The sequence below is a fragment of the Nitrospirillum bahiense genome, from assembly GCF_007828025.1.
Classification (GTDB): domain Bacteria; phylum Pseudomonadota; class Alphaproteobacteria; order Azospirillales; family Azospirillaceae; genus Nitrospirillum; species Nitrospirillum amazonense.
Genome location: NZ_VITO01000018.1, coordinates 1 through 57,671 on the forward strand (window position 1 = coordinate 1; position 57,671 = coordinate 57,671).

A 57,671-nucleotide genomic window follows, 5' to 3' on the forward strand; every position below is an offset into this window, starting at 1 on the left:
GCCGTTCGTTGTCGCCCGCCGCGTCGGTGAACGGGGTTATAGTGACCTCACCGGGGGGCTGTCTACAGGAATTTTGCAGTCACATGACGATTTTTGCCGAACCATGACCACCCCACCGGAGGCACCGCCGTTACGCGCGCACATCCCCTATATATGCTCGTGCGCGCGCGTAGACAGGATGTCCGGTCAGGCGCTTTAACCACCCCAGGCCTGCAACGGGGACGGGGCGCCGCCACCTTGCCCCAATTTCGCCACCACCGCCGGGTAGGAGGCGGCCCGTCGGCGGTACCCAGCCTGCCCCTGCGGGGACGGACTCAAACGCCATCGTCTTTCAAGTCCTATTAACGTGTCGTACGTAGGATGTTCCCGTTGACAGTGGCAATCGCGTCACGCGAGGATTGGCCTAACCGGTGGCCAGGCTTTCCGCGCCTTTTGGCAGGTGAACCTAGGCCCATCGGACGAGAAGAAGCTGGGGCGTTACGACCTGCCGGATCCCCGGACGATGAACCGGATTTCGGCGTTTCCAGTCGTCAGTTCCTCTCCCTCGACATCGGCCCCGTCACGCAAGGGCGGGACCGGTTGATGAGGATTTTCGTGGTGCGTCGGCACCACGGCCAAGGCCGTTCAACCGGGCGGCCCGTCGACACCGTGCCCGTGCCCTGGAAGCAGGTGCCCGGGAAACAGCGCCCGATGGGGCCCATGTAGCCTTTGAGGTTGAGGGTTTTGACGATGCGGTTTGATTTGGGGGAGTGGGGGCCTTGCTGAAGCGCATCGCCGTGACATCGGCCGTCGCCCTGACCCTGGGCGGCGTCGTCTCCCTGGCGTCCCTGGACGACACGGGCAGCGTGGCCGTCGCCCCCCAGGCGCTGCCCCCTGCCCCGCCATCGGACGTGGATCCCGACCTGGCCGCCGCCGCCGCCGCGGCGCCCAAGGACCAGCAGGTGCCGCAGCAGACCGCCGTTGCCGCGGCCGATCCGGCACCGCAGGCCGGCAAGCCCCTGTCGGTCGATCCGGTGGAGCGTCGCCACGTCAATGTCGGCCGGGGCGACACCCTGATGCAGGTGCTGATGGATGGCGGCGTGCCCGCCGACAGCGCCCAGAACGCCGTCAGCGCCCTAAGCGGTGTCTATGACGTGCGCCGCATGAAGGCTGGCCAGGGCATCACCGTGCTGTTCGACCACAGCGAGGGTGACAAGTTCATCGGCCTGGAATTCCAGCCGGCCGCCGAGCGCGCCGTGTCGGTCGCCTTCAACGGCGGCCGCTATCAGGCCCGCCAGGTGGACAAGCCGCTGGAGAAGAAACTGATGGCCGCCCGCGGCCGCATCACCAGCAGCCTGTCGGAGGCGGCCAGTGCCGCCGGCGTGCCCTACCCCGTGCTGGACGCCTTCATCAAGCGCTACGCCTACGATGTCGACTTCCAGCGCGACCTGCAGCCGGGCGACACCTTTGAAATCCTGTTCGAGCGCTATTACACCGAGGACGGCCAGCCCGCCCGCGACGGCGACATCCAGTTCGCCTCGCTGACCCTGTCGGGCAAGGAGAAGGCCATCTACCGCTACCAGGCGTCCGGCAGCACCGCCGATTATTATAACGCCTTGGGCGAGAGCATCCGCCGCGCCATCCTGCGCACCCCCATCGACGGCGCCCGCGTCACCTCCGGCTATGGGATGCGCATGCACCCGGTGCTGGGCTACAGCAAGATGCACAAGGGCAAGGACTTCGGCGCCCCCGTGGGCACCCCCATCTATGCCGCCGGCGACGGCGTGGTGGAGCAGGCGGGGCCCTTCAGCAGCTATGGCAACTACGTCAAGCTGCGCCACGGCAACCAGATGGAAACCGCCTATGGCCACATGAGCCGCATCGCCAAGAACTTGCGCGCCGGCATGCGCGTGGCCCAGGGCGACGTGATCGGCTATGTCGGCGCCACCGGCCGCGCCACCGGCCCGCACCTACACTTCGAAGTGCTGCGCGGCAACCAGCAGATCAATCCCGACAGCAAGGAGGCCAAGATCGAAGCCGGCCGCAAGCTGGACGGGAAGGACCTCAAGCAGTTCCAGGCCATCGTCGCCGAGGACCAAGAGGCCTTCCGCGATCTGCAGGGCGGCAACGGCAGCACCCTGGTCGCCGTCAAGCCCGGCACGGGTCACGTGGTCCAGGCCGCCGTGAAGCGGCACTGAGCATAAACGCCCCGATCCATAAAATTCAGGGCCGGTCCTTCCTGGGGACCGGCCCTTCACCTGTCAGCGTTCATACGTGCGGCATTTGATCGTGACCGCTCAAATCCCCCCTCCGGCGCCGGGCGCGGCCATCTGGCCGCTTGGCTTATCCTCGATTTCCAGTCCGCCTTCGGCTCCCCAGAAATCTCCGGCGCCCGCAGTCGCGGGCTACAGCGGCACAAGCCCCCGTCTCGTGCCGCTGGTATCAGAACAGTACCGTTCAATGCACGGTGGGCGGCTGGCCCCAGAGGCTTTCGCCGGCCGGCGGCACCTTGATGGCCTCACCGTTCAGGACCAGGCCCTCCGGCCCGGCGGAGACGGTGATGGTCTCCCCATCGTTGATGCGGCCTTCCAGGATGCGAGTGGCCAAGGGATTCTGCAGTTCCCGCTGAATCACCCGCTTCAGGGGCCGGGCGCCATAGGCCGGGTCGTAGCCGGCGTCGGCCAGCCAGCGCAGGGCCGCGTCGTCCAGCTCCAGCGTCATATTCCGCTCCGCCAGCATGCGCCGCAGGCGGCCCAGCTGGATGTTGACGATGCCGGCCATGTGCGGCCGCGACAGGCGGTTGAAGATCAGGATCTCATCCAGCCGGTTCAGGAACTCCGGCCGGAAGGAGCCGCGCACCACCTCCAGCACATGGGCGTGCGCCGTGGCCACCGCCGCCGCGTCCGCCCCGTCGGCCAGCGCGGCCAAGGCCTCGGACCCCAGGTTGGACGTCATGATGATCAGCGTGTTGCGGAAGTCCACCGTACGGCCCTGGCCGTCGGTCAGGCGGCCGTCGTCCAGCACCTGCAGCAGCACGTTGAACACGTCGGGGTGGGCCTTTTCCACCTCGTCGAACAGCACGACCTGGTAGGGCCGGCGGCGCACCGCCTCGGTCAGGGCCCCGCCCTCCTCATAACCGACATAGCCCGGCGGGGCGCCGATCATGCGGGCGACGGAGTGCTTCTCCATGTATTCCGACATGTCGAGGCGGACCATGGCCGTCTCGTCATCGAACAGGAATTCGGCCAGGGCCTTGGTCAGCTCCGTCTTGCCCACGCCGGTGGGGCCCAGGAACAGGAAGCTGCCGATGGGGCGGTTGGGGTCCTGCAGGCCGGCGCGGGCGCGGCGCACCGCGTTGGACACGGCCACCACCGCCTCGTCTTGGCCCACCACGCGGCTGTGCAGCTTCTCCTCCATGCGCAGCAGCTTTTCCCGCTCGCCCGTCAGCATCTTGTCCACGGGAATGCCGGTCCAGCGGCTGACCACGGCGGCGATGTCGCCATCGCGCACTTCCTCGTTCAGCATGCGGTTGCCGCCGGCCTCCTCCGCCTCGCGCAGACGGCGCTCCGTCTCCGGGATGACGCCGTAAGTCAGCTCGCCCGCCCGCGCCCAATTGCCGGTGCGCTGGGCGTTTTCCAGCTCCGCCCGGGCCTGTTCCAGCTGTTCCTTCAGCTTCTGGGCGCTGGACAGGGTGTCCTTCTCCGCCTGCCACTGGGCGGTGAGGTTGCCCGACTGCTCCTCCAGCTCGGCCAGTTCGGTCTCCAGCTTGACCAGCCGGTCCTTGGAGCCCTGGTCGGTCTCGCGCTTCAGCGCCTCGCGCTCGATCTTCAGGCGGATGATCTGGCGGTCCAGCTCGTCGATCTGCTCGGGCTTGCTGTCCACCACCATGCGCAGCCGGCTGGCGGCCTCGTCCACCAGGTCGATGGCCTTGTCGGGCAGGAAGCGGTCGGTGATGTAGCGGTTGGACAGGGTGGCGGCGGCCACGATGGCGCCGTCGGTGATGCGCACGCCATGGTGCAGCTCGTACTTCTCCTTCAGGCCGCGCAGGATGGAGATGGTATCCTCCACCGTCGGCTCGGCCACGAAGACGGGCTGGAAACGCCGGGCCAGGGCCGCGTCCTTCTCGATGTACTTGCGGTATTCGTCCAGCGTCGTGGCACCCACACAGTGCAGTTCACCGCGCGCCAGCGCCGGCTTCAGCATGTTGGAGGCGTCCATGGCGCCGTCGGCCTTGCCGGCCCCCACCAGGGTGTGCAGCTCATCGACGAAGACGATGACCTCGCCCGCCGCGGACTGGATCTCCTGCAGCACGGCCTTCAGCCGTTCCTCGAACTCACCCCGGAACTTGGCGCCCGCCACCAGGCCAGCCAGATCCAGCGCCATCAGGCGCTTGTTCTTCAGGCCTTCCGGCACGTCGCCGTTGACGATGCGCAGGGCCAGGCCTTCCACGATGGCGGTCTTGCCCACGCCGGGCTCGCCGATCAGGACGGGGTTATTTTTGGTGCGGCGGGCCAGCACCTGGATGGTGCGGCGGATTTCCTCATCGCGCCCGATGACGGGGTCGAGCTTGCCGTCACGCGCCGCCTGGGTCAGATCGCGGGCGTATTTCTTGAGGGCATCATAGCTCTGTTCCGCCGACGCGCTGTCGGCGGTGCGGCCCTTGCGCAAGGCGTTGATCGCCTGGTTCAGGGTCTGCGGCTTGGCGCCGGCCTCGGCCAGCACCTTGGCAGCCGTCGTGCCCTCGGCCATGGTCAGGGCCAGCAGCAGCCGTTCCGCCGTCACGAAGCTGTCGCCCGCCTTCTGGGCCAGCTGCAGGGCGCTGTCGAACACCTTGGCCAGCTCACGGCTGAGGCTGATCTGCCCGGCGCCGGGGCCGGATACCACCGGCACCTTGGCCAGCGCCGCCTCGACGCCCGAAAGGGCGCGGGCCGGATCGGCGCCGGAGGAACGCAACAGGTTGGCCGCCAGGCCTTCGCTGTCGTCCAGCAGCACCTTCAGCAGGTGTTCAGGGTTGAGGGTCTGGTGTCCGCCGCGTAGCGCCAGCGTCTGCGCCGCCTGCACGAAGCCACGGCTGCGCTCTGTGAACTTCTCGAAGTCCATCGCAAAAAGCTCCTAGTGTCAGCCGGAGCGTCCGCCAGGCAGCCCGTTCCAGCCATGATCCACGACAATTGTGCGATCCGAAGGATGCACCAGCGATATGGGGCCTGAGCCCGCCAGCCGCAAGCCCGGTCACACGCCCGTTCCTACATCTACCCCGCCCTACATCTAATTGTCGTCGACCTGTCCCCGACCGTTCGTTGACAAGCGGCGGGGGCGATCCCTTAGACTGGCCCCATGATGACGACCGTTTCCATCCTGCACTATTTCCCCGTCAAGGGGTTGTCCGCCCAGACCCTGGAGGCGGTCACGCTGACCCCTGGCCAAGGCATGCCGCAGGACCGGCGCTTCGCCATCACCCACGGCGCCACCACCTTCGACGTGGTCAGTCCCGCCTGGCGGCCCAAGAGCAACTTCCTGGCCCTGATGCGGGACGAACGGCTGGCCACGCTGGACGCGCGCTACGACGCCGCCAGCTGCACGCTGGTGCTGCTGCGCAACGGCAGGCAGGTGGCCAAGGGGCGCATCGACACCCCCACCGGCCGCCTGCTGATTGAGCAATTCCTGGCCGCCTATATGAAGGACGCGGCCGTGCCACCACCCTACAAGGTGATCGAGGCACCAGGCCACATGTTCAGCGACATCGAGGAAAAGGCGGTGTCGCTGATCAACTTGGCCAGTTGCAAGGACCTGGAGCGGGTGACCCAGACGCCGGTGGATCCGCGCCGCTTCCGCGGCAACCTGCTGCTCTCGGACCTCGCCCCCTGGGCGGAGGCGCAGTGGGTGGGCAAGCGCCTGCGCGTGGGCGAAACCCTGTTGGAGGTGTTCAAGAACATCCGCCGCTGCGCCGCCACCGAGGTCAACCCGGTGACCGGCGAGCGCGACATGCCCGTTCTGAAATCCCTGATGAACGGCTACGGCCACGTCAATTGCGGCGTCTACGCCCGCGTCATCGAGGGTGGAACGGTGCGGCCGGGCGACACCGTCACGGTGGTCGAGGCTTAGCGCGGCGCCCCGGGCTGGCGCAGCGGCGCCGCCGCAGCGAAGGCATCTATCTCCATGCAGGCGTTGAAAATGCGGTCGATGGTCGGATAGTCGGCCGGGGAGATCTGGAACCCCTGGGCACCGGTCACGTGGCTCATGAGGCACAGGTCCGCGATCGTGGGGCTGTCGCCGTGGCAGAAGCGGCCGACGGCGGGATCGCCGGCCAGGCGGGCCTCCCCTTGCGCCAACCCCTCGCGAAACCAGTGCCGCACCCAATCGGTGTGATCCACACCGAAGGCGGCGGCCAGATGGCGCCGCACCCGCGGCACGATCAAGGGGTGATGGTCGGCCGCGAAGCCGAGCGCCAGCGCCCGGACCCGGGCCCTGGCGCGCACGCCGGTGGGCAGCAGCGGCGGGTCGGGGTACATCTCCTCCAGATATTCCAGGATGGCCAGCGATTGGGTCAGCGGCGGCCCGCCATCCACGAACAGCGCGGGCACGGCCGCCGCCGGATTGACGGCCAGGAAGGCCGGCGCGTTCTGCTCCCCGGCGTCGAGATCGATCATCGTCTCCTCGACCGCCAGGCCCTTGAGGTTCAGCGCCGCACGCACACGGAAAGCGGCGGCCGAGCGCCAGAAACCGTACATCTTGAACATGAGGCAAGGGTCCTTTCAGGTCAGCGGCTCAGGTCAACGGCGGGCACCATAGGCTTTCGCCGGCGCCAAGCCGGCTTGGCCTTTGGCAAGGCGCGCTTGCGCCGGTGCAAATCCAGCGGCGTTGCTGGGCCGCCAAATGCGCCTTACTTTGCAATGGCGCAAAGACAGGGTGCATTCGGGCAGCCGACCTTGCACAGGAACAAGCGACATGGACTGGAACAGCTTCCGGCTGATCCTGGCGATCAGCCGGACGGGATCGCTGAAGGGTGCCGCCAAGACACTAGGACACGATCATTCAACCATCTTTCGCTGGCTGAACGCCCTTGAGGCGACGTTCCAGGTCCAGCTGTTCGAGCGCAGTGCCGGCACCTACCGCCCGACGGACGCGGGGGAGCGTATGCTGCTGGCAGCCGAACGCATGGAAGAGGAAGCCCTGGCGCTGGACCGGGACATCACCGGGCGGGACACCCGCCTGTCCGGAAACCTCAGGATCACCTGCTCGGAAAGCCTGGCCTACCGGCTGCTGAACGACCTGCTGGTGGAGTTCCGCGCCCGGCACGACGGGATCTCGATCGAACTGCTGGTCGACAACCGGCAGCTGGACCTGCTGCGCCGGGAAGCGGACATCGCCATCCGCGCCACGCGGCCGGCCGAGGGCGACCTGTTCGGCCGGCGCCTCGCGGATACCGCCTGGGCCCTGTACGCCAGTCCGGCCTATCTGGCCGGCAAGCCCGCCCCCGTGGCGCCGGGGTTCGCGGGACACAGCTTCATCGGCTGGGACACGGCCGCCACCGCCGCCGCCGCGACCTGGCTCACCGACATGGTGCCGGGGGCCACCATCGTCTATCGCTCCAGCAGCCTCATCAACCAGATGATGGCGGTGAAGGCCGGGATCGGGCTGGCCCTACTGCCCTGCTACCTGGGTGACCCGGAAGCGGACTTGGTACGCGTTACCGGTCCCGAGGGCGGGTTGACGCGCGAGCTGTGGCTGATCACGCATCGGGATCTGCGCAACACCGCGCGCGTCCGCGCCTTCTTCGACGTCGTCGGCCAGGGTCTGGTCGCCCGCCGCGACCTGCTGGAGGGCAAGGGTTAAGGGGTGGATTCGACGCCGGTCGCGGCCTGGGCATCAAGCCGTGCCCCCAGCTTCTTGGGCGCCACGGCCTGGTAGCTTTCCCTGATCCAGGCCCGCAGCAGGTCCAGCGGCACGTCCTCGCCCGCGCCGAATGTGGCGGTGATCCAACCCGCGCGCCCCAGGCCATACCCCGTGGGCGCACAGTTGGCCATATCCAGCGCGAAGGGGCCGGAGCGAGGCAGCTTCACCGTCACGTGGCAGCCGGCCGCCCCGTCCCGGCCCAGGAAGACGAAGATCTTCTGCCGCACCTTCACCACCGTCTCCCCCCAGGGATGATCCTCCCACGCCTCGGGATACGTCAGGGCATGGGCCAGCAGATCGGCCAAGGGGGAGTCCGGAAGCGAAGAGGCGCCGGTCACGGCTTGGGCTCCGCCGGGGCCGGGCCGGGCGCGGGTTCGGCGGGCGCGGCCGCCACCGCTGGCAGGTTCTCCGCCTTCCAGCGCATGGCGCGCAGGATGCGGTTGTAGCCCGAGGGATGGTCGTAGAACACGATCTCCTCCCACCTTCCCGGCTGCAGCTTGCGATATTCGGCCAGCTTCAGCGCCACGGTGGCGAAGCCGTCCGGCTCGCGCGACAGGTTCAGGCCGAAGGCGTCGGCCTCCGCCTCCTGCGTGCGGATGATGGTGTTGAGCACGGGCGTCAGCACGAAGAAGTATGCGGTGAACAGGATGACGACCAAGGGCAGGCCCGCCACGTCGCCCAGGCCGGTGATGCCCCAGCGCCCGCCGCGCGTCAGCCGGCCGAAGACCCGATCCACGAACAGATAGCCCAAGCAGACCAGGAGGGAGAGGTAGAGCAGGAGGACAAAGACGTGATTCAGGACGTAATGCCCCATCTCATGCCCCATCACCGCCTTGATCTCCGCCAGGGTGCAGCGCTGCAGCAGCGTGTCGGTCAGGGAGATGCGGGTGGTGCCGAACAGGCCGCTGACATTGGCGCTGATCTTGTTGGACTGGCGAGAGGCGTTGAACTCATAGACGTCGGTGGCGGGCACTTCATTGGACCGCGCCATGGATAGCAGGGCCTCGCGCACCGGGCCCTGTTTCATCGGCTCATATTTATTGAACAGCGGCGCCACGAAGACCGGGGTCACCACGATCATGAGAACCAGCACCACCACGCCGAAGGCGCTGGCCCATATCCACCAGCTTCGGCCCAGGCGGCGGACGATAGCGTAGAGCACCCAGACGACCAGGGCGCCGATCAGGCTGGAAATGGCCAGCTGGATCATCTGGTCGCCGAACCAGTCGCCGAAGGTCTGGTTCATCAGGCCGTATTGCCGCTCACGGTACCAGTCGGCATACGCGACGTAGGGCAGGCTGAGAACATAGTCGATGACGGTGTAGGCGATGAAGAACACCGGCGTGGCGAAGCGGCCCAGGCCGGCCAGCCGATCCCGCAGGCGCCGCGCCAAGCCGCCGGCCAGGAATACGGCCGCCACGGCCAGCGACACCAGGAAGCGCCACAGCTGCAGCCAATAGCCGCCCTCGAAATAGGCGTTCGACTTGGCCCGTGCGTCGGCGGGCACCGTGTCCAGATAAGCCTGCGTTGCCGCCACCGGGTCGAACGCCGCGGCGTTCGCCGCCACCGGGACCAGGCAGGCCCCCAGCGCCGCGCCTAAAATACCCACGGCTACCGCCGCCCCCATGCCCTGTCCCCAAACCTTCATAACCGGCCTCGATCCTTGCGCGCCGCGCCCCCTGGGCGGCGCTTATTGACCGACAGCGTAGAAGGCGGAAGCCCATCTGGATAGAACCAGTTCGCCTAAATCTTACAGAGCCTTGGGCAGGCGCGACTCCGGCGTGGGCGGCGCCAGGTCCTCATACAGCGCCTGGGCCTCCGGTGCCGGGCCGCGGCGGGTGCCCAACGCCAGCACCTTGATGACGCGGATATGGTTGCCCAGGGGAAAGGTCAACACATCGCCCGGCCGCACGGTGTGGTGCGCCTTGGTGATGGAGGTGCCACCGCAGCGGATGGCGCCGGAGCCACACAGCTTGGCGGCCAGGCTGCGCGACTTCAGGAAGCGGGCGTACCACAGCCATTTGTCCAGCCGCAGCCGGCCTTCGGCCAGGTCGGCCGCATCCTCGTCATCCGGGCCGGCACCCTTCCCGTTTCCCTTAGCCATGTCGCGCCGCCGCCTTTGCCATCACCGCCACGCCCCCCATCAGGGCACCTCCACCAAGGTCCGCAAAATGCTGAAAGGATGGTCGCTGGGCGGCACCGCCTGGGGCGCGGGCGCCGCCTTCCCGCCAGACCTGGTTCCCACGTGATTCGCCGCCGGCGCCGGGCTGGGCTTGGGTCGCCGTCGCTGCCAGGGGGCCGGCTCCCCCTCCGCCTTGGGTTGCCCCAGACGGTAGCCCAGCGCGGACATCAGGGACGGCACCTCCGACCGGGGCACGCCCAGGCTCAGCACCAGATCATCCACGGCGACCAGCGGCCCGGCCTTGGCCCGCCCGGCCAGGGATTTCTCCAGCCGGTCCACCATGTCGATGCGCATGGCGCGGGATCCCAGGGGAACGTAGCCGATGGCGGCCAGGAAATGCGGCGGCAGGTCGCCGACGACCAGGGTCACGCGTCCGGGTGGCGGCACGGCCACGGGCGTGGCGTGTGCCACCGACCACAGCAGCCCGCGCAAGGCCACCGCCGCCGGCCGCGTCAGCGCCGTCAGGAACACCTGGCTGAAGCCCAGGCGCAAGCCCAGGGCCGCCAGGCGCCGCCGGTCCTCCTTTGTCAGGGTGGCGATCAACGGTTCCAGTGCTGCGCGGGGCAGGCCGCCCAGCGCCTCCGCCACCTGGAAGGCGATGCCCCGGCCGGCGCCGGACAACTCCCCGCCCCGCGCCGCCGCGGCCAGCGCCGCGAGGGGGGCCAGCACCCGGGCCACGTGCGCCTCAACCCAGCGTGTCAGGCGGGCCCGCACAGGTTCGCGCTGGCCGGTCTGCAGGAAATCGTCGCCCACCAGGCGCACCAAGGGGGCCAGCGGCGTGGGCCCCGGCGCCAGCACGCCGATCACGGCGCCATCCCAGCTGAGCGCCCCACCGCCGTCCAGGGTGATGGCGGCGTCGGGTGCCGCCTCCAGCGCGCGCACCCGCTGATTGATGACGTCGCCCAGGGCGCGGCGGGCGGCGGTGGTGATGGCCTTGGCGTCGGCCGCCGGCACGTCGGCGTCCAACTGGAAGGCCACACCGTGCAGCCGGCCCACCGGGTGGCCTTCCACCAGCACGCGGCCGTCGCGGTCCACCGCCCCCATCAGGTCGCGCCCGTCGGCCAAGCGCTTCACCAGGCCGGCCGAGCGCTTGTCGACGAAGCGCTGGGTCAGGCGCTCATGCAGGGCGTCGGACAGCCGGTCCTCGATGGCGCGGGTGCGCTCCTGCCAATGGACGGCATCGTCCAGCCAGCCGGGACGGTGGGAGATGTAGGTCCAGGTGCGTATATGGGCGATGCGCGACACCAGGGTGTCGATGTCGCCCTCGCCCCGATCCAGGCGGGCCACCTGGGCCGCCACCCAATCCAGCGGCAGCGTGCCGGCCGGCCCGTCGCGCAGATACTTGAAGATCTGGGACAGGAGGCGGGTGTGAGCGTCGGACAGCACCTTGCGGAAGTCCGGAATCTGGCAGACCTCCCACAGCAGGCGCACCGCCAGGGGGTTGTTGGCCAGGCGCATGAGGTCGGCGTCCTGCGCCAGCGCCTGCAAGGCCAGATGGTCGTCCGCCTCCCGCGCGCGGATCAGCACAGGCGACGGCGGCCGTTCCTCCAGCGCGCGCAGCAGGGCCTGGGGGCTACGGAAATCCAGGTCGACGTTGCGCCACATCAGGGTCTTCAACGTCTCGAACTTATGGTTCTCCACCGCGTCGATCATCTCGGGATCCAGCGGTGGCGCCTCGTCCGTCGTGCCGAAGGTGCCGTCGGTCAGGTGCCGGCCGGCGCGGCCGGCGATCTGTGCCACCTCCGGTGCGCGCAGGCGGCGCGGCTGCTGACCGTCGAACTTGGACAGGCGGGCGAAGGCCACATGGTCGACGTCCATGTTCAGGCCCATGCCGATGGCGTCGGTCGCCACCAGGTAATCCACCGCCCCTTCCTGATAGAGCTGCACCTGGGCGTTGCGGGTGCGGGGGCTGAGGGCACCCAGCACCACCGCCGTGCCACCGCGGGTGCGGCGCAGCAGTTCCGCCAGGCCGTATACGTCGGCGGCGGAGAAGGCCACCACGGCGGCGCGGGGCGGCAGCTTGGTCAGCTTCTTGTGCCCGCTGTAGGTCAGGCTGGAGAAGCGGGGTCGCGACACGAACTCCGCCTTGGGGATCAGCTTCTGCAGCAGCGGCTTGATGGTGTCGGAGCCGAGGAACATCGTCTCCTCCGTCCCGCGCGCGTGCAGCAGGCGGTCGGTGAAGATGTGCCCCCGCTCGGGATCGGCGGCCAGCTGGATCTCGTCCACCGCCAGGAACTGGGCCACATGGTCCAGCGGCATGGATTCGACGGTGCAGATCCAATAGCGGGCACCGGGGGGGATGATCTTTTCCTCCCCCGTCACCAGGGCCACCTGGCCCGCCCCCTTGGCCCTGACCACCTTGTCGTAGTTTTCCCGCGCCAGCAGGCGCAGCGGGAAGCCCATCATGCCGCTGGCGTGGGCCAGCATGCGTTCCATGGCCAGGTAGGTCTTGCCGGTGTTGGTGGGACCCAGCACCGCCACCACCCGCCCGCCCGGCAAGGCGCCCACGCTGTCGGCGGCCCGCCGCGGAGCGGGCAGGGCGGAGGCTGGAGAGGGGCGGGGACGGTCGCTCATGACACTCAGTGTTGGGGCGGCGGCCCCCAAAAACAAGACGGCGTGTTTGAGGGCCCCTCGCATGAACCGCGCCCGAGGACGGCGGTTCCGAAGTGGCTCCTGCCAGTGGACCCCCGTCAGTGGACCCCCGTCTGGCCGCGGCCAAGTGGCCCTGGAAAAACCCCGCCCCCAATGCGGACATAATGCGGGGCCATCCTTATATAGGGTACCGGCCCGACAGGCACGCCGCTTGATTCCGGCCAATACTCCCGTATCACCTAGGCGCAACACCGTTCCCCTGAAGGCCCGTCCATGCCCGTCCGCCCCCGTCTCGCCGCCCTGTCGCTGATCCCCCTGCTGCTGGGCACGTCCGCCCTGGCAGCGCCCGTGACGCAGGAAGGTGCCGACAAGCTGGCCCGGCTGGCCGAACAGCAGCTGACCAAGCCCGCCAACCCGCACAAGGACGGCAGCCTGCGCCTGACCCTGAACGGCCACGCCAGCGCCACGCGGGAGGGGGATCATTACCGCCTGAGCCTGCCCGGCGCCCAGCTGCACCTGGGCGACGACAGCGTGCTGGACCTCGGCACCCTGGTGCTGGCGGTGACGCCCACGGCCGACGGCCACTGGGACGCCACCGGCGCCCTGCCCAGCCCCATGGGCGTGTTCGACGGCCAGGGCATGCGCATCGGCGAGGTGCGCTTGGGCAGCCAGAGCCTGCACGCCCGCTGGACCCCCGACTTCCAGACGGTGGATCTGCTGGACGCCAAGGCGGGCGACATCCGTTTCATCCCCCGCCCCGGTCACGGCACCGTGTCCATGGACGCCCTGACCGTGCGCTTCATGCCGGAGGACGAGGCGCGCGGGCGGTGGAGCGGCCCGCTGCGGATGGAAGTGAACAAGCTGGACACCAGGACGCCGGAAGGTACGGAGGAAACCCGGCTGCTGCGCGGCCTGCTGGCCATCGACGTCACGGACTTCAACATGGCCCAGGGCGCCCTGCTGCGCGTGGGCGGCGGCACGGATCCCGGCCCCGCCGGCGCCGTGCTGTCGCGCATGAAGGGGACCCTCAGCCTAGACGGCTATGCCAGCCACGACGACGAGGGCCATCCCTATTCCCTGAAGACCCTGAACGCCACCGTCACCGCCGACAACATGGACGGCGACCATGGCGTGCTGTCGCTGGACTACAGCCACCGTGGCCTGGTCAAGCCAGCCGCCAACGGCCAGGCCGACCCCATCCCGGAAAAGGGCGACCTGCACCTGAAGATCACCGACCTGCCGGCGCGCACCCTGGCGGAGGCTGACTGGAATACCCTGCCGCCCGACGCCAAGCACCGCAACCGCGCCATCAAGGACCGCACCCTGACCGCCCTGGGCCAGGCCGGCAGCCATCTGACCATCGACAAGCTGGACTTCCAGGCGCCCGACGCGGCCCTGGTGGGCAACGCGGCCCTGGTGTTCGACGCCGCCAACCCGCGCGGCCTGACCGGCACCCTGTCGCTGCTGATGCGCGGCCTGGACCACCTGCCGGCCAACGGCGTGGGCAACGGCGCCATGCTGGGCTTTTTCGCCCTGCAGTCCATGGGCGCACCCGAAAGCCAGGGCCGCCGCTTCAGCTTGGATTTCCGCCCCGACGGCCATGTGAAGCTGAACGGCAGCGACGTCACCCTGCTGATGACCGGGCTGGCCAAGCTTCCCTGAGGACCGCCCCCAGGTTGCGGGGCATTCCCCGAATGACATAAAAAATACACTTCCCTTTCAGGGCACCGCTTTCATAACTCCTGTCCAGCCCGAAGGGGGACAGGCGCCGGCCCGGGCAAGGCCCCCGGAAGGGCTGGGCGGCGCCCAAAAGAAAGAAGCGAAGTGGCGGAAATCGATATTTCCATTGTCATCGTGGCGGTGAGCTCGTTCCTGTTCGCGCTGGGCTGCGGAATTTTCTTCCATGACCATCCCGTCTGGAAGTGGATCGATATTGTCTACTATTCCCTCAGCGTCTTCGGCGTGATCCTGCTGTTCGTGTCGGAAGACCTGAACCGTGCCATGCTGCGCATCCAGGAGAAGGAGCGGGAGATCGAGCGGCATTGGGCCTCGGCGTTTCCCGGCGCCGGCACGGGGGTGCCCGCCATACCGGTGCTGCCCGCCTCCTCCCCCGACCACTGGCGGGCAAGCTATGAGGCGCTGAAGGCGGAGCAGGATTTAGGCGAACTGTGCCGCCAGGCGCCCAGCCTGGATTGCGCCCCCCACACCAGCCACGCCAGCTTCATCAAGCGCGACTTCCAGCAGTTCGACGCAGGCGCCATGGCGGTTCCCGCCGACCGCGCGCGCAAGGAGGAGGACTTCTGCCAGCGCGCCTATCAGCTGGTGGACCATCTGGCGCTGAACAGCGGCGTGGGCACGGACGACTACGCCCTGGTGAAGCAGCGGCTGCTGGCGGTGGAGCGCAACGAGGCCTCCGCCCTGGAAACCGCCGCGCTGGCGGAAGCCATCGGCACCAGCCATGACCGCATCCTGTCCGCCGTGCCGACGGAAAAGTACGCCGCGGTGGAAAAGCTGCTGGGCACGGAAGGGGAGTTCGCGGAGGAGCTGTTCACCCTGCTGTCCTTCTGCGCCACGCGCCCGGCCGACGCCACCGCCAAGCAACGCCACATCGACCTATTGCAGTCGATCCAGGAAACCCGCCACCAAACCCCGCCGGAGGTGCAGCAGGCCATCCGCGAGGCGGAGCAGATGGCCTCCGCCAGCCTGCCGCAGCGGGTGTCGCGCTTCATCCGCCTGAACCTGTGGCCCTTCATCCTGACGCTGGCCCTGGCCGGCAAGTTCGGCAAGGCCGTGTCCGGCTTCGGCGGCCTGCGCCGCCTGCGCATAGCACCCTAACCCCCAACCATGGGAACGAAGGCGACGGCCAGCAGCGGCCGTTCCCGCACCCGGCCGTCCCGCCCCTTTTCCACCAGGCACAGCTGCTGCGCCCCTCCTGCCGGCCCCACCGGCAGCAGCAGGCGCCCGCCCGGCCGCAGTTGGTCCACCAGGGCCGGGGGCACGGCAGGCGCGGCGCAGGCGGCCAGGATAGCGTCGAAGGGGGCCGCGTCCGGCCAGCCGCCATGGCCGTCGCCCACGCGCAAGGTGACGTTCCTGATCCCCAGGGCCGCCAGCCGTCGCTCCGCCGCCCGCGCCAGATCGGCGATGACCTCCAGCCCGAAGACGGTGGCGCCCAGGTGAGCCAGCAGCGCCGTCTGGTAGCCGGAGCCTACGCCGACCTCCAGCACCCGGTCGCCCGGGTGGACGTCCAGCAGCTCCGTCATCAACGCCACCAGGGAAGGCTGGGACAGGGTCTGGGCTGCCGCCAGGGGCAGGACCTGGTCCTGATAGGCGTAAGGGGTCTGGTCCGCCGGGGTGAACAGTTCACGCGGCGTGGCCATCAGGGCGGCGGCCACGCGTGGGCTCAGGGCTGGCAGGCCCAAGGGCCGGTCCAAACGCATGCGCCGGGCGATGGCGGCTACCAGGGCCGCACGCTCATCCTGGCGGGCCGCCAGATCCACCGCCGCGCCGCCGGCGCCGGATTTTCCGAACCATGCCATCACCCTACCCCCGTAGCGGTCATGCCGGATTCAGTCCCTGCCCCAACGGAGGGGCTTGCGTCCGTCGCGCCCGCCCCTCATATCGGGGCGCGACGGCCGGCCCACTAATGGGCGGCGCGTCGGAGCCAAGTTCACCACGTCGGCGGCGCCACGACAGGGCCGCCCAGAAAGAAGGACGGAACACGCCCATGAGTGAGGAAAAACTCAGCTTCCAGGCCGAAGTTTCCCGGCTGCTGGATATCGTCGCGCATTCGCTCTATTCGGAAAAGGAGGTCTTCCTGCGGGAGCTGATCTCCAACGCCTCGGACGCTTGCGACAAGCTGCGCTACGCCTCCCTGACCCAGCCGGAACTGACGGCCGGGGACGCCACCTTCCGCATCACCCTGACGCCGGACACGGCCGCCCGCACCCTGACCATCGCCGACAACGGCATCGGCATGAACCGGGACGACCTGGTGGAAAACCTGGGCACCATCGCCCGCTCCGGCACCGCCAACTTCATGGCCGCCCTGTCCCAGAAGGCCGAGGCCAAGAAGGACGGCGAGAAGGACGTGTCGCTGATCGGCCAGTTCGGCGTGGGCTTCTATTCCGCCTTCATGGTGGCGGGCGAGGTCGAGGTCTACTCGCGCAAGGCCGGTGAAACCCAGGGCTGGCGCTGGACTTCAGACGGCAAGGGCTCGTTCACCGTAGGCGAGAGCGACGACGCCCCGGCGCGCGGCAGCCGCATCGTGCTGCACCTGCGCGACGGCGAGGACGACTACCTGCAGACTTACCGCCTGCAGAGCATCGTCAAGAAGTACAGCGACCACATCAGCATCCCGGTGCTGGTGGGCGATGACGAAAAGCCGGCCAACGCCGCCTCCGCCCTGTGGACCCGGCCCAAGAGCGAGATCACGGCCGAGCAGTACAAGGAATTCTACCATCACGTCGGTCACGCCTTCGATGATCCCTGGCTGACCCTGCATTGGCGGGCGGAAGGCGTGCTGGAATACACCAACCTGCTGTTCATCCCCGAGGCCAAACCCTTCGACCTGTTCGAACCGGAGCGCAAGCACCGGGTGAAGCTGTACGTCCGCCGCGTCTTCATCACCGAGGGTCCGGAAGGCCTGATCCCGGCCTACCTGCGCTTCCTGCGCGGCGTGGTGGACAGCGAGGACCTGCCGCTGAACGTCAGCCGCGAGATGCTGCAGCACAACCCCATGCTGGCCAAGATGCGCACCGGCATCGCCAAGCGCGTGCTGGGCGACCTGGCCCGCAAGGCCGACGACGCCGACTCCAAGGCGGACTATGCGCGCTTCTGGGAGAACTTCGGCGCGGTGCTGAAGGAAGGCCTGTATGAGGAGCGGGAGCAGCGCGACACCCTGCTGAAGCTGCTGCGCGCATACAGTACCCATGGGGGCACCAACGGCGATGAGCTGGTCAGCCTGGAAGACTATGTCGGCCGTATGAAGCCGGGCCAGGACGCCATTTACTACATCACCGGCGAGGACAAGGCCGCATTGGCCCGCAGCCCGCACCTGGAAGGCTTCCGCGCCAAGGGTGTGGAAGTGCTGTTCCTGACCGACGCGGTGGACGAGTTCTGGCTGCAGTCCGTCACCCAGTACAAGGACCACGCCTTCAAGTCCGTCACCCGCGGCGGCGCCGACCTGGCCAACGTCACGGCCGAGGACAAGAACGACGAGACGCCGAAGGCGCCGGAGGACAGCGTGGCCGATCTGGTGGCGCTGGCCAAGCTGACCCTGGGCGACGCGGTCAAGGACGTGCGCACCTCCGAACGCCTGCGCGAAAGCGCCGTCTGCCTGGTGGCGGACGAGGGCGACATGGACATCCACCTGGAGCGCATGCTGAAGGCCCACCGGCGCCTGGATGAGACATCCAAGCGCATCCTGGAAGTCAACCCCACCCACCCTTTGATCCGCCGCCTGGCGGACCTGGCCAAGGCCAATGGCGCCGGCGGCGCCCAGGGTGAAGCCCTGGCGGATGCGGCCTGGCTGCTGCTGGACCAGGCGCGAATCCTGGAGGGCGAGCCGCTGCCGGATCCGGTGGCTTTCGGCCGCCGCCTGGCGACGTTCGTGGAGAAGGGGCTGGCCTAAAGGGTCAATCGCCTCATTTATTTACACCCTGTTCATGCCCCGCCCGGGAAACCGGTGCGGGGCATGGCGTTTTTGCAACGGCCGGTGGGTGTCAAGGGCGCCCCGCGCCGCATGGAACGGTTTCGCCCTTTTCTTGCCGCTAACTGCTGGCATAGTCCGCAACCGATCGAACGATGCGGCTGTTATCGTTGTCAGGTCGAGATGCGGCTGCACAGGGGGGCACCCTTGCCGTCGTTGATATGGGTCTCCCCCGGGACGTCCCGGGGGTCCAAGGGCGTGAGCCAGGCGGGGTTTGCATGGGGTTGTCGATGGGGGCTGTCGCCCCGAATGATCGGAATGGGGCGCGGACCGGGATGCGGCGCCGCAACGCCTCCACCGCCGCGCTACTGGCCACCGTACTGTTCCTGCTTCCTTTGGGCGTCCAGGGAGGCGCCCAGGCGCGCGACCTCGCGGACCTCATGAAGGACCGCTTCCCGGTAGCGCAGGGTGAGGCGACGCCGGACGACAGCGACCAGACCGTGCTGGCGCGGTTCTACCGGGGGCGGGGACTGAAGCCCCTGTGGGTGGAGCACGGCGAGGCCAACGCCGCCGCACGCACCGTCCTGACCGTCCTGGGCCATGCCGATGAGGATGGGCTGAACCCCAACGACTACGCGCCCGCCAGCCTGACGGCGCAGCAGGGCCATCTGGACAGCCCTGAGGCCCAGGCCGCGTTCGAAACCAATCTGACCTTGGGCCTGGTGCATTATGCCAGCGACGTGTCGGTAGGCCGCATCATCCCCACCCTGGCCGACCCGGAACTGGTCATCGACCGGCCGCCCTTCGACCGGGCGCAGTTCCTGGGCGGCGTCGCCTCCGCCACGGACCTGAGCACCCTGCTGACCAGCCTCGCGCCGCACCGGCCGGAATACGCGGCGCTGAAGGCCGCCCTGGCCCACTATCGGCAGATGAAGGCCGCCGGCGGCTGGCCCACCATCCCGCCGGCGCCCAAGGCGCCTCCGGCCCCGCCGCCACCGCCGGCCGATCCCGCCAATCCCGCCGCACCCGCGCCCAAGCCGGAAAAGACCAGCGACGCGCTGAAGCCCGGCATGATCGACCCGCGCGTGCCGGCCCTGCGCGCCCGCCTGGTGGCCACGGGTGAGGCCAAGCCCCTGCCCGTTCCGCTGCCCAAGGGCACCAATCCGGAGCTGTACGACGACGCCCTGGCCGCAGCCGTGAAGGAGTTCCAGCGCCGCCAGGGGCAGGAGCCGGACGGCGCCATCGGCAAGCGCACCCTGGTGGAACTGAACGCCACGGTGGATCAGCGCATCAACCAGATCATCGTCAACATGGAACGCTGGCGGTGGGAGCGGGAGCCGGCGGACCAGCCCTATCTGGTGGTCAACCTGGCCGACTATACCCTGTCGCTGATGCGCGGCATGGACGTGCAGCTGACCATGCGCGTGGTGGTGGGCGCGCCCTTCACCCGCACGCCCGTGTTCATCGGCAACATGAGCTATATGGAGCTGAACCCCTATTGGTACGTGCCGACCAAAATCGCCAAGGAAGAGATTCTGCCCAAGCAGAAGAAGGACCACAGCTACGTCGTGAAGAACCACTACACGCTGCTGTCGGACTGGACGTCCAACGCCGTGCCGGTGGACCCCAGCAGCATCAACTGGGCGACTGTGACGGAGCGCAACTTCCACTGGCGGGTGCGGCAGGATGCGGGCAACGACAATTCGCTGGGCCGCATCAAGTTCATGTTCCCCAACAAGTTCGACATTTACCTGCACGACACGCCATCCAAGCGGCTGTTCGACCGGGCGGTGCGGTCCTTCAGCCACGGCTGCATCCGGGTGCAGGACCCGCCCAATCTGGCGCTGGCCATCCTGGCCCTGACCGACACGCCGGGCTGGCCGGAGGAGAAGCTGCGGGCCGAGATCGGCGGCGACAGCCTGAAGCACCAGACGATTCGCCTGAAGAATCGCCTGCCGGTGCACATCACCTACATCACCACGGTGACGGACCCGGATGGCGGCATCGACTTCCGCACCGACGTTTATGGCCGCGACGCCCGCGTGCTGGCCGCCCTGAATGGCCCCCGGCCGCGCAAGCCGGTGGTGCCCGCCGCGGTGCCGGCGGCCGCCCCCACGCCCGGCAGCGCGCCCAACGCCGCGCCGAACACGGTGCCGGCCGCGTCGGGCGACGCGCCGAAAGCGGCTGAGACTCCAAAGCCTTCGGTCCAGGGTGCACGCACGGGTGCTACACCGGCACCAGCCGCGGCGCCGGTGCCGGCCGCGACCCCGGCGCCGGCGAATGCCAACCCGGCGCGCTGACGGATGGAGGCCACTTGCCCAATTGTGACCGTTTCGGAAGCGGTTGCAAAGGCAGGCGCCCAGGCCGCCGCACGGTAGCGGTCACACGTTCATCAAATTTTTGCCTCATTTGGGGCTTGCTTATTCACACCCCGTTGTCACAGACTGCAGCCCTGCTCTGCTGGCGACGCGGGGCTGTGGCAAGACAGATGGGGACAACCGGAATGGACGAACGGCACGCCGCGGCGCGTTTGCTTACTATTGCCTGCGACGCCCCCAGTGCCTCTGACGCGTCCCTGGTTGCCTCTTCCGCTCCGGCCCCGACCCGGCGCAGCCTGCTGGCGGGCTTCGCCAAGCTGGCCACCGGCGCCGCCCTGGTGGGGGGTGTCGCCAGCCCCCTGCCGGCGCTGGCCAAGGCCGCCACCAAGCACCACAGCGGCGCCAGCCACGGCCACAGCGCCGCCCACGGCAACCTGATGCATGGCGACTGGTCCAACGCCCGCGCCGCCACCCGGCCGCTGTCGGACAACCGCCGCGTCCTGGCCTTCAACCACCTGCACACCGGCGAGAAGCTGAAGGTCACCTACTGGGCCGACGGCAAGTATCTGCCGACCGCCCTGCACGACGTGAATTCCATCCTGCGCGACTGGCGGACCAACCAGACCATCGCCATGGACCCCAAGCTGCTGGACCTGATGTTCCAGATGCAGCACCGCCTGCACACCAACGAGACCATCCAGGTCATCTGCGGCTATCGCTGCCCCAAGACCAACGCCATGCTGGCGGCCAACTCCGAAGGGGTGGCCAGCCACAGCATGCACATGGAAGGCAAGGCCATCGACCTGGACCTGGCCAGCAAGCCCCTGGCCCGTATCCGCCAGGTGGCGGTGGAACTGAAGCAGGGCGGCGTCGGCTATTATCCCAAGTCCAACTTCGTCCACGTCGACACCGGCCGCGTCCGCCAGTGGGCGTAACGGCGGGCGCGTGAAAACCGGGGCGTGACCATGCATCGCGCGATCATGGCCACAGGCCTGATTGGTGCGGTCCTGTCAGCTATTCCGGCGTTGGCAGGAGAACCTCTCGAGACTCCGCCGCCGCCACCGCCTATCCATCTAATTGGGGTGGATGACCGGTCATGGATCGCCGAACCGCCCAATGACCCCGCGCTTTATGCCGCGCTAGAGACGGCGCCGAAACTCGAAGCATCCCAAATCCTGGTGGTACCACCGGAAACACGAGCAGCCGCCATTGCGCTGTTACGTGACATCTCCATTCAGCCTTTGGACGCGGGAACACTGAGGCAGCTTCACTCTGACGCGCCGGAAGCCGCCAAGATGTTGAGCCGTGGGCTAACCCCCTACCTGGCCCGTTCCGTTGCCGCCGGATGCGGGCGCGGCGAGTACGAGATTCGGCAGGCTGGCCAAACCCTTTCCATCTTCAACGGTGCCCTGGGTCCTTATGCCTTCGCCCGTTGCCCTGTGATCATTTTCCTGGAACACCCCGCGACCCGGGTTTCGATCGAGGCTGCAGCTGCGCTTTAGACCATAGTTTTGTTGCCCTCTTTCAGAACCACATGAGACAAAGCGCGTGTCCAGGAATGGGGAGGGACAAGACAAATGCGGGCACGCCCAGCGGCATTATTGGCCGCTCTATTCATAGCCGTCGCGTCCACAGCCGTCGCGCAAACGGCATCCGCCCCCTTCACCGGCCGCGACCTCAGCGGCACCTACGCCTGCACCGGCGTGGATGGGCATGAGGGCGCCTACACCTCCACCGTGACGCTGGAGATGGACAGGGCACAATCCCACGGGAAACGCGCCGGCTATCATTTCAGGATGGAGGTGCCGGGCTACGGCACCTATCACGGCGTCGCCACCGCCGACGGCGACGCCCTGGCCATCACCTTCGCGCACGAGAACCCGGCCACCCAGGATTACGGCACCGGCATCGCCAAGGTGAGCCGCACCAGGGACGGCAAGGTGCGCTTCGACAAGTTCTATTACGAAGACGCCTACAAGGGCGGCAACACCGGCACGGAAAGCTGCGTGCGCAATTAAGGCGTCCCCGATACGCGAACAGGCCCCGGATCGGTCGATCCGGGGCCTGTCGCGTTTCATGGCATGCTGTCTTGCTATCGGCCGGCCGAAATGCTCAGGCGGCGCTGGGTCCGTTCGCCAGTTCCCGATGCAGGACCTCGGTATCCAGTTCCTTTTCCCACTTGCTGACGGCGATGGTGGCCACGCCATTGCCCACCAGGTTGGTCAGGGCGCGGCATTCGCTCATGAAGCGGTCGATGCCGATGAGCAGGGTCAGCGAGGCGATGGGAATGTCGGGCACCACGGCCAGTGTGGCCGCCAGGGTGATGAAGCCAGCGCCGGTGACGCCGCTGGCACCCTTGGACGTCAGCATGGCCACCAGCAGGATGGTGACCAGATGCCCGAAGGTCAGGTGGGTGTTGGTCGCCTGGGCCAGGAACAGCGTGGCCAGGGTCATGTAGATGTTGGTGCCGTCCAGGTTGAAGCTGTAGCCCGACGGGATCACCAGGCCCACCACGGGGCGGGCGCAGCCCAGGCGTTCCATCTTCTCCATCATCTGGGGCAGCACCGTCTCGGACGAGGAGGTGCCCAGGACGATCAGCAGCTCGGCCTTGATGTAGTTGATGAAGCGCAGGATGGAGAAGCCGCAGATCCAACCGACGATGCCCAGCACCACCAGCACGAACAGCAGGCTGGTCAGGTAGAAGCTGCCGATCAGCATGCCTAGATTGATCAGGGCGGCGACACCGTACTTGCCGATGGTGAACGCCATGGCGCCGAAAGCACCGATGGGGGCCAGACGCACCACCATGTGGATGATGCGGAAGAAAATCTTCGACATGCGCTCGATGACCACCGTGGCCGGCTTGCCATAATCACCCAGGTGGGCGATGGCGAAACCGGTCAGGATGGCGATCAGCAGGACCTGCAGCAAATCGCCGCCGCCCAGCGCGCCCAGATAGGTGTCGGGAATGATGCCCAGGATGTGGTCGGCCACGGTGTCCTTGGCGGCCTTGTCGACGTAGGTCGACACCGCCTTGGCGTCCAGGGTGTGGGGATCGACGTTCATGCCGTTGCCCGGCCGCACCACCTCGCCCACCAGCAGGCCGATGACCAGCGCGAAGGTGGAGATGACCTCGAAATAGATCAGGGCCTTGCCGCCCACGCGGCCGACCTTCTTCATGTCGGTCATGGCGGAGATGCCGCTGACCACGGTGCAGAAGATGACCGGCGCGATCATCATCTTGACCAGCTTGATGAAGCCGTCGCCCAGCGGCTTCAGCGAGGCGCCGAAGCTTGGCCAGATATAGCCGACGATGATGCCCAGGATGATGGCGATGATGACTTGGAAGTAGAGGACCGAGTACCAGGGCTTTTTCACATGTTCCATGGGCACATCTCCCTTAGCCTCTTGTGACGAGGCGTGTTGCCGGGCCCCCATTCCCGATGCCCCAGGGACCCGCGGCCACAGCACGGCCGTTAGGTGCGACAAGAAAGCAATTGCCAGGTGAGATCAAGGCTTAAGGCGGGGTTTCGTCCGCCTCTCCTCATGAAATTTTTTGACCGATGCGGCCGCGACAACAGCTGGTCGCGGCAATCGCTTCCCCTTGGCCTTCCCCCGGTGTCTTTTGCTTGCCCAATAAAACGTCGTTTTAAAAGACGGTCAGTTGCGGCGGCGCCGTCTTCAGCAGGTTCTCCAGCCGCTCCACCACCTCTTCCATGTTCACGCGCACACGGTCCAGTTCGTCCGCCGTCTTGTCGTCGATGCCGGCCTCGAACAGCATCATGTCGTAGTCGGCCAGCACCTTGGTGAAGGCCTCGCGCTCATGCTGCAGGATCTCGTAGGCGCCCAGCGCGTGGACCAGCAGCTGTGGCGGATTGCGGAAGAAGGCCAGGCTGACGCGGGTGAAGGCGGCGATGGACCGCAGGCGCATGCGGATGAGCCAGGACTTCAGTTCACGCGGCGCGTTGTTGGGACGGCTCTCGGCCTTGTCGCCGATGGTGAAGATCATGGCCTGGATTTCGTGATAGACGGCGCGCGCCTTCTTGTAGTCCGGGAAGGACTGGGCGGGGCGGCCGGACATCTGCTCGAAAGAGGTCACCGTGGACGACAGCGATCCCGCCAGCTCACGCAGCAGGGCGCCGTGGTTGACCTCCTTCTTCATGCGCATGGGGGCGATGTCCCTGTAAGGATCAGACGCCCCAGCTTAGCGCGCGAACCCCGTCGCCACCAGGGTATCCGGTGTATGGGGTCGGCCCCCAGCGTCCGCCGCCCTTTCATCGCCGCGGGCATCGCCGCGGGCGGCCAGGTCGTCAATCTCCAGGTCGCGGCCCCGCAGGTCGGGCAGGACCAGGGTGAAGCGGGTGCCGGCCCCGGCCTCGCTGGCCGCCGTGACCGTGCCCTTCAGGCGGTGGGTCACCAGGTTGTAGACGATGTTGAGGCCCAGGCCCGTGCCGCCCGCCCCGCGCCGCGTGGTGAAGAAGGGATCGAAGATGCGCGGCAGGATGGCCGCTGGGATGCCCCGGCCATCGTCCTGGTACACCACCTCCGCCCCGCCGGCGTGCCCATCACCCTGGGCCCCCGGTCCCTCCCCCGATGGCAGGCGGCGGGCGGTGATGGTGATGCGCCCGCGCACGCCCGGCTCATAAGCGTGGAGAATGGAGTTGGAGACGAAGTTGGTCAGCACCTGGGCCAACAGGCCGGGGTAGGTCTCCAGCTCCACCGGGCCATGGCAGACGACCTCCGCCGTGTGCCCGCTGCGGCGCAGGTTGGGGCCCAGGCTGGACAGCACCTCCTCCATGTAGGCGCATAGCTCCACCCGCCGCCGCTCCTCCGAACTCTGGTCGGCTGACACCTGCTTGAAGCTCTGGATCAGGCTGGCGGCGCGGCCGATGTTGGACAGCATGAGGCGGGAGGATTCCGCCAACTCGCCCATGAAGTCGGTCAGGTCGCTGCGGCGCAGGCGGCCGTCGCGCACCAGGTGATCGATGGCGGTGACCCGCTCGGAAACGTGGGAGGCGGTGGTCAAGGTGACGCCGATGGGGGTGTTGATCTCATGCGCCACGCCGGCCACCAGCTGGCCCAGCGAGGCCAGCTTTTCCGCCTGCACCAGCGCGTCCTGCGACCGCTTCAGCTTTTCCAGGCTGTCGGTCAGTTCCGCCGTGCGGGTGCGCACGCGGTCCTCCAGCTCGTCATTGGCGCGGCGCAGGGCGGCCTCGCTGGCCTCCAGCGCGCGCTCGCGCTCCTCCCGCTCCTTGCCGATGCGGTAGGCGACGCCGAAGGTCAGCAGCACCAGGCCGATGGCGTTGGGGGCGTACAGCGCCGCCTCGGTCCAGATGGCGGCCGGCAGGACGCCGCTGGCCCGCAGCGACCACACGACCGCCACCCCCACGATGGGCAGAAAGCCGAGCAGGAAAAAGCGGGCGTTGACCGAACGCCGCAGGTCGCGCACCGCCGCCGTCAGCGTCAGGGCCGAGCCCAGCAGCGCCAGCGCCTGCGCGATGCCCGAGCCCCGCGCCGGATCCAGGTAATGCAGAGGCGTGTCCAGGACCAGCAGGCCGGTGGACAGCAGCAGCAGCCGGGCGATCCAGGGCTGCCGCCGCCTCAGGTCCAGAAACTGCACGGCGAAGATCTGGCCCACGGCCACGGGCAGGGTGCCAACCACCTCGCGGTAATAATGGCTGGCCAGGTCGGCCGGCAGGTGTTCCCAGGGATAGCCCAGCTGGCCGTAGATGTAGGCCAGGGTGATCAGGGCGTAGAACAGCAGGGTCACCCCCACCTCCACCCCCGCCATCACCACCAGGGCGAACTGATAGGCGGCGGCGATGATGAGGACGCCGAAGGTCAGGCCGTGCAGCAGGATGTCGCGGCGGTCCACCTGGGCCTGGGCGTCGCTGCTGCGCAGGTAGAGCGCGAAGGAGGCGAAGTAGTGCTCCACCCGCATGTACAGCACCGTGCGCCCCGGCGGCAGGGCCAAGGTGAAAACAGGGTAGCGATGGGGAATGTCGGTACCCCGCGCCGCAGCGCCCTCGGCCACGTGCCGTTGCGCGACTGGGATCTGTCCATCGCCGGCGAACACGTAGAGATCCAGGCTGCGGTAATAGGGATAGGCGAAGACCAGCAGCCGGTCGATGGTGCCGTCGGTCGGGTTGTCCAGAGTGATGCGCGCCCAATAGGCGGAATGGGTGCGGGCAAAGCCGGGCGTATCGCGCGTGGCCGGGGTGAAGCGGGAGGCCGCCGGGCCCGACATGACGTCGGCCAGGGTCAGATCCCGCCCCTTGTCCTCCAGCAACTCCAGATGGCCGCCAAGGGACAGGTCCGGGCCATCCACCGTCACCGTGTTCGCCGTAACCGCATCCGCGCGGGCCGCCACGGGCGCCATTGGCACGAACGCAAGGAACAGCAGGACGGCCAGCACCGCCCGTAGGCGGCAGCCCATCCCGTCACGTCCCGCGCCCTGTCTCCGTACACCCATCATCCGTCCGCTAACCCGTGGCTGGCGCAACCATGCCCTATCCAAGCTGGAAAGGCACGCCTTGCGTGTCCTGATGACGCCGGGCACGCGCGAACCGTCAACCGGCTCCACCTTGTCACGCGCAAACCGCCCCGTTCCGGTCCCGGCCCGTTCCGTTTCTGGCGCGCAGCCGGCCATCAATTGCCAGGCCCGCGCCCCCATGATAAGCGTCGCGGAAGGATGGGCCCGCCCTCTTCCGGGCAATGCCGGGACGGGCGGGGCCCACCGGGCGGGACGAACAAGGCAGCGGGGCGCCCTTGGGCACGGCATGGCGGGACGGCGGGTTATGAGACGGCTGGCGGAGTGGATGAAATCCATCGGGCCGGGCCGCCTGATCAATATCTCGCTGGCCGCCGGCATCGTGCTGTCCCTGGTGTTCGTCCACGCCGAATTTACCCGGGGCCTGAATGCCCGCCGTGCCGAAATCCGCCAAGCCATGGATACCCAGGCCATCGCCCTGGACGGCACGCTGGCCGCCATCTCCGGCCGGGTGGAGCGCCTGCGGGAGTGGACCCGGCGGGCGCTGCTGGCCCCGCCTGCCGACACCCCGCAACTGAACGCCTTCCTGGACGGGGTGGCCCAGGCCGGCGCGGATGAGGTGCCGATGCTGGATCGCGTCGGCCCGGCCGACGCCAATCCGCTGGACGGCCCCGTACCCGCCGCCCTGCTGGCACTGCCGGACCGGGGCCTGGCTCGGCATGAGGGCTTGTCGCGCCCCGACCGCGCCCATTGGCGGGCCGAGGCGGCAACCGCCGTGGCCCTGGCCCAGCAACTGGCGCTGGACGTGCGCACCCAGCCAGGCCTGGGGCGCGGCTATTTCATCGCCACCTCCGGCCTGGTGGCGGTGGCGCCCTGGCGGGCCGCCGACAATGCCCACGGGCTGATGGCGGGCATTTTCGAGCGCAGCGCCTATCGCCTGTCCACCCTGGCCGCCAACCCCACCGGCCGCGTGCTGTGGACCGAGACGCCCGCCCCGCCGCCGCAGGGAGCGGCGCGGGATGAGGCGCCGGCCCAGCCGCCGCCCACCGTCGCCGCCCCCATCGATGACCAGGGCCGTTTCCTGGGCGTGGTGGCCTTCGACCTGGATCCCGCCGTGCTGGCCCTGCCCACGGCCAATACCGCCGCCGGCGGTGCCGTGCTGCTGCTGGGATCGGACGACCGCCTGCTGTCGGCCACCGGCACCCCGCCCGCCGACCTGTTCCAGCAGGGCCGCCCCACCCCCGTCGGTCTGGCGGCGGTAATGGGCAAGACAGCCGCCACGGCCGAGCACGCGGGCTATCTCATCACCACCCGCCCCCTGGCCAACGCCCCCTGGCGCCTGGTGCACGTGGCGCCGCGCGCCGCCCTCACCTGGTCGCTGGTCGTGCATACCGCCGGGTCCATGGCGGGATTTTCCAGCGTGTTGCTGGCGGTGGTGCTGCTGTTCAACATGGTGGTGCGGCGCATGGTGCGCTCTCAGGAACGCTCCGCCGCAGCGGAGCGGGAGGCGCGGGCGGCCACGGAACAGGCCCTGGCCGAGCTGCGCGCCGCCCATGATGAGCTGGACTTCCTGAACCGGGAGAAGACGCGCTTCTTCTCGCTGATCTCCCACGATCTGCGCGGGCCGTTCAACGTGCTGCTGGGCATGACCAAGGAACTAGCGGACTATGGTACCCGCATGGCGCCGGCCGACGTAGCCGACTTCGCCGCGTCGGTGCACCAGAGCGCGGTCACCGCCCACACCCTGCTGGACAACCTGCTGAACTGGTCGCGGGTGCAGATGTCGGGCACGCCCTTCAGCCCGTCGGTCATGCCGCTGGGCGAGGTGGTGGCGGCCGCCATTCATGACTTGGGCCCCACCGCCGATGCCAAGGGCATCCGCATCCTCGACGCCTCGGGCGACCGCCACATCCTGGCCGACCGCACCATGGTGCTGGCCATCCTGCGCAACCTGCTGGCCAACGCCATCAAGTTCAGCCACCCCAACCAGGGCGTCCAGGTGACCTCGCGCGCGCTGGGCGACCGGCTGGAGATCGCAGTGTCCGACCGGGGTATCGGCATGGATCCCGAACAGCTGGACCAGCTGTACCGCCGCGAGGCGCAGGACAGCCGCCCCGGCACCCTGGGGGAGGTCGGCACCGGCCTGGGCCTGACCCTGGTGCGCGACCTGGTGGCCCGCCACGGCGGCGTGCTGGCCATCGACAGCCAGCCGGGCGTGGGCACCACCGTCAGCTTCACGGTGCCGCTGGCCGCCGCCCCACGCTGAGACGGAAGCGACGCCGTCCAAGCCGCCCCGCTTCCGCCCCAATTCCCTGGCAGATGGGGGAAATCAAAGGACTTCAGCCAGTCGTTCGACCGGGCGGCACAGCACGGCGCCTTTGGCGGTCCGGGCGATGGGGCGCTCGATCAGGATGGAGTGTTCCACCATGAGGTCCAGCAGGGCCTCGTCGCCATAACCGCCGGCGGGCTCGTTCGCCAGCAAATCGTCGTTGCCGCGGCGGCGCAGGATGTCGGCCGGGCGGGCCTTCAGGGCGGCCAGCATGTCGACCAAGGCGGCGCGGTCGGGTGGGGTCTTCAAGTATTCCACCACCTGGACCTCATGTCCGCCGGCCTGCAGGTCGGCCAGCACCCGGCGCGAGGTGGAGCATTTGGGGTTGTGCCAGAGGGTCACGGTCATGGGCGATGGTTCCGGGATGGGTTGGCGGGAAGCGGGCACCATAGCCGCGCGCCCGGCAAGAGGCCATCCGCCGGAAGGGCAAGGCCGCCCCCCGGGACATCCCTGAGGCCGGCCCAGTGTAACGTTACGTTTTCGGCCTTCCACCCCGGCCCCGGCCTGGACTATGACTGCGATCTTGCTTGAGTGAGGTGAACGATGTGCGGCATCGCCGGTTTCCTGGGTAATCGCAACTGGACCCGCACGGCGGACTTATCCTGGCTGAAGGCCGTGGCCGACCGGCTGGCCCAGGCGAGCGACCCCGCCGCCATCGATGCCGCCCTGGACGGGCTGGTGGCGCATTTCACCGACCTGATGGCCTTCCCCACCCACATGGCCGCCGTGGCCGACACGGCCGCCACCGCCCTGCTGACTGCGGTGGCCGATCGCATCGACGCGTTGGAGACGATGCTCCGGTCCGGCGAGGCTGCCCGCGACGTGGCGGTGGAGCGCACGGCCGAACGGCTGCGCGACTATGCCTGGCAGCTGCGGACCGAGGTGCTGGGCAACATCGGCCGCACCCTGGCCCTGCTGCCGGACGGTGCCGCCGCCACCCGGCCGCAGCACGCCGTGGCCTGGGCCGCGGAACAGGTGCTGGAGAATCTGGACCGGCTGGAGGTGCGCGGGCGCGACAGCGCCGGCATCGCCCTGCAGATCACCATCGACCATCGCTACACCCTGGACGACCTGCCGGCGGCCCTGCGCGCCGGCGCCGCGGAGCGGCTGGCCGTGGGCGACCGGCACGAGGGCCTGGCGCTGCACGTCCTGCCCGACGGCCGCACCACCGTGCGCTTCACTTACAAAGTGGCCACCCTGATCGGCCGCCTGGGCGATAACGGCGCCTTCCTGCGCGCCCGCATGCGCGCCGACGCCGTGTTGTGGGCGGTGGCCCGCCACGCCGACGGCTTCAGCGCCATCGCCCACACCCGCTGGGCCTCGCACGGCGCCATCAGCCTGCCCAATTGCCATCCGCTGAACGCCCGGCTGCTGAACGAGGCGGGCGCCGGCAAGGCCGCCACGGCGCTGGACGCCGATGCCGACGCCATGGTGGCCCTGAATGGCGACATCGACAATTACCGGGCCCTGACCGAGAGCGCCATCGAGGGCGCCGGCCATGCCCTGCCCACCGACACCACGACCGACACCAAGGTCATCCCGGTGCTGTTCCGCCTGGAAGGCGAAACCGGCAATGGGGGCGGCAACGCCGACCGCTTCCTGGCCACCATCCGGCGCCTGGACGGGTCCATGGCCATCATCCTGCAGCACCCGGCCGATCCGGAGCGCCTGCAGCTGGGCCAGAAGGGCAGCGGGCAGAGCCTGTTTGTGGCCGAGGTGAACGACGGCCTGATCGTCGCGTCGGAGAACTACGGCCTGGCGCCGCGCGCCCGCCGGTCCATTCCGCTGGCGCAGGTGGAGCGCGGCGGCCTGGCCGTCGTCCTGTCGACGGCGGCGGGTGAGCCGGCGCTGTCGGCCCGCACGGTCGACGACGGCGCCCCGGCCAGCCTGAAGGCCGACGCCATCGAGATCTTCTCCCGCGACATTTTCCGCGGCCGCCATGACCACTTCTTCGAGAAGGAGGTGCATGAGGCCCCGGCCAGCGTGCGCAAGACCCTGGCGGGCCGCTACCGCCGCCAGGACCGCCGCGTCAGCTTCGACCTCAGCCTCGCGGGGGGCACCGACACGGGGCCGTGGGCCGGCCTGCGCGCCCGCCTGGCCGATCCGGCCAAGCCGCCCATCCGCCGCATCCTGGTGACGGGCCAGGGCACCGCCGCCATCGCCGCCATGGGTATCGAGCACCTGATCCGCCTAGCGCTGGACAAGGCGCCGGTGACGGTGACCAGCGCCAAGGCCTCTGAACTGTCCACCAACCTGGACGGCAAGAGCCTGGACGACGCCCTGGTCATCGCCATCAGCCAGAGCGGCACCACCACCGACACCAACCGCACGGTGGACCTCGCCCGCGCCGCCGGCGCCTGGATCCACGCCATCGTCAACCGCCGCAACAGTCCCCTGGTGCGCAAGTCGGACAGCCACCTGTTCACCAGCGACGGCCGCGACATCGAGATGGCCGTGGCCTCCACCAAGGCCTTCTATAGCCAGGTGGCGGCGGGCAAACTGACCGCCCTGTGCCTGGCCGACGCGCTGGGCACCCTGCCGGCCCAGCAGATCCATGACGAGATGGTGGCGCTGGAGGCCCTGCCCCAGCGCATCCAGGAGGTGCTGGACGACGAGGGAGCCATCGCCGCCTGCGCCCGGGCCTACGCCCCCCGCAACCGCTATTGGGCGGTGGTGGGCAACGGCGCCAACAAGGTTGCGGCCGAAGAGATCCGCATCAAGCTGTCGGAGCTTTGCTACAAGTCCATCCCGGTCGACTACACCGAGGACAAGAAGCACATCGACCTGTCGACCGAGCCGCTGACCCTGGTGGTGGCCAACGACCTGGCCCCCTTGCTGGCCCAGGACACCGCCAAGGAAGTGGCCATCTTCAAGGCGCACAACGGCAAGCCCATCGTCTTCGCCGCCAAGGGCGAGACCTGCTTTGCGCCCTACGCCGAGGCGGTGGTGCACCTGCCCTCCGCCGGCGCCGGCCTGGACTTCATCATGGCCACGGTGGCGGGCCACCTGTGGGGTTTCCACGCCGCCCTGGCCATCGACGCCGAATCCCGCCCCTTCCGCGAGGTGTCGGCGGTGTTGGACCAGGCACTGGCCGATCCGGAGCGGCCGGTTACGCCGGTGGCCACCAGCCTCGCCACCATCATCGACCGCATCGCCGACGGGCAGCTGGACGCCGCATTGCCCGCCAGCTATGCCGCCCGCCTGGCCAAGCTGACCTCCGCCCTGCCCATGCTGGACACGCCGGGCGGCAAGCCGGAGCGGACGGCCGTCATCACACGGGGCCAGGACCTGCTGCGCCTGGTGTTCGAGGAGACGTCGCGCCCCATCGACACCATTCGCCACCAGGCGAAGACCGTGACCGTGGGCATCTCCCGCCCCGGCCGTGAGATCAGCCCCCTGCTGCTGGCGGCCCTGGCCGACCTGGGCGCCAGCCCCGCCGACCTGGCGGAGCCGGAGCGCCAGCTGCTGATCGCCCTGTCGACCCTGGTCATCGGGGTGGAGGGCGGCGTGCGCTACCACCCGGCCGGTGGCCCTGGAAGTGAGGGCACGGACGGCACGCCACTGCTGCAGGCGGTGGAGCGCAGCGGGCGGGCCAAGGGCGTCGCCTCGCGCCACGACCAGCCGGCGCCGGCCACGGGCGGCAAGCGCCGCGCCCTGCGCCTGGGCCGGGGCATGCTGTCGGGCGGGGCCAGCGGCGCCCAGACCCTGGCGCTGCTGCCCCTGATGCGCGAGCCCAACTGGATACCCAACGGCCTGGTGCTGCTGCACCTGGCGCTGGTCAGCCAGGCCTCGCTGCAGCAGAAGATTGCAATATTGAAGGATTTGCGCCTGTACGAAGACCTGTTCGATGCCTACCATGAGGCGGGACAGGCGGACGCGGCCGGCGACGGGGCGGGCCCGGGGGGCGGTAAGCCAGGGGGCAGCAAGGACGGTGGCTTCGCCGCCTTTCTGGAGAAGCTGGCCCCCCGCGACCTCATCCTGTCCACGCCCGCGGAGCTGATCCGCCGGGCCTGAACTCGGGGTTTTGGGGAACGGCGATGCAGCGGGCGGGGCGTTTGGCGAACCGGACGGCGGTGGTGACGGGGGCGGCGTCCGGCCTGGGCCGCGCCGTCGCGGTCGCGCTGGCGCAGGAGGGCGCCAACGTCGTCCTCCACCACCTTTTGCCCGATGAACAGGCGGCGGCCACTGAAACCGCCCGCCAGGTGCAGGCCCTGGGCCGCACCGGCATCGTCGTGCAGGCCGACATCACCCAGCCGGCCGGCGCCTACACGGTGGCGGAGGCGGCCATCGCCGCCTTCGACCATGTCGACATCCTGGTCAACAACGCCGGCTTCCGCCTGAAACAGCCCTTCGACGGCATGACGCTGGAGCTGTTCGAGGCCACCATGGCCGCCAATATGGGCGGCACCTTCCTGATGGTGCGCCATCTCTTGCCCCTGATGCGGGCGCGCAGCTATGGCCGCATCGTCACCACGGTGGACAGCACCGCCATGGAAGGGGCGCGCGGGATGACCGCCTATGGCGCCGCAGCCTCCGCCCTGCTGGGCTTCACCCGCAGCCTAGTGCATGAGTTCGGCGACAACGACATCACCGCCAATTGCGTGTGCCCGGGCCACCTGCCGCCCGACGCGGATGGCGAGGAGGAAGACTGGGCTGGCATCACACCCGCCTACGTCTTCCTGGCCAGCGACGACGCCTATGCCATGATTGGGCAGACGCTGCGGCCCAGCCCCTAAGGTTCCCGGCTCCCGCTAGGCCGCCTTGCGGCCCGCGGTGAACACGGTGTCGCCCGGCTGGATTTGGTCGGCCGGCAGATCCGGCAAGACGGCCAGCTTGGCATAGAGCGGGGCGAAATCCTGCGCCGTAGCCTGGAACAGCTGTTCGAAGCTGTCCAAGACGAAGTAGGTCTCCTGGTAGTCGTCGATGCGATAGCGGGTGCGCATCACCCGTTCCAGATTGAAACCCACGCGGTTGGGCTCGGGGCTTTCGATGCAGTACTGCGTCTCGCCGCGCGAGGACAGCATGCCGGCACCGTAGGCGCGCAGGCCCTGGGGCGTGTTAATCAGGCCGAATTCCACCATGTACCAGTAGAGACGGGCCAGACGCTCCAGCCCGCCGTGGGCTTCGGCCTCGGCCCCCTTCCTGCCGTAGGCCTGCAGATAGTCGGCGAAGACCGGATGCATCAGCAGGGGCACATGGCCGAAGAAGTCGTGGAACACGTCCGGTTCCACCAAATAATCCATCTCATCCGCCCGGCGGATCCAGTTGGTTACCGGAAATCGCTTTTCGGCCAGATGGTTGAAGAAGACGTCGTTGGGCAGCAGGCCGGGCACGGCCACCAGGGTCCAACCCGTGGCCTTGTGCAGCACCTCGCTGGCGCGATCGAAATGGGGCACCCCGTCGCGGGCATCCAGCCGCGCCAGGCTTTCCATGAACTCAGGCGCGGCGTAGCGGGGCAGCAGGGCCGACTGACGCTCATACAGCGTGCGCCAGCGGGCGTGCTCCTCCGCCGTGATCTTCTCCCAGCCCTGGGGCACGGTGTAGTCAGCCGCCATGGCGCTGTAGTCGCCGCGCAGGGGGGTGTCGGACTTGCCCGTGGTGTTGACCGGCGCGCTGCTGCTCATGGCCTCATCTCCCTGGCTGGGTTTCTGAAACCATTTTATCGCTGGATCAGCACCATTTTCTTGCGATCATGCCCCGGCGACCCTCGCCGAAAACCACTTCCTGCCGTTTGAGCGGCCAGCTTAGCAATCTTGTGCCGGGAAGAAATTTCAGTCCCGCGCCAGTTCGGCGACCGATGGCAGCGGCACGGCGGTGGAGTGCTTGACCACGTCCAGCACGAAGCTGGAGCGCACGTCCTTCACCCCGGGGATCTGCAGCAGCTTTTTCATCGAGACCTCGGCGAAGGCCTCCAGGTTGCTGACCACCACCTGGACCAGATAGTCCATGGTGCCGGTCATGACGAAGCAGGACACCACCTCGGGGATTTGGCTGACCAGGCGGCGGAACACGGCGTCGCCCTCCGCGTTCTGATCGATCTTGACCTCGACGAAGGCGACGACCCCCAGGCCCAGCAGGCGCCGGTCCAGCAGGGCGGCATAGCCCTGGATGTAGCCCTGGTCCTCCAGGTCCTTCACCCGGCGCAGGCAGGGTGAAGGCGACAGGCCCACAGCCTCCGCCAGGTCGACATTGGACAGGCGACCGTTGCGCTGCAACGTATCCAGGATGCGCAGATCTGCCGCGTCCAGACTGGATTTACCCATAGTGATGCCGCCTTAAGGGTTTCTTGAGCACAACGTTGCTCAATCTTGAACAAATGCGGCAGACTTCGCAAGGAAATGCCCGGCCGCCGGGCGTATCATCAGGGGGATTGTTGCTTCTAACAGGGAGAGCGACCCGCCATGTCCACCCCGACCGCGTCCACCCCGACCACCCCCTCCTCCCCCGTTGCCGAAGCCGTCGCCGGCGGCGACCTGTGGGAGAACCCGCTGGGCACCGATGGCTTCGAGTTCGTGGAATACACGGCGGAGGACACCGAGGCCCTGGGCCGCCTGTTCGAGGCCATGGGCTTCACCAAGGTGGCCCGCCACCGCTCCAAGAACGTGGTGCTGTACCGCCAGGGCGACATCAACTTCATCGTGAACGCCGAGCCGGACAGCCTGGCCCAGCGCTTCGCCCGTGAGCACGGCCCCAGCGCCTGCGCCATGGCCTTCCGCGTGAAGGACGCGGCGCAAGCCCTGAAGCACGCCGTGGCCCAGGGCGCCAAGGAAGTGAAGGGCACGGTCGGCCCCATGGAGCTGAACATCCCGGCCATCGAAGGCATCGGCGGCAGCCTGCTGTACCTCGTGGACCGGTACAACAGTCCCAGCATCTACGACATCGACTTCGTGCCCATCGAGGGTGCGGACCAGAACCCGGTGGGCGCCGGCCTGAAGCTGATCGACCACCTGACCCACAACGTCCGCAAGGGCCGCATGGACCCGATCTCGGAGTTCTATGGGAAGATCTTCGGCTTCCGCCAGATCCGCTACTTCGACATCACGGGTGAGTACACCGGCCTGACCAGCCGGGCCCTGACCGCCCCTTGCGGCAAGATCCGTATCCCGATCAACGAGTCGAAGTCCGAGCAGGGTGCCGACAAGCTGGACCAGATCCAGGAGTTCATCGAGGCCTACAAGGGCGAGGGCATCCAGCACATCGCCCTGCTGACCGATGATATCATCGCCACCTGGGACAAGCTGAAGGCCGCCGGCGTGAAGTTCATGACGCCGCCGCCCGACACCTACTACGAGATGCTGGAAGAGCGCCTGCCCGGCCACGGCCAGCCCGTCGAAGAACTGAAGAGCCGCGGCATCCTGCTGGACGGCAAGGACAACCGTTACCTGCTGCAGATTTTCACCGAGACGGCCATCGGCCCGATCTTCTTCGAGATCATTCAGCGCAAGGGCGACGAGGGCTTCGGCGAAGGCAACTTCCGCGCCCTGTTCGTCAGCATGGAGCGCGACCAGATCCGCCGCGGCGTGCTGAAGGTCGCCGAATAAGGTCTGTTCCGGTAACGGAATAAAGGGCGGCACTCGCGAGGGTGTCGCCTTTTTCGTTGGCCCCTATCCACGCCTCAGGTCCTGTGACATTGACAACGCCCCCGCCTCCGCTAACGTATCGACATTGTCTCGACATCGCGAAAGGGCCGGGCATGCGCGTGACCGTAAGGAAATGGGGAAACAGCGCCTCAGTCCGCATTCCCGTGGCGATCATGGAAGCGGTTGGACTGGAGGTCGACGCCACAGTCGATATTCGGGAAGAGGGCAACCGCATCGTGATCGAGCCGGTGCGCAAGGACGACTACGACCTGGCGGATTTGATTGCCGGCATAACCCCGGAAAATCGCCACGTCGAAGTCGATTACGGACCGTCGGTCGGCAAGGAAATCCCGTAATGGGCTACATCCCGGATGCCGGGGATGTCGTGTGGCTGCAATTCAACCCGCAAGCGGGGCATGAGCAGGCCGGACACCGGCCGGCCGTGGTCTTAAGCCCAGCAGCCTACAATCGACGCGCCGGCTTGATGCTATGTTGCCCGATGACGACACAGATCAAGGGTTATCCCTTCGAAGTGCTGATCGGTCCAGACAAGAAGCAGGCAGTCTTGGCCGACCAGGTGAAAAGCCTGGACTGGCAGGCCCGACAGGCTGAGTTCAAAGGCAAGATCGACGAAGCGGAGCTAGCAGAGGTTCGCCGGAAGGCCTCGGCCCTCATCGGCAAGCCGTGAATTTCTTCACGGTCCCTCGAACGCTCGGTCGTGCAGCAGGCTGGGCACCATGCTCCGCGCCTCATCCACCTTGGATAGGTCCAAATCGGCCACCAGCACGCCCGGCGTCTCGCCGCCGGCGTCGGCCACGATCTCACCCCAGGGGCTGACGATCAGGGCGTGGCCATAGGTCGCGCGGCCGCCGTCGTGGATGCCCACCTGGGCGGGGGCCAGGACCCAGCAGCCCGTCTCGATGGCGCGGGCGCGCAGCAGAACATGCCAATGGGCGCGGCCGGTGGGGACGGTGAAGGCCGAGGGTACCGTGATGATACGGGCGCCGGCCTTGGCCAGGGCGCGGAACAGCTGGGGGAAGCGCACGTCATAGCAGACGGTGAGGCCCAGCCCGCCCCAGGGGGTGTCGACCACACGCGCGACGTCGCCGGGGCGGAAGGTGGCGCTTTCGCGATAGCGCTCACCATTCGCCAGTTCCACATCGAACATATGCAGCTTGTCATAGCGGGCCAGCACGCGGCCCGCCGGATCGATGACGAAGCAGCGGTTGGCCGCCCGGCCATCCTCGGTCAGGCAGGCCAGGGTGCCGGTCATGAGCCACAGCCCAGTCTCGGCCGCCAGCTCGCGGAAGCGGCTAAGGGCCGGATGCGCCTCTTCCTCATAGGCGCCGGCCAGCACCCGCTCGCGGCCCTGGACCATGCGGGCCACGTTCTCCGGCAGGGTGGCGAACGCCGCCCCCTGATCCTTGGCCTGGCGCAGCAGCCGGGCCGCCGCGTCCATGTTGGCCGCGATCTCCGGCCCGGCGGTCATCTGCAGGACCGCCGCGCGCAGGACACCCGAGAAAGGGGCGGCCGTCATGCTCAGGCGGTGCCGGAGGCCAGCTGGTCCAGGCCCAGCTTGGCGTTCAGCTTGCCGGCGCGGTCCAGGGCGTGGATGTCGTCACTGCCGCCCAGGCCCTCACCATCCACGAAAATCTGCGGCACCGTGGTGCGGCCGTCGGCGCGCTGGATCATCTCGGGCTTGCGCGACGGGTTGGCGATGACGTCGATCTCCTCATACTGCACGCCCTTGCTGTCCAGCAGGCGCTTGGCGCGGTGGCAATAGGGGCAGTAGGGGCTGGTGTAGATTTCAACGCGGGGCATGGGCCCAAACTCCTGAGGAAATGATTTACCTGAAATATTGGCGCATCGGCGGCGTAGCGCCAAGGGTGGGTGCGCAACCCAGCCCTGAGTTTAGAGTGTTTCTAAATAACCTCATCCTTCAGCACCCGGGCCAGGGCCAGCACCTCCACCCCCGCCGCCCCCGCCCGCAACAGCACGCGGGCGCATTCCGCCACCGTGGCGCCGGTGGTGTAGACGTCGTCCACCAGCACGACGCGCAGCCCCTTGACCGAGCGGCCGGGACGCAGGGCGAAGGCGCCGGCCACGTTGCGCGCCCGCCCCTCCCGCGACAGGCTGCCCTGGCTGGGCGTGCGGCGGCGGCGGACCAGCAGGTCAGGCGCCGCCTTCACCCCGCTGAGGGTCCCCAGCCGCGCGGCCAGCAGGGCCGCCTGGTTGTAGCGCCGGGCGAACAGGCGCCAGCGGTGCAGCGGCACCGGCGCCACGAGGTCGGCCCCGGCCAGCAGCTCTCCCCCGGCGCGCGCCATCCAGCCGGCGAACAGGGGGACGGCCTCCGTCCGGTCGCCATGCTTGAAGCCCAGGATCAGGGGGCGGCTGGCATCGTCGTACAGCACGGCGGCGCGCAGCCGGCCGAAGGATAGGGGCGCGGCGACACAGATGGCGCACAGGGCGTCGGCGCCCATGTCGTGGGGAAAGGGCCGGCCGCAAGCGGCGCATTGCGGCGCCGTGATGAAGCTGACGCCCCGCCAGCAGGTGCCGCACAGCGTGCCGGCAGCGGCCACCGCCTCGCCACAGCCCAGGCAGCGCGGCGGCAGCACCAGGTCGAGCAGGCGCACGCCGGTGTCGCGCACCCTGGCCCCCATCGCCCGCCCCCAATCGCCCATACGCGCATGTCCTCCAAGAAGCACGCGCCATGATAGCGCAAAGCCGCGCGTACCCCGTAAATTCCTGTTGCTCCGGCCAACGAAGGGCCTATACCGGCCCCATGAGCGACGCCGACAGCATGACCGTCTTCAACCGCCGCCGCGTGCGGGCCCATCGCGACCGGGCCGCCGCCGGGTGGACCGGCTTCGATTTCCTGAAGGCCGAGGTGGTTGGCCGCCTGGTGGAACGCCTGGCCGACATCAAGCGCGACTTCCGCGTGGCCCTGGACCTGGGCTGCCATGGCGGAGAGGTGGCGCAGGCCCTTGCGGCCGTGCCCAGCATCGCCCAGGTGGTGGCGACGGACCTGTCCCCCCGCTTCGCGGCCGAGGCGGCCAAGCGCATGCCTGGCCTGCCCACGGTGGCGGCGGATGAGGAGTTCCTGCCCTTCGCCGAGGGCAGCTTCGACCTGGTGGTCAGCGCCCTCAGCCTGCATTGGGTCAACGATCTGCCTGGCGCCCTGATCCAGGTACGCCGCGCCTTGAAGCCCGACGGCCTGTTCCTGGGTGCCATCCTGGGTGGCGAGACGCTGTTCGAGCTGCGCCGCAGCCTGATGGAAGCAGAGATGGACCTGATGGGCGGCCTGTCGCCCCGCATCAGCCCCATGGCCGAGGTGCGCGACGCCGGCGGCCTGCTGCAGCGCGCCGGCTTCGCCCTGCCGGTGGTGGACAGCGACATGCTGACCGTCAGCTACCCCCACGCCTTCCGCCTGATCCAGGACCTGCGGGGCATGGGCGAGACCAACGCCGTGCTGGACAGCCGCAAGGGCGTGAGCCCCAGCGACCTGTTCACCCGGGCCGCGGAGCGCTATCAGGACCTGTACCCCGATGGCGAGGGCGGCATCGAGGCTAGCTTCCAGGTGCTGTACCTGGCCGGCTGGGCCCCCGACGAAAGCCAGCAGAAACCCCTGCGCCGTGGCAGCGCCAAGCTGCGCCTGGCCGACGCATTGGGCACGGAAGAGATCAATCCGCTTAAAAATTAATTCTCTGGTGCCGACCTGTTCGTGTGGGTGAGGTCGCGCCCTGGCCGATGTGAGTGGGGCTACAGCAGATCGCGCAGCATGGCCACCAGCGGCACATCCGCCGGGGGCATGGGATAGTCGTTCAGCTGGTCCACCCGCGCCCAGGCCAACACCTGCCCTTCCAGGGGTTGAGGCGTGCCCTGCCAGACGCGGCAGACGTACAGCGGCATCAATAGGTGGAAGGACTCATACCGGTGGCTGGCGAAGGTGAAGGGCGCCAGGCAGCTGGTGCGCGTGTCTATGCCCAGCTCCTCCCGCAGTTCCCGAACAAGCGCCACCTCCGGCGTCTCGCCGGGATCGACCTTGCCGCCGGGGAACTCCCAGAGGCCCGCCAGGGACTTGCCCGGCGGGCGCTGCGCCAGCAGCACCCGCCCGTCGGCATCGATCAGCGCCACGGCGGCCACCAGCACCGTGCGTACCGGCTCCACCGGTTCCGGTTGGCCGTCCCAGCAAGGGGTCATCTCATCCGCCATCAATCGCTCCTAGGTCTCTGGCAGCGGCATGACCGTTCATGCCGCTGTAGGCCGCGACCGCGGCCGCCGGAGATTTTCGGGGAACGCAGTGGACCGAAAATCGAGGACAAGGCAAGCGGGCGGATGCCCGCGCCCGCCGCCTGAGGGAACCCTTAACTCCGGTAGCTTCCATTAATATCGATGTAGCCGTGGGTCAGGTCGCAGGTCCACACGGTGGCCTTGCCCCGGCCCAGGCCCAGGTCGATCTGGATGTCGATCTCCTGCCCCTTCATGTGGGCCGCCACCGGCGCCTCGTCATAACCCGGGACCTCCATCCCGTTGGCGCAGATCTGCACGCCGCCGATGCTGATGACCAGCTTGTCGCGGTCGGCCTTCTCGCCGGCGCGGCCCACGGCGGCGACGATGCGGCCCCAGTTGGCGTCCTCACCGGCCACGGCGGTTTTCACCAGGGGGGAGTTGGCGACGGTCAGGGCGATGCGCTTGGCCGCCTGGTTGCTGGCCGCACCGGTCACGGTCAGGGTCACGAACTTGGTGGCACCCTCACCATCGCGCACGATCTGCTGGGCCAGGTCCAGGCAGACGGCGTCCAGCGCCTTGGCGAAGGGCCGCAGGCGCGGATCGGTCGCGTCGGTGATGGGGGCGTTACCGGCCTGGCCGGTGGCCACCAGGATCACCGTGTCGCTGGTGGAGGTGTCGCCGTCCACCGTCACGCAGTTGAAGCTGCGGTCGGTGGCGCGCGACAGCAGCTTCTGCAGCACCGGCGCGGCGATGGCGGCGTCGGTGAACAGGAAGCCCAGCATGGTCGCCATGTCGGGGGCGATCATGCCGCTGCCCTTGGCGAAGCCGTTCAGGGTCACGGTCTTGCCGTCGATGACGCAGGTGGCCACCGCCCCCTTGGGGAAGGTGTCGGTGGTCATGATGGCGCGGGCGGCCGCGTCCCAGTTGCCGGCGTCCAGCTTGGCCCAGGCGGCGCCCAGGTGTTGGGCGATCATGTCGGCCGGCAGGGGCTGGCCGATGACCCCGGTGGAGGCGACGAAGACCTCTTCCGGCTTGCAGCCTACCAGCTGGGCGGCGGTGGCCACCGTTTCGGACACCAGCGATTCGCCGGCGGCACCGGTGAAGGCGTTGGAGTTGCCGGAGTTCACCACCAGGGCGCGGGCGCTGCCGCCGGTCAGGCCCTTGCGGCACCAGTGCACGGGCGCGCTGGCGGTCAGGGAGCGGGTCAGCACGCCGGCGACGGTGGTGCCGGGCGCCAGCTCGGCCACCATCAGGTCATCCCGGCCCTTGTAGCGGATGCCGCAGTTGTACGCCGCCAGGCGGACGCCGGCCACGGGGGACAGGGTGGGGAAAGCGTCGGGTGCCAGGGGGGAGACCTTGGAGGCCATGGGGATCGCTCCGTTGAAGGCGAACGGTTCGGATGAGGGGCCGCCCGGAGGAACCGGGCAAACGGCGCAGAAAATAGGCCGAAATCCGTGACGAATAAAATCGAAAACGGGCGTCCGGCGCTTAAGCGAACCGCGGACAGCAAAAGGGCGCAAGACCGCCACCGGCGATGCTTGCGCCCTTCGCTAGCGTGACGGCGCGGGAAGGAACTCATCCCCGCGCCTTCCACCCGCCTTACTGCTTGGCGGGAGCGGCCGGCTTGGCGGCGGCCGGCGGCGGGGTCAGGGAGATGGCCTGCTTGCCGGTGATGTCGAAGGCCTCGACCTTGGCACCCTTGCGCAGCTCTTCCACCACCTGGGCGGCCAGATCCTGGGCTTCGGCCTGGGCGACCTGGCCCTTCACCTGCTCGAACGGCGGGGCCTGGCGCTTGCGGCGGTCCTCAACCTTGATCACGTGCCAACCGAAGTCGGTCTTCACCGGGGTCTTGCTGACCTCACCCGGCTTCATGGCGAAGGCGGCGTCGGCGAAGGGGGCGACCATGTCACCCTTCGTGAAGTAGCCCAGGTCGCCAGCCGAAGCGGCGGAGTTCTTGTCGATCTGCTGCTCGGACGCCAGCTTGGCGAAATCGGCGCCGCCCTGGATCTGCTTGATCAGCGCGTCGGCCTCTTCCTTGGTCTTCACCAGGATGTGGCGGGCGCGGACCTCGTCCTCGGCCGGCATGGCCTTCACCATCTCGTCATACTTCTTCTTCAGCAGCGCCTCGTTCATGCGGGAGTCGACCTGCTTGCGGATGTAGGCCTGCTGCACGAAGCGCTCTTCAGCGTGCTTCAGCTCGGTCTTCACTTCCTTGCTGTCCTGCAGCTTGTCCTTGTAGCCGGCATCCGCCAGCAGGCGGGCGGTCACCAGGTTCTCCAGAACGCGCGGGTAGGCTTCGTTCAGGTGAATCTGCTGCTGGGTCTGGGCCGGCAGCTGGCTGTATTCGGCCAGCACTTCCGACCGGTGGATTTCCTTGCCGTTCACACGGGCCACCACCGGATCGTCCGCGGCCTGGGCCGGCGAGCCGGCGGCCGGCGCCGCGGCGGGGGCGGCAGCCTTGGCCGGGGTGTCAGCGGCCAGGGCGGTGCCGGCCAGGGACCCGAAAGCCGCGGTCAGCAGCGCGGCACGCAACATCTTCACATACATGGAGCTGAATTCCTCGAGGACTGGGGCTGCATCAAAAAACGGCGCGATGCTAGGGACCAGGGACGGCCACGCCGTAGCACTGCCGGGCCCTTCTTCGGCTGTCGCGCCATAAAACACGGGGCGCGCCCCTCTCGCAAGGTGGGACAGCGCCGGATACCCACCCCGTACGTGTCCTGATGCCGCACCCCGGCCCCCAAGCGGCGAGCCTCACGCCATGCCCGGGGATGGTCGCTGGATACCGCATCCGCCGGGGCATCAAAGCGGTTGGAAAGCAGGCGGATCATGCTATGGTCCAGCCCCGCGCGTGTGGGGGATTTGACACGGCAGGTGGGACCGGTATCGCGGTACCGGAAACGGCGGGGCTTCATTGACCGCCGGGCCCTGCCACCTTATCTCACAAGGCGCATGGGGGGCCTTATCCAAAAGGGCCCCATGTCCCGCGCGGCCGGGCTGGATGATCCGGCCGGTTTCCCCGTGTTCGTTCTCTTCGAGGTTTTCATGTTCGGTTCCATCGCCCGCAAACTGTTCGGCAGCGCCAACGAGCGCGTTGTCAAAAGCTTGCGGAAGGACGTCGACGCCATCAACGCGCTGGAGCCGAAGCTGGTATCGCTGTCCGACGACGAGCTGCGCATGCGCACCGACTGGCTGCGCGACCGGCTGGCCAAGGGCGAGACGCTGGACGACATCCTGCCCGACGCCTTCGCCACAGTGCGCGAGGCGGCCAAGCGCGCCATCGGCCAGCGCCATTTCGACGTGCAGCTGATGGGCGGCGTCGTCCTGCACCGCGGCCGCATCGCCGAGATGCGCACCGGCGAAGGCAAGACGCTGGTGGCGACCCTGGCGGTGTACCTGAACGCCCTGGAAGGCAAGGGCGTGCACGTCGTGACCGTGAACGACTACCTGGCCAAGCGCGACAGCGGCTGGATGAGCCGCATCTACGGTTTCCTGGGCCTGACCACCGACTGCATCGTCCACGGCCTGGATGATGACGAGCGCCGCCGCGCCTACGCCGCCGACATCACCTACGGCACCAACAACGAGTTCGGCTTCGACTACCTGCGCGACAACATGAAGTTCCGCCTGGACGACATGGTCCAGCGGCCCTTCAACTTCGCCGTGGTCGACGAGGTGGATAGCGTGCTGGTCGACGAGGCGCGCACCCCGCTGATCATCTCCGGCCCTTCCACCGATGGGTCGGAGCTGTACGCCGCCGTGGACACGGTCATCCTGCGCCTGGCCGACACGGACTATGAAAAGGATGAGAAGGCCAAGTCCGTCAACCTGACGGAAGAGGGCACGGAGAAGGTCGCCCAGATCCTGACCGAGATGGACCTGCTGAAGCAGGGCGACCTGTACGACATCCACAACATCACGCTGGTCCACCACGTGAACCAGGCCCTGCGCGCCCACAAGCTGTTCACCCGCGACGTGGACTACATCGTCAAGGATGACAAGGTCATCATCATCGACGAGTTCACCGGCCGCATGATGGACGGCCGCCGCTATTCCGAAGGCCTGCACCAGGCCCTGGAGGCGAAGGAGCATGTGACCATCCAGCGCGAGAACCAGACGCTCGCGTCCATCACCTTCCAGAACTATTTCCGCCTGTACCCCAAGCTGGCCGGCATGACCGGCACGGCCATGACCGAGGCGGCGGAATTCGCGGAGATCTATAACCTGGACGTGGTCGACATGCCGACCAACCTGCCCGTCCAGCGCATCGACTACGATGACGAGGTCTACCGCACGGCGCGCGAGAAGTACGACGCCATCGTCAAGCTGGTGAAGGAGTGCCAGGAGCGCCAGCAGCCCATCCTGGTCGGCACCATCTCCATCGAGAAGTCGGAACTGCTGTCCGACCTGCTGAAGAAACAGGGCATCCCGCACAACGTGCTGAACGCCCGCTATCACGAGCAGGAAGCCTACATCGTCTCCCAGGCCGGCCGGCCGGGCGCCGTCACCATCGCCACCAACATGGCGGGCCGCGGCACCGACATCAAACTGGGCGGCAACGTCGAAATGCGCATCGAGTACGAGCTGGGGGAGGTGACCGACCCCGCCGAGCGCGCGCGCCGCATCCAGCAGATCGAGGAGGAGGTGGCGGCCGCCAAGGACGTGGCGCTGGCCGCCGGCGGCCTCTACGTCGTGGGCACGGAGCGGCATGAGAGCCGGCGCATCGACAACCAGCTGCGCGGCCGTTCCGGCCGCCAGGGCGACCCCGGCGCCTCGAAGTTCTTCCTGTCGCTGGAAGACGACCTGATGCGCATCTTCGGGTCGCAGCGCATGGACACCATGCTGCAGCGCCTGGGCCTGCAGGAAGGCGAGGCCATCATCCACAGCTGGATCAACAAGGCGCTGGAAAAGGCCCAGAGCCGGGTTGAGGCCCACAACTTCGAAATCCGCAAGAACCTGCTGAAGTACGACAACGTCATGAACGACCAGCGCAAGGTCGTCTATGAGCAGCGTCGTGAGATCATGGCCGTCGACGACATCAAGGAAACCGTCGAGGACATGCGCCAGGACACCATCAACACCCTGGTGGCCAAGGCCATTCCGGCCAACTCCTATGCCGAGCAGTGGAACATGGACCAGCTGCACGAGGACGTGGTGCGCGTCCTGGCGCTGGACGTGCCGGTGCAGGAATGGGGCAAGGAAGAAGGCATCGCCGAGCTTGAGATCGAGCAGCGCCTGATGAAGGCCGCCGAGGAGGCCTACGCCGCCAAGGAGGCCAGCTACGGGCCGGAGATCATGCGCTCCATCGAGCGCAGCCTGCTGCTGCAGCTGCTGGACCAGTCGTGGAAAGACCACCTGTTGTCGCTGGACCATCTGCGCCAGGGCATCAACCTGCGCGCCTATGGCCAGCGCGACCCGCTGAACGAATACAAGCGCGAAGCCTTCAACCTGTTCGAGGAGTTGCTGGACAGCCTGCGCGAGCAGGTGACCCAGGTGCTGATGCGCGTGCAGCTGCAGGTCGCCCAGCCGCCGCTGGACCCGAACGATTTCCCGCCCCAGGAAATGCAGGAGACCCGCGTCGACCCGGCGTTCCCGCCCATTGGCCCGCTCGCTGGCCCGCCCCCTGGCCTGCCGCCGGCCGACGAGCCCCTGCCCCCGGGCATGGCGCGCGCCAGCGCCGGCCTGGGTTATGGCGCCGTGAACATGCCGCAGTCCACCCAGGTGGGTGGCCAGGACCCGGACACCTGGATGAACACCCCCCGGAATTCCCCCTGCCCCTGCGGCAGCGGCCTGAAGTACAAGCATTGCCATGGCCGCGCCCCGTAAGGGGCCGGTCCTGACGACCCGCTTACGCGTGAAGGAAGGGAGCCACGGGCCATGCCGGATGCCGAGGACATGACGCCGGAGGATGACAGCCACCGCCCGGCGCCACCCGTCAACGAAGACATCGTGGAGCGGCTGCGCCGCCGCGCCGAACGGGCCCGCGACCGCTATCCCGACCATGCCGGGGACCCCGGCACCCTGGTCGGCGGCCTGATCGAGGATTACGAAGCCGCCGCGCAGGAGATCGAACGCCTGCGCGCCGCCCTGAAGGACATCGCCCGGCGGTCGCTCGCCGCGATGCGGCCTGAATTATGAGGGTGGCGGCGCTTCTGCTGGCTGCGGGCCTGGTGACCGTTCCGCCGGTGGCACGGGCGGCTGGCGCCGAGCCCGCGCAATCGACACCCCAGGCCATCGTCGAGGCCCTGTACCGGCCGTACCTGGCCGATCCCCACGCCGAGAAGGACACGACTATCGATTCGGTCGCCCAGGTCCGGCGCCACGCCACCCCGGCGCTGGCGCGCCTGCTCGATGCCGACCGGGCTTGCGAAAAGCGCACCCAGGGGATTTGCGCCCTGGACTTCGACATCATCATCGACGGCCAGGACTGGGACCTGTCGGGCTTCGGCCTGCAGGCGGAGGCGTCGGGCGACACGGCCACGGTGACGGCGCGCTTCAGCAACTTCGGGCCCCGCGTCCTGGCCTACCATTTCATGCGGACCGGCGGACGCTGGCTGATCGACGACGTGGTCATTCTGAAGGACGATGCCGCGGCCGCCGACCATCCCTGGTCGCTGAAGGACACGCTGGTGAGCGAGTACGGCCCGACGGGCAAGAAACACCGCTGAGGGCCATCGCCCCCCGGCCGGTCAGTCCGGGTAGCGAATGTCCAGGATCTCCACCTCTTCCGGCCCCTTGGGCGTGCGCACGGTGACGACGTCGCCCACCTTGGCCTTCATCAGCGCGCGCGCCACCGGCGACACCCAGCTGATGCGGTGGCGGTCCATGTCCACCTCGTCCCGGCCGACGATGGTGACGGTCATGCGGCCATCGTCCTCATCGGCATAGGTGACGGTGGCGCCGAAGAAGACCTGGGACCGGTTCTTCTGCAACTGGGGATCGACCACCTCGGCGCTTTCGATGCGCTTGGTCAGGAAACGGATGCGCCGGTCGATCTCACGCAGCCGTTTCTTGCCGTAGAGATAGTCGCCGTTCTCCGACCGGTCGCCGTTGCCGGCGGCCCAGGACACCACCTCCACCACCTTGGGACGCTCCACCCGCAGCAGCTGGTGGCGCTCATCCCGCATGCGGTTGAAGCCTTCCGGCGTCATATAGTTCTTGGCGCCAGCCGGCAGGGGCGGCAGGTCGTCATCATCATCGTCGTCGTCGCGGTCGGGGCTGGTGTTCATCGGTCACATCACGGGGCTCGCACCCCGGCCGTCTACCGCACCCGGGGCGCGGCGACAAGGCCCGGCCGGGGCCGCCGCAGGTTTCCGGGGACTGGAAGGGGACTGGAAACCGAGGATGGCCAAGTTCGCGTGCCCCCCAATCCCCGAGGCACACTACATCTCCCGCAGCGCCTTCATGAAGCCCTCCACCGCCTGGTTCAGGCGGCCGGCCTCGCGGGTCAGGCTGCCGGCGGTGTCCAGCACCTCGCCCGCCGTGCTGCCGGCCACACCGGTGGCATCGGTCAGGGAGGACAGGGTGCGGCTGACGTGGTCGGTGCCGTCGGCGGCCTCGGCCACGTTGCGGGCGATCTCGCGGGTGGCCGCACCTTGCTCCTCCACCGCGGCGGCGATGGCGGCGGCGACCTCGTTCACCTCGTGGATGGTGGCGCCGATACGTTCCATGGCGGCGACGCTGAGATCCGTCCGCTGGCCGATGTCCTGGACGTAGCGGGTGATCTCCTCCGTGGCCTTGGCCGTCTGGCCGGCCAGGGTCTTGACCTCGGAGGCCACCACGGCGAAGCCTTTGCCGGCCTCACCCGCCCGCGCCGCCTCGATGGTGGCGTTCAGCGCCAGCAGGTTGGTCTGGCCGGCAATGTCGCTGATCATCTGCACCACGGCGCCAATGCGGTCCGAGGCCTCGGCCAGGCCGCCGATGGTCTGGCCCGTGGTGGTCGCCTCCGCCACCGCGCGGGCGGCGATGGCCTTGGAGCGTTCGACCTGCCGGCCGACCTCATCCACCGAGGCCGCCAACTCCTGCGCAGCGGCGGCCACCGTCTGCACGTTGCTGGATGTCTGGCTGGCGGCGGCCTGCACGTCCTGGGCCTGCGTGCAGGCGCTGCCGGTGTTGTCGGTCAGGGTGCGGGCGTCGCCCTCCAGCGTGTGGGCGGCGCTGGTGACGGCGGCGGCCACCCCATGCACGTCGGTCTCGAACGCGGCGGCCAGGCGGGCCTGACGCGTCACTACCGACCAGGTCATCATGGGGCCGACATAACGGCCGTCGGTATCGCGCACAGCGGCCACACGCAGCTCCAGCTCCTCGTTATCGCCATGGGCATTTTCCAGGGTCAGGCGGCCTTGCCACGGCAGCAGGGCGGGGTTCTTGACGACCTCCAGCAACGGGGCGGGGTCGGCATGGAACAGGCCGATCCCGGCGCCCACCGGCGTGCCGCCGGCCAGCGGCCGCGGCAGGGGCGCCCCCAGAGACTTCAACGTGCCCAGGCTGGCGGCGTTGGCATAGGTGATGCGGAAATCCTGGTCGGCGTCGGCCAGCAGGACGTTCAGCGGCATGTCGTCCACCATCTGCTTCAGACGGAAGACGTCGGCCACCACGCCGCGCAGGGCGCCGGCGGCGCGCAGCATGCGCCCGATCTCATCCCGGCGCTGGGTGGGGCGGATCTCCACCGTGGTGTCGTTGGCCGCCAGGCGTTCCAGCAGGCGGGCCACCAGCAGGGCGGGACGGCCCACCCAGCGGCTGGCCAGCCACCAGGCGGCCAGGCCCAGCACCACGGCCAGGGTGACGCTGGCGACCAGGATGCTGGTCTTCAGACGCTCCACCGCCTCGGCGAAGATGCGCTTCTGAATGCCGGTGTACAGCACACCCACGATATGGCCGCTGGCGTCCTTGATGGGGTCGTACGCGGTGTAGAAGGGCACGCCCAGGATGTCGGCCTCGCCGCGATAGGCTTCGCCCCGACCGACGACGGCGTCGTAGACGGCGTTGCGGGCCAGCGCGGTACCGACGGCACGGCTGCCGTCCTGTTTCATGACGTTGGTAGCAATGCGCACCATCTCGCCGTCCTTGGCGGCGAAGATGGTGGCGGTGCCGCCCACCAGGCGCTTCACCGTATCGACGGCGGCGACGTTGTTCTCCAGCGCCGTGTCGCCGGCGTACAGGTGCCCGTCCCTGAGGCTGTAGCCCTTGCCGTAACCTTCCAGCACGTGCCACGCCACCTGCATGTTGGCATCCTGCCGGTCCTTGGCCAATTCCATGGTGAAGCCCGCCAGCAACACGTGGCTGATGCCCAGGCTGACCACCGTCAGCAGGGTCACGGCCCCCACGATCAGCAGGGCGATGCGCGCCGCCACCGACACGGCGAAACCCTTGCGGACCTTAGTGGAAATGGAGCGGGCGGAAATGGAGGGGGTGCCGGCGGCCGACCGGGCCGTCGAGGACTGGGCTTGGAACATGGCAACACTTCCCAAATGCGGCGCCCACGAGGGCGCCGGAGGGCGCGCACGGGCGAGAACAACAGCGAAATTTGAAATGCCGGCTAGGGCGACCCCGATCGGCCCGCGAACCGCGGAGCTGTCTTTCGGAAGGCAGGTTTCAATATAGACCGCTGGAGATTTAGTCCAGGGATAAGCCCATGCGAATTTTGAAGACTAGACCATCAGGATGAATGGCACACCGATCCGTTAACCTTTGAAATTTCTTTTAGATGCTTCTCGCCTTCATCGCCGACCGGTCAATATCTTTGCGGTTTGCTATCCCTTGACCAGGACATCCCAGCATTGGCAACTAAGTAATACTTGGATAATCTGCAGAAGATAGATTCCCCGACCTAACTAATCGGACACCGAAGTCGATGGCCGGGGAAGATGAGGTTGACAGGTCATCCAACGGCCGCCGCTAAAACCTGGTCGAAGAGCACCGGGCCGGCGCCAAGAAGCCGTATCAGCCGGCGACGGCTTCCAGCCAGGCCTGCGTTCTTCTGTCGCATTCCGGCGCGAATTGCCGGAACGACGCTGCGATTTCAGCGTGGGGACAGCGCTTACCTTGGTCGCATTCGGATATAGTATCCCAGAGATGTCCACTCCGCCGCCTTTGGCGAGGACGCACATATTTGTCGGGAAGTCCGCAATTGAACTGCGGGGTGGACGCAGGCACACTCGGCACCAAAGCGTAAAGCGCCCCGCAGTGGCGCCGCGCAATACAAGCGTAGGAGCGGCTGTATGCCCCTGGCCTCGACTAATTTCAAAGGCGTGATCAAAACTGTTCTGGTGACGACTGCGACCCTATGCCTCAGCCCCACGGTTAGTCTAGCGGCCAACGGCCGACTGCCGGGCAACATTTCACCCCTGCACTACGACCTGACGGTCATCCCCAATATCGAGGCCTCGACCTTCGCCGGTGAGGTGCATGTCGACATCGACGTGGCCACGGCCACCCCCACCGTGGTGCTGAACGCGGAAAGCCTTACCCTGGACCGCGTGACCATCGACGGCACCCCCGCCACCGGCGTCACCTTCGACAAGGACAGCCAGACGGCCACTCTGACGGCGGCATCCCCCCTGCCCCCCGGCCATCACACGGTGGACATCGCCTATCGCGGCCAGATCGAGAAATCGGCGCGCGGCCTGTTCCAGCTGGACTACACCGCCACGGACGCCCCGGCAGGCGGCAAGGGGGGCGCCAACGTATCGGCCCACATGCTGTCCACCCAGTTCGAGGCCGGCGACGCCCGCCGCTTCCTGCCCTGTTGGGATGAGCCCTCGGCCAAGGCCACCTTCACCCTGTCGGTCATGGCGCCCCAGGGCCAGATGGCCGTGTCCAACATGCCGGTGAAGACGGACGAGGCCATGGCCGACGGCCGCCATCTGGTCCACTTCCAGCCCACGCCGCGCATGTCCAGCTATCTGCTGTTCGTGGCCGTGGGCGACCTGGAGCGCGCCACCGCCAAGGCCGGCGATGTGGAGATTGGCGTGGTCGTGCGGCGCGGGTCGGTGGACAAGGCGCGCTTCGCCCTGGAGACGGCCGCCGCCATCCTGGCCCGCTACAACGACTATTTCGGCACGCCCTATCCCTTGCCCAAGCTGGACTTCATCGCCACGCCCGGCGCCGGCGGCTTCGGCGCCATGGAGAACTGGGGCGCCATCATGTCGTTCGAGAAGGACATGCTGCTGGACCCGGCCCTGGCCACCGAGGAGGCCCGCCAACGGGTGTTCCAGGTGGTGGCGCACGAGATGGCGCACCAGTGGTTCGGCGACCTGGTCACCATGGCCTGGTGGGACGACCTGTGGCTGAACGAGGGCTTCGCCTCGTGGATGGAGGCCAAGGCCATGGACGCCCTGCATCCCGACTGGTCGCCCTGGCTGGTGGCCATGCCGGCGATGGAGCGGGCCAAGCGCCTGGACGCCCGCGCCGCCACCCACCCGGTGGTGCAGCCCATCAATTCCGTGGCCGAAGCGGACGAGGCCTTCGACGACATCACCTATGACAAGGGCCAGGCCGTCATCCGCATGGTGGAGGCGACGGTGGGCGAGACGGTGTTCCGCGACGGCGTGCGCCGCTACATGAAGCGCCACGCCTACGGCAACGCCACCACCCGCGACCTGTTCAAGGCGGTGGAGGAGGCGGGCGCCAAGGACGCGCTGCGCATCGCCACCGATTTCATCACCAAGCCGGGCATCCCCCTGGTATCGGTCAGCGCCACCTGCGGCGCCGGTAACAGCCCCAAGCCGCATAAGGGCAAGAAGGGCGCCAAGGAGACAGCGCCGGCCATGGCCGGCGGCGGCACGCAGGTCAGCCTGCGCCAGGCGCGCTTCGCCACCGAGCCGGTGACCATCCCCGACCAGTACCATCTGAGCGACCGGCTGTGGGCCATCCCCGTCCCCCTCGCCACGGTGGGCGCCGCAGGCGGGGTTGCCAGTTCCCCGTCGCACGCGCTGCTGACGGCCCTGACGGGCAAGGCCGCCGCGCCCGGCTGCGGCCCCCTGCTGGCCAATGCCGGCCAGACCGGCTATTTCCGCACCGCCTATACCGAGCCGGCGTTCAAGGCCCTGGTCGACCATGTCGACCGGCTGGCGCCCATCGACCAACTGGGCCTGATGTACGACAGCGCCGCCCTGGGCGAGGCCGGGCAGATGGCCATGAGCGACAGCCTATCTCTGGTCCGTGCCCTGCGCCCGGACGCCGACCCGTCGGTGTGGGAACAGGCGGCCGATTACCTGCGCGACGTGGACGGCTATTACGCCGGCAGGCCCGGCCAGGCCGCCTTCCGCGCCTTCGCCCGCGGCGTGCTGGCGCCGGTGCTGTCCGCCATCGGCTGGGACCCGCAGCCGGGCCAGGGCGACAAGGTGGGCCTGACCCGCGCTGCCCTGATCCGCGCGCTCAGCAGTTTCGATGCCACCGAAACGCTGACGGAGGCGGAACGGCGTCTGGCGGCCGACGGCACCGACCCCACGGCCCTGCCCCCCGGCATCCGCCTGGCGGTCATCACCGCCGTGGCCCAGCACGCCGATGCCGCCACCTTCGACCGGCTGCACGCCCTGGCGTCCAGCACCACCGACGCGCTGGCCCGCCGCCAGCTGTATGGGGCGCTGGGGGCGGTGCGCGACCCCGCCCTGGCGCAGAAGGTGCTGGACCTCAGCCTGACGCCGGAAGTGGGCACCACCATCGCGCCGCAGCTGATCCTGGCCGTGGCCGACGCCAACCCCGACCTGGCCTGGCGCTTCGTCACGGCCCACATCGACGCGGTGGAAGCCACGCTGGACCAGATGCAGCGCTATGAGTTCTTCGCCGGCGTGGCGCGCCGCTCCTCCGACCCGGCCCGCATCGGCGAGTTGAACGCCTATGCCGAGGCGCACGTGCCGGCCACCGCCCGCCAGGGTGTCGCCAAGGCCGCGGGCGAGATCGCCTACCGGGCCAAGGTGGCGCAGGAGCGGCTGCCCCAGGTGGACAGCTGGCTGGCCGCCCTGCCGGCCACGCACTGACTGAGAACGACCCCCGTCCTGCGGCGGGGGCCGGCACCCTGACCGAACGCGCTCATGGCGTGGGACGGCGCCCGGGCGTAAGCTTTCCCTCACAGGACAGGAGTGCCGCATGCTGGTGGTGACGACGGAGGCCGTGCCGGGACATCGGGTCATGGCCGTGAAGGGCCAAGTATTCGGTGTGGTGGTGCGCAGCCGGGGTTTGGCCGGCAATTTCATGGCCGGCTTGCGCACCCTGGTGGGCGGCGAGATCCACGAATACACCCAGATGCTGGAGGAAGGCCGCCGCCAGGCCATCGACCGCATGGTCGCCAATGCCGGCGCCATGGGGGCCAATGCCGTCGTCATGATGCGCTTCGACAGTTCCGAGATCGGCGAGACCATGAGCGAGATCGTCGCCTACGGCACCGCCGTGGTGCTGGAAGCCGCCGTTTGAGTTTCAGGAGCCGTTTGAGTTTCAGGAAAGGAAAGCCTGCCTAGGGAAAGCCTGCGAACCACCATCAAGCAGAGGGGCCCGACGCCCCGGACGCCCGCCACGGACCGCCGGCCCCGCCATCGGTTCGGGCACGCCCGACGCCAGGGCCCCCGAACAGGGGAAGGAGACGTCCATCATGTCCGTGCTGCATGTCCATTTCGGATCCGGTCCCGGCCACGCCCGGCAACGCCGCTCCCACCTGCGCCAGCCCGCCTGCACCTGGCTGATGATCGGCAGCGCCCTGGCCTTCGCGACCACCCTGGCCGTCTGGTTTATGGACATGGTGACCGTCTTTCCCATCGGCGTGCTGGTCGGCACCGGCGTCCTGTGCCTGGCCGCCTGTGTCGAGCGCGTGACCTACAAGCCGCTGACGGACCTGCCCGGCCCCGGCTGGCAGGACACGGGCGAGCGCTTCACCGACCCCGGCACCGGCGCCCCCGTTGCCGTCTACTACAACGCCGCCCGCCTGGAACGCCGCTACGTCCGCCTGGACCGGCAACCCTGAGCGCCCCCCGCCCGGCCCCCACCATAGCGTTTGCATTGCCCGGAACTTGCCTGTATGGTGCGCGCCGCGCCGCCGGAAACCCGGTGTGTCGCCCGGCATGGACCCGTAGCTCAGCTGGATAGAGCGCTGCCCTCCGAAGGCAGAGGTCGTACGTTCGAATCGTATCGGGTCCGCCACCTTCCCCGCATTTGAAGTCCACTGGCGCCGCCTCAGGCGCTCTGTACCCATCGCGCCAGCGCGTCGCACGCGCGGGCGATGGGGTCTTGCCAATCGCCGGGGCTGGTCTGTCGGAACTGGCGCAGGGTGGGATACCAGGGCGAGTCGTCGCGGCCCAGCAGCCAGCGCCAGTCGGTGTCGAAGCGGTTCAGCAGCCAGACGGGCCGGCCCAGGGCTCCCGCCAGATGGGCCACGGCCGTGTCCACGCTGATGACCAGATCCAGCTGCGAGATGAGCGCGGCGGTGTCGGCGAAATCCGCCGCCCCGCCCATCAGGTCCGTCAGGGAAAGGCCCGCAGGCGCCGCACCCTCCTTCTGCAGGCTGAACAGGCGCACGCCCGGCACGTCCGCCAGGGGGGCCAGCAGCGTGGGATCGATGGAACGGCGCCGGTCCGGCACACTGGTCTTGGGGTTGCCGGCCCAGGCCAAGCCAATCTTGAGGCCTGGACCACCGGCGGCGACCGCGTCGCGCCAGCGGGACAGGTCGGTCGGGTCGGCCGCCAGGTAGGGCGTGGCGGCCGGCACGGTGTCCAAGGTGGTGCCGAAGGCCAGCGGCAGGCTCATCAGCGGACAGTGCAGGTCGAAGGGCGGCAACGGATCACCGGTCGCCACCAGCCGGACGCGCCCCTCCGCCACGCCAGGCAGGCTGTGCAGCAGGCGCAACAGCGGCCGGTACACCTCCAGCACCACGGCGTGCCCCCGCTCCGCCGCCAGCGGGGCGTAGCGGCAGAACTGAAGCACGTCGCCCATGCCCTGCTCGGCATGCAGCAACAGGGTGGAGCGGCCCGTCTCCGCCCGCTGCCCCCGCCACCGCGGTTGGCTGTAGGTGCGACGGGCGGCCTTCATCAGGTCCGTATCCCACCGCCGCTCATACTCCATCCACCCCGCGGCGAAATCCCCCGCCAGCAGCCGGGCGAGGGAACGGTTCCACAGGATTTCCGGGGTGGCGTCGGGCAAGGCCGCCGCCCTGTCGAAGTGGGCCAGCGCCTCCGCCGGGCGGCCCAGATGCGACAACATCAACGCCGCGTTGCCGTGGGCCGTGGCCAAGGTGGGCGCCCGCCGCACCGCCTCCAGCGCGCGCGCCAGCGCCCCGGCGAAATCGCCGGCCGCCTCCAGGGCGTTGCCCATGGCCAAATGCGCCTTGGCATCGTCGGGGCGCAGGCGCAGGGCCTGTTCGGCATGGGCCCGCGCCCCGGCCGCGTCATCCTGGCCCGCCAGCGCCGCCGCCAGGTTGCACGCCGCGTCGGCCAGGTCGGGCCGCAGGGCCAGGGCCTGGCGGTATAGGGCCACGGCCTCATCCCGCCGGCGCGAGGCCGCCAGCACCAGGCCCAGGTTGTTCAGCACATCGGCCCGGCGCGGCGCCAGGGCGCGGGCCTGGTTCAGCGCCTCTTCGGCCGCGGCCACGCGGCCCTGGCCGTGCAGGGCCACCCCCAGGTTCATCAAGGCGTCGACATGGTCCGGCGCCCGGGCCAGCACTTGGCGGCAGAGGGCTTCCGCCGCCGCGGCCCGGCCATCGGCCAGCAGCAGGTTGGCGAGGTTGAGAGTGGCGTCACGGTGGGCGGGGTTGAGGGCCAGGGCCTGGCGATAGGCGTCCTCCGCCTCGGTGCTCCGGCCCAGGGCGCGCAGCGCGTTGGCGCGGTTGTAGATCGGGTCCGCCCGGCCCGGCGACAGCGTCATGGCCCGGTCGAAACAGGCCAGCGCCGCCTCCGGCTGGTCCAGGCGCAGCAGCGCGCCGCCCAGGTTGTTGTGGATGTTGGCATCCCCGGCGTTCAGGGCCAGGGCCTGGCGATATTCCGTCACCGCCTCGGCCACGCGGTCCTGGTCCTGCAGCACGTTGGCCAGGCCCAGGTGGCCGCCCACGCTACCAGCATCCAGGGTTAGGGCCCGACGGAAGCAGGTCGCTGCCCCCTCCAGCTGGCGCTGGTCATGCAGAACGTTACCGAGCAGGACATAGAAGGCGGGGGCGTCCGCCTTCGCGCCGATGGCCTGGCGCGCCAAGTCGGCGGCGGCGTCCAGGTGCCCGGTCTGATAGGCCAGCGTCCCCAGCAGATAGAGGGTATCGGGCTGTCGCGGCACGGCCACCAATATCCGGCGGTACAGCGCCTCCGCCTCCGCCGGGCGGCCGGCGGCATGGTGGCCGGTAGCCTGGTCGAAGATCTCGGCCAGCGCGGCCGCCCCATCCTGCCCCTGCTGCTCCCCGCTCACGGCCGGCCCGTCCTTCCTGATCGCGGCGCCTACCTTGGCCGCAATCCCCGCCGC

Annotated in this window: 45 protein-coding genes and 1 tRNA gene; 24 read left to right on the forward strand and 22 right to left on the reverse strand. The window is 68.6% G+C overall.

Annotation, left to right across the window (positions count from 1 at the left end; genetic code table 11):
- The first annotated feature begins 749 nt into the window (after positions 1-749).
- Positions 750-2,177, forward strand: a complete 1,428-nt coding sequence (locus FBZ88_RS22085) for a peptidoglycan DD-metalloendopeptidase family protein (protein WP_145619294.1) — start codon at positions 750-752, stop codon at positions 2,175-2,177.
- A gap of 259 nt (positions 2,178-2,436) precedes the next feature.
- On the opposite strand, the gene clpB is transcribed toward FBZ88_RS22085, so the two are convergent.
- Positions 2,437-5,079, reverse strand: a complete 2,643-nt coding sequence (gene clpB, locus FBZ88_RS22090) for an ATP-dependent chaperone ClpB (RefSeq protein ID WP_145619295.1) — start codon at positions 5,077-5,079, stop codon at positions 2,437-2,439.
- A gap of 234 nt (positions 5,080-5,313) precedes the next feature.
- Here clpB and FBZ88_RS22095 point away from each other — a divergent pair, with 234 nt between their 5' ends.
- Positions 5,314-6,081, forward strand: coding sequence for an MOSC domain-containing protein (locus FBZ88_RS22095; RefSeq protein ID WP_145619296.1), 768 nt, complete (start codon positions 5,314-5,316; stop codon positions 6,079-6,081).
- Here FBZ88_RS22095 and maiA read toward each other — a convergent pair.
- Positions 6,078-6,716, reverse strand: coding sequence for a maleylacetoacetate isomerase (gene maiA / locus FBZ88_RS22100; protein WP_145619297.1), 639 nt, complete (start codon positions 6,714-6,716; stop codon positions 6,078-6,080). The two genes, FBZ88_RS22095 and maiA, sit on opposite strands and share 4 nt — an antisense overlap.
- Before the next feature lie 208 nt (positions 6,717-6,924).
- Between maiA and FBZ88_RS22105 the strand changes: the two genes are divergently transcribed.
- Positions 6,925-7,812: a LysR family transcriptional regulator gene (locus FBZ88_RS22105; protein ID WP_145619298.1), complete on the forward strand. Its 888-nt coding sequence runs from the start codon at positions 6,925-6,927 to the stop codon at positions 7,810-7,812.
- Here the strand turns inward: FBZ88_RS22105 and FBZ88_RS22110 are convergent.
- The 4 genes from FBZ88_RS22110 to FBZ88_RS22125 form a co-directional block, all read right to left on the reverse strand.
- Positions 7,809-8,210, reverse strand: coding sequence for an MmcQ/YjbR family DNA-binding protein (locus FBZ88_RS22110; RefSeq protein ID WP_211102766.1), 402 nt, complete (start codon positions 8,208-8,210; stop codon positions 7,809-7,811). The two genes, FBZ88_RS22105 and FBZ88_RS22110, sit on opposite strands and share 4 nt — an antisense overlap.
- A complete protein-coding gene (locus tag FBZ88_RS22115; protein WP_211102767.1) occupies positions 8,207-9,520 on the reverse strand; it encodes a M48 family metallopeptidase in 1,314 nt (437 codons plus the stop codon). Before FBZ88_RS22115 ends, FBZ88_RS22110 begins: the two co-directional genes overlap by 4 nt.
- A gap of 102 nt (positions 9,521-9,622) precedes the next feature.
- Positions 9,623-9,976 (reverse strand): RNA-binding S4 domain-containing protein, encoded by a 354-nt coding sequence (locus FBZ88_RS22120; RefSeq protein ID WP_145619299.1) that lies wholly within the window; start codon positions 9,974-9,976, stop codon positions 9,623-9,625.
- 39 nt (positions 9,977-10,015) lie between these two features.
- A complete protein-coding gene (locus FBZ88_RS22125; RefSeq protein ID WP_246138802.1) occupies positions 10,016-12,628 on the reverse strand; it encodes a helicase-related protein in 2,613 nt (870 codons plus the stop codon).
- Positions 12,629-12,919: 291 nt separating this feature from the next.
- Here FBZ88_RS22125 and FBZ88_RS22130 point away from each other — a divergent pair, with 291 nt between their 5' ends.
- Both FBZ88_RS22130 and FBZ88_RS22135 read left to right on the forward strand, forming a co-directional pair.
- On the forward strand, positions 12,920-14,308 hold the full coding sequence (locus FBZ88_RS22130; RefSeq protein ID WP_145619300.1) for a DUF2125 domain-containing protein: 1,389 nt from the start codon (positions 12,920-12,922) through the stop codon (positions 14,306-14,308).
- Positions 14,309-14,470: 162 nt separating this feature from the next.
- Positions 14,471-15,481 carry a hypothetical protein gene (locus tag FBZ88_RS22135; protein ID WP_145619301.1) on the forward strand — a complete coding sequence of 337 codons (1,011 nt, stop codon included), beginning with the start codon at positions 14,471-14,473 and terminating at the stop codon, positions 15,479-15,481.
- Here FBZ88_RS22135 and FBZ88_RS22140 read toward each other — a convergent pair.
- Positions 15,478-16,182 (reverse strand): protein-L-isoaspartate(D-aspartate) O-methyltransferase, encoded by a 705-nt coding sequence (locus FBZ88_RS22140; RefSeq protein ID WP_211102768.1) that lies wholly within the window; start codon positions 16,180-16,182, stop codon positions 15,478-15,480. The two genes, FBZ88_RS22135 and FBZ88_RS22140, sit on opposite strands and share 4 nt — an antisense overlap.
- Positions 16,183-16,370: 188 nt before the next feature.
- Here FBZ88_RS22140 and htpG point away from each other — a divergent pair, with 188 nt between their 5' ends.
- The 5 genes from htpG to FBZ88_RS22165 all read left to right on the forward strand — a co-directional run bounded on the left by htpG (position 16,371) and on the right by FBZ88_RS22165 (position 22,629).
- Entirely contained in the window at positions 16,371-18,275 is a 1,905-nt protein-coding gene (gene htpG, locus FBZ88_RS22145; protein ID WP_145619302.1) for a molecular chaperone HtpG, read from the forward strand.
- A 353-nt stretch (positions 18,276-18,628) separates the two neighbouring features.
- Positions 18,629-20,593 (forward strand): L,D-transpeptidase family protein, encoded by a 1,965-nt coding sequence (locus FBZ88_RS22150; protein ID WP_145619303.1) that lies wholly within the window; start codon positions 18,629-18,631, stop codon positions 20,591-20,593.
- 203 nt (positions 20,594-20,796) lie between these two features.
- The gene (gene mepK / locus FBZ88_RS22155; protein WP_246138803.1) at positions 20,797-21,546 is read left to right on the forward strand and encodes a peptidoglycan L,D-endopeptidase MepK; all 750 of its coding nucleotides are present in this window, start codon (positions 20,797-20,799) and stop codon (positions 21,544-21,546) included.
- 30 nt (positions 21,547-21,576) lie between these two features.
- The gene (locus FBZ88_RS22160; protein WP_145619304.1) at positions 21,577-22,113 is read left to right on the forward strand and encodes a hypothetical protein; all 537 of its coding nucleotides are present in this window, start codon (positions 21,577-21,579) and stop codon (positions 22,111-22,113) included.
- 75 nt (positions 22,114-22,188) lie between these two features.
- A complete protein-coding gene (locus FBZ88_RS22165) occupies positions 22,189-22,629 on the forward strand; it encodes a hypothetical protein (protein ID WP_246138804.1) in 441 nt (146 codons plus the stop codon).
- Positions 22,630-22,723: 94 nt separating this feature from the next.
- On the opposite strand, the gene FBZ88_RS22170 is transcribed toward FBZ88_RS22165, so the two are convergent.
- From FBZ88_RS22170 to FBZ88_RS22180, 3 genes are all read right to left on the reverse strand, one after another.
- Positions 22,724-23,998 carry a dicarboxylate/amino acid:cation symporter gene (locus tag FBZ88_RS22170; RefSeq protein ID WP_040848917.1) on the reverse strand — a complete coding sequence of 425 codons (1,275 nt, stop codon included), beginning with the start codon at positions 23,996-23,998 and terminating at the stop codon, positions 22,724-22,726.
- A gap of 262 nt (positions 23,999-24,260) precedes the next feature.
- Positions 24,261-24,779, reverse strand: coding sequence for a hypothetical protein (locus FBZ88_RS22175; RefSeq protein WP_145619305.1), 519 nt, complete (start codon positions 24,777-24,779; stop codon positions 24,261-24,263).
- Between the two features lie 36 nt (positions 24,780-24,815).
- Positions 24,816-27,047: a sensor histidine kinase gene (locus FBZ88_RS22180; protein ID WP_186464552.1), complete on the reverse strand. Its 2,232-nt coding sequence runs from the start codon at positions 27,045-27,047 to the stop codon at positions 24,816-24,818.
- Positions 27,048-27,408: 361 nt separating this feature from the next.
- Between FBZ88_RS22180 and FBZ88_RS22185 the strand changes: the two genes are divergently transcribed.
- Entirely contained in the window at positions 27,409-29,367 is a 1,959-nt protein-coding gene (locus tag FBZ88_RS22185; RefSeq protein WP_186464553.1) for a sensor histidine kinase, read from the forward strand.
- Between the two features lie 63 nt (positions 29,368-29,430).
- Here FBZ88_RS22185 and FBZ88_RS22190 read toward each other — a convergent pair whose 3' ends face one another.
- Complete coding sequence (locus tag FBZ88_RS22190; RefSeq protein ID WP_145619308.1) at positions 29,431-29,778, reverse strand: ArsC/Spx/MgsR family protein; 348 nt, start codon at positions 29,776-29,778, stop codon at positions 29,431-29,433.
- Between the two features lie 195 nt (positions 29,779-29,973).
- On the opposite strand from FBZ88_RS22190, the gene FBZ88_RS22195 reads away from it, so the two are divergent.
- Positions 29,974-33,444, forward strand: coding sequence for an SIS domain-containing protein (locus tag FBZ88_RS22195; protein ID WP_211102769.1), 3,471 nt, complete (start codon positions 29,974-29,976; stop codon positions 33,442-33,444).
- A gap of 41 nt (positions 33,445-33,485) precedes the next feature.
- Positions 33,486-34,166, forward strand: a complete 681-nt coding sequence (locus FBZ88_RS22200) for an SDR family NAD(P)-dependent oxidoreductase (RefSeq protein ID WP_186454761.1) — start codon at positions 33,486-33,488, stop codon at positions 34,164-34,166.
- 15 nt (positions 34,167-34,181) lie between these two features.
- Here the strand turns inward: FBZ88_RS22200 and phhA are convergent, their stop codons facing one another.
- Both phhA and FBZ88_RS22210 read right to left on the reverse strand, forming a co-directional pair.
- Complete coding sequence (gene phhA, locus FBZ88_RS22205; RefSeq protein ID WP_145619309.1) at positions 34,182-35,054, reverse strand: phenylalanine 4-monooxygenase; 873 nt, start codon at positions 35,052-35,054, stop codon at positions 34,182-34,184.
- 147 nt (positions 35,055-35,201) lie between these two features.
- Positions 35,202-35,693 (reverse strand): Lrp/AsnC family transcriptional regulator, encoded by a 492-nt coding sequence (locus FBZ88_RS22210; protein WP_040848442.1) that lies wholly within the window; start codon positions 35,691-35,693, stop codon positions 35,202-35,204.
- Positions 35,694-35,831: 138 nt separating this feature from the next.
- Here FBZ88_RS22210 and hppD point away from each other — a divergent pair, with 138 nt between their 5' ends.
- The 3 genes from hppD to mazF all read left to right on the forward strand — a co-directional run bounded on the left by hppD (position 35,832) and on the right by mazF (position 37,698).
- On the forward strand, positions 35,832-36,971 hold the full coding sequence (gene hppD, locus FBZ88_RS22215) for a 4-hydroxyphenylpyruvate dioxygenase (protein WP_246138805.1): 1,140 nt from the start codon (positions 35,832-35,834) through the stop codon (positions 36,969-36,971).
- Between the two features lie 152 nt (positions 36,972-37,123).
- A complete protein-coding gene (locus tag FBZ88_RS22220) occupies positions 37,124-37,366 on the forward strand; it encodes an AbrB/MazE/SpoVT family DNA-binding domain-containing protein (protein ID WP_145619310.1) in 243 nt (80 codons plus the stop codon).
- Positions 37,366-37,698, forward strand: a complete 333-nt coding sequence (gene mazF, locus FBZ88_RS22225; RefSeq protein ID WP_145619311.1) for an endoribonuclease MazF — start codon at positions 37,366-37,368, stop codon at positions 37,696-37,698. The genes FBZ88_RS22220 and mazF overlap by 1 nt, the downstream gene beginning before the upstream one ends.
- Before the next feature lie 6 nt (positions 37,699-37,704).
- Here the strand turns inward: mazF and FBZ88_RS22230 are convergent, their stop codons facing one another.
- The 3 genes from FBZ88_RS22230 to FBZ88_RS22240 form a co-directional block, all read right to left on the reverse strand.
- Positions 37,705-38,547, reverse strand: coding sequence for a carbon-nitrogen hydrolase family protein (locus FBZ88_RS22230; protein ID WP_145619312.1), 843 nt, complete (start codon positions 38,545-38,547; stop codon positions 37,705-37,707).
- Between the two features lie 2 nt (positions 38,548-38,549).
- Positions 38,550-38,831: a glutaredoxin 3 gene (grxC, locus tag FBZ88_RS22235; protein ID WP_088872197.1), complete on the reverse strand. Its 282-nt coding sequence runs from the start codon at positions 38,829-38,831 to the stop codon at positions 38,550-38,552.
- Between the two features lie 101 nt (positions 38,832-38,932).
- Positions 38,933-39,691 carry a ComF family protein gene (locus FBZ88_RS22240; RefSeq protein WP_246138806.1) on the reverse strand — a complete coding sequence of 253 codons (759 nt, stop codon included), beginning with the start codon at positions 39,689-39,691 and terminating at the stop codon, positions 38,933-38,935.
- Between the two features lie 101 nt (positions 39,692-39,792).
- On the opposite strand from FBZ88_RS22240, the gene FBZ88_RS22245 reads away from it, so the two are divergent.
- A complete protein-coding gene (locus FBZ88_RS22245; RefSeq protein ID WP_145619313.1) occupies positions 39,793-40,710 on the forward strand; it encodes a methyltransferase domain-containing protein in 918 nt (305 codons plus the stop codon).
- A gap of 59 nt (positions 40,711-40,769) precedes the next feature.
- Here FBZ88_RS22245 and mutT read toward each other — a convergent pair whose 3' ends face one another.
- The 3 genes from mutT to FBZ88_RS22260 all read right to left on the reverse strand — a co-directional run bounded on the left by mutT (position 40,770) and on the right by FBZ88_RS22260 (position 43,787).
- On the reverse strand, positions 40,770-41,210 hold the full coding sequence (mutT, locus tag FBZ88_RS22250) for an 8-oxo-dGTP diphosphatase MutT (RefSeq protein WP_145619383.1): 441 nt from the start codon (positions 41,208-41,210) through the stop codon (positions 40,770-40,772).
- A gap of 164 nt (positions 41,211-41,374) precedes the next feature.
- A complete protein-coding gene (gene argJ / locus FBZ88_RS22255) occupies positions 41,375-42,607 on the reverse strand; it encodes a bifunctional glutamate N-acetyltransferase/amino-acid acetyltransferase ArgJ (protein ID WP_145619314.1) in 1,233 nt (410 codons plus the stop codon).
- 232 nt (positions 42,608-42,839) lie between these two features.
- The gene (locus FBZ88_RS22260; protein WP_246138807.1) at positions 42,840-43,787 is read right to left on the reverse strand and encodes a peptidylprolyl isomerase; all 948 of its coding nucleotides are present in this window, start codon (positions 43,785-43,787) and stop codon (positions 42,840-42,842) included.
- 498 nt (positions 43,788-44,285) lie between these two features.
- Here FBZ88_RS22260 and secA point away from each other — a divergent pair, with 498 nt between their 5' ends.
- Genes secA through FBZ88_RS22275 form a run of 3 tightly spaced genes read left to right on the forward strand, consistent with a single transcriptional unit; the run spans position 44,286 to position 47,908 of the window.
- Positions 44,286-47,066, forward strand: a complete 2,781-nt coding sequence (secA, locus tag FBZ88_RS22265) for a preprotein translocase subunit SecA (protein ID WP_145619385.1) — start codon at positions 44,286-44,288, stop codon at positions 47,064-47,066.
- A gap of 51 nt (positions 47,067-47,117) precedes the next feature.
- A complete protein-coding gene (locus tag FBZ88_RS22270; protein ID WP_088872201.1) occupies positions 47,118-47,378 on the forward strand; it encodes a hypothetical protein in 261 nt (86 codons plus the stop codon).
- 2 nt (positions 47,379-47,380) lie between these two features.
- On the forward strand, positions 47,381-47,908 hold the full coding sequence (locus FBZ88_RS22275) for a YqhG/Tai3 family protein (RefSeq protein WP_186464554.1): 528 nt from the start codon (positions 47,381-47,383) through the stop codon (positions 47,906-47,908).
- Positions 47,909-47,929: 21 nt separating this feature from the next.
- Here the strand turns inward: FBZ88_RS22275 and greB are convergent, their stop codons facing one another.
- Both greB and FBZ88_RS22285 read right to left on the reverse strand, forming a co-directional pair.
- Positions 47,930-48,469 carry a transcription elongation factor GreB gene (greB, locus tag FBZ88_RS22280; RefSeq protein WP_145619316.1) on the reverse strand — a complete coding sequence of 180 codons (540 nt, stop codon included), beginning with the start codon at positions 48,467-48,469 and terminating at the stop codon, positions 47,930-47,932.
- A 153-nt stretch (positions 48,470-48,622) separates the two neighbouring features.
- Positions 48,623-50,695, reverse strand: coding sequence for a methyl-accepting chemotaxis protein (locus FBZ88_RS22285; RefSeq protein WP_145619317.1), 2,073 nt, complete (start codon positions 50,693-50,695; stop codon positions 48,623-48,625).
- An 813-nt stretch (positions 50,696-51,508) separates the two neighbouring features.
- On the opposite strand from FBZ88_RS22285, the gene FBZ88_RS22290 reads away from it, so the two are divergent.
- The 4 genes from FBZ88_RS22290 (at position 51,509) to FBZ88_RS22305 (ending at position 55,373) form a co-directional block, all read left to right on the forward strand.
- Positions 51,509-54,220, forward strand: coding sequence for a M1 family metallopeptidase (locus tag FBZ88_RS22290; RefSeq protein ID WP_186464555.1), 2,712 nt, complete (start codon positions 51,509-51,511; stop codon positions 54,218-54,220).
- A gap of 109 nt (positions 54,221-54,329) precedes the next feature.
- Positions 54,330-54,653: a heavy metal-binding domain-containing protein gene (locus FBZ88_RS22295; RefSeq protein ID WP_145619319.1), complete on the forward strand. Its 324-nt coding sequence runs from the start codon at positions 54,330-54,332 to the stop codon at positions 54,651-54,653.
- Positions 54,654-54,828: 175 nt separating this feature from the next.
- Positions 54,829-55,197: a hypothetical protein gene (locus FBZ88_RS22300; protein WP_145619320.1), complete on the forward strand. Its 369-nt coding sequence runs from the start codon at positions 54,829-54,831 to the stop codon at positions 55,195-55,197.
- Positions 55,198-55,296: 99 nt separating this feature from the next.
- Positions 55,297-55,373: transfer RNA gene (locus FBZ88_RS22305), tRNA-Arg, on the forward strand.
- A gap of 33 nt (positions 55,374-55,406) precedes the next feature.
- On the opposite strand, the gene FBZ88_RS31600 is transcribed toward FBZ88_RS22305, so the two are convergent.
- A complete protein-coding gene (locus tag FBZ88_RS31600) occupies positions 55,407-57,617 on the reverse strand; it encodes a tetratricopeptide repeat protein (protein ID WP_186464556.1) in 2,211 nt (736 codons plus the stop codon).
- Positions 57,618-57,671 lie beyond the last annotated feature (54 nt).

Excerpts from the sequence above, each read along its gene's own strand:
- mutT (WP_145619383.1), bottom strand. The coding sequence starts at position 41,210 with ATGACCCCTTGCTGGGACGGCCAACCGGAACCGGTGGAGCCGGTACGC.
- maiA (WP_145619297.1), bottom strand. The coding sequence starts at position 6,716 with ATGTTCAAGATGTACGGTTTCTGGCGCTCGGCCGCCGCTTTCCGTGTG.
- htpG (WP_145619302.1), top strand. The coding sequence starts at position 16,371 with ATGAGTGAGGAAAAACTCAGCTTCCAGGCCGAAGTTTCCCGGCTGCTG.
- FBZ88_RS22270 (WP_088872201.1), top strand. The coding sequence starts at position 47,118 with ATGCCGGATGCCGAGGACATGACGCCGGAGGATGACAGCCACCGCCCG.
- greB (WP_145619316.1), bottom strand. The coding sequence starts at position 48,469 with ATGAACACCAGCCCCGACCGCGACGACGACGATGATGATGACGACCTG.
- hppD (WP_246138805.1), top strand. The coding sequence starts at position 35,832 with ATGTCCACCCCGACCGCGTCCACCCCGACCACCCCCTCCTCCCCCGTT.
- argJ (WP_145619314.1), bottom strand. The coding sequence starts at position 42,607 with ATGGCCTCCAAGGTCTCCCCCCTGGCACCCGACGCTTTCCCCACCCTG.
- grxC (WP_088872197.1), bottom strand. The coding sequence starts at position 38,831 with ATGCCCCGCGTTGAAATCTACACCAGCCCCTACTGCCCCTATTGCCAC.
- FBZ88_RS22160 (WP_145619304.1), top strand. The coding sequence starts at position 21,577 with ATGCATCGCGCGATCATGGCCACAGGCCTGATTGGTGCGGTCCTGTCA.
- phhA (WP_145619309.1), bottom strand. The coding sequence starts at position 35,054 with ATGAGCAGCAGCGCGCCGGTCAACACCACGGGCAAGTCCGACACCCCC.
- mepK (WP_246138803.1), top strand. The coding sequence starts at position 20,797 with ATGGACGAACGGCACGCCGCGGCGCGTTTGCTTACTATTGCCTGCGAC.
- FBZ88_RS22175 (WP_145619305.1), bottom strand. The coding sequence starts at position 24,779 with ATGCGCATGAAGAAGGAGGTCAACCACGGCGCCCTGCTGCGTGAGCTG.
- FBZ88_RS22130 (WP_145619300.1), top strand. The coding sequence starts at position 12,920 with ATGCCCGTCCGCCCCCGTCTCGCCGCCCTGTCGCTGATCCCCCTGCTG.
- FBZ88_RS22245 (WP_145619313.1), top strand. The coding sequence starts at position 39,793 with ATGAGCGACGCCGACAGCATGACCGTCTTCAACCGCCGCCGCGTGCGG.
- FBZ88_RS22300 (WP_145619320.1), top strand. The coding sequence starts at position 54,829 with ATGTCCGTGCTGCATGTCCATTTCGGATCCGGTCCCGGCCACGCCCGG.
- mazF (WP_145619311.1), top strand. The coding sequence starts at position 37,366 with ATGGGCTACATCCCGGATGCCGGGGATGTCGTGTGGCTGCAATTCAAC.
- FBZ88_RS22170 (WP_040848917.1), bottom strand. The coding sequence starts at position 23,998 with ATGGAACATGTGAAAAAGCCCTGGTACTCGGTCCTCTACTTCCAAGTC.
- FBZ88_RS22220 (WP_145619310.1), top strand. The coding sequence starts at position 37,124 with ATGCGCGTGACCGTAAGGAAATGGGGAAACAGCGCCTCAGTCCGCATT.
- FBZ88_RS22185 (WP_186464553.1), top strand. The coding sequence starts at position 27,409 with ATGAGACGGCTGGCGGAGTGGATGAAATCCATCGGGCCGGGCCGCCTG.
- FBZ88_RS22165 (WP_246138804.1), top strand. The coding sequence starts at position 22,189 with ATGCGGGCACGCCCAGCGGCATTATTGGCCGCTCTATTCATAGCCGTC.
- FBZ88_RS22260 (WP_246138807.1), bottom strand. The coding sequence starts at position 43,787 with ATGTATGTGAAGATGTTGCGTGCCGCGCTGCTGACCGCGGCTTTCGGG.
- FBZ88_RS22150 (WP_145619303.1), top strand. The coding sequence starts at position 18,629 with ATGCGGCGCCGCAACGCCTCCACCGCCGCGCTACTGGCCACCGTACTG.
- FBZ88_RS22180 (WP_186464552.1), bottom strand. The coding sequence starts at position 27,047 with ATGGGCTGCCGCCTACGGGCGGTGCTGGCCGTCCTGCTGTTCCTTGCG.
- FBZ88_RS22095 (WP_145619296.1), top strand. The coding sequence starts at position 5,314 with ATGATGACGACCGTTTCCATCCTGCACTATTTCCCCGTCAAGGGGTTG.
- FBZ88_RS22125 (WP_246138802.1), bottom strand. The coding sequence starts at position 12,628 with ATGAGCGACCGTCCCCGCCCCTCTCCAGCCTCCGCCCTGCCCGCTCCG.
- secA (WP_145619385.1), top strand. The coding sequence starts at position 44,286 with ATGTTCGGTTCCATCGCCCGCAAACTGTTCGGCAGCGCCAACGAGCGC.
- FBZ88_RS22140 (WP_211102768.1), bottom strand. The coding sequence starts at position 16,182 with ATGGCATGGTTCGGAAAATCCGGCGCCGGCGGCGCGGCGGTGGATCTG.
- clpB (WP_145619295.1), bottom strand. The coding sequence starts at position 5,079 with ATGGACTTCGAGAAGTTCACAGAGCGCAGCCGTGGCTTCGTGCAGGCG.
- FBZ88_RS22115 (WP_211102767.1), bottom strand. The coding sequence starts at position 9,520 with ATGAAGGTTTGGGGACAGGGCATGGGGGCGGCGGTAGCCGTGGGTATT.
- FBZ88_RS22285 (WP_145619317.1), bottom strand. The coding sequence starts at position 50,695 with ATGTTCCAAGCCCAGTCCTCGACGGCCCGGTCGGCCGCCGGCACCCCC.
- FBZ88_RS22240 (WP_246138806.1), bottom strand. The coding sequence starts at position 39,691 with ATGGGCGATTGGGGGCGGGCGATGGGGGCCAGGGTGCGCGACACCGGC.
- FBZ88_RS22190 (WP_145619308.1), bottom strand. The coding sequence starts at position 29,778 with ATGACCGTGACCCTCTGGCACAACCCCAAATGCTCCACCTCGCGCCGG.
- FBZ88_RS22120 (WP_145619299.1), bottom strand. The coding sequence starts at position 9,976 with ATGGCTAAGGGAAACGGGAAGGGTGCCGGCCCGGATGACGAGGATGCG.
- FBZ88_RS22105 (WP_145619298.1), top strand. The coding sequence starts at position 6,925 with ATGGACTGGAACAGCTTCCGGCTGATCCTGGCGATCAGCCGGACGGGA.
- FBZ88_RS22195 (WP_211102769.1), top strand. The coding sequence starts at position 29,974 with ATGTGCGGCATCGCCGGTTTCCTGGGTAATCGCAACTGGACCCGCACG.
- FBZ88_RS22210 (WP_040848442.1), bottom strand. The coding sequence starts at position 35,693 with ATGGGTAAATCCAGTCTGGACGCGGCAGATCTGCGCATCCTGGATACG.
- FBZ88_RS22295 (WP_145619319.1), top strand. The coding sequence starts at position 54,330 with ATGCTGGTGGTGACGACGGAGGCCGTGCCGGGACATCGGGTCATGGCC.
- FBZ88_RS22230 (WP_145619312.1), bottom strand. The coding sequence starts at position 38,547 with ATGACGGCCGCCCCTTTCTCGGGTGTCCTGCGCGCGGCGGTCCTGCAG.